Below are 57671 nucleotides of genomic sequence, written 5' to 3' on the forward strand. Positions count from 1 at the left end.
TCGTTTCCGCGAGCAGCCGCTTGGCCTTCTCCATGCGGATATTTTGCAGGTATTTCTGCGGAGGCAGCCCGATCTGGGCCGTAAACACATTGGAAAAATAGGAGCGGTGCACGCCCGCAAACGCGGCGACCTGCTGCACGGTAATCCCTTCCGTGGCGTGCAGATCCATAAACTCCATGCACTCGCGAATCCAGGCGGAAGGCTCGGCGGCACTCGCGGGCGCGGTGTCCGGGATAAGCTCGGCGAGCAACCGGCAAATCCGTCCCTGCAGTTGCAGCGATACGGCCGGATTCCACCGTTCCACGCCGGCCAGCGCCGCGATCGTGCGGTCCAGCGTTTCGCGGGCGCGGGAAGAAATCAGCCGCCGGCCGAACGGCCTTTCCGGTGTAATCCCGGCGAGCCCGAGCAGCGGCCCCACCCTGCTGCCGTCCAGCGCCAGCCAGTTCATCCGCGGCGGCGGCTCAGGCAGCGCGTAATAATGGTAAGTCCGCCCGGGAAACAGGCAAAACAAATCATCCTTTTGCAGCTCCACCCGTTTGTCGGCGTATTCGAGGCACACCTTCCCCTCCAGCACAAAATGCAGGCTGTAGCATTCGATCCGCTTGGGCCCCACACGGTAATGGGGCTTAGCAATGCTGCGGCCGGCCCGCACCGGCCATAGCTGCGCTTCCTTATCCAGATACCCCGGCGTATAGTAAATAAACTCGGCTAACTCGTGGTCGTATTCCCGCATTTCGTATTTCCCCTCCAGCGATAAAATAAGGGCAAAATAAATACTCTAAATGCCGCTATTTTGAAAGGTCGGCGATTCATCTTTCCAATTTAAGCAGACAACAAAATGACAACTCCAAGCTAACAGAACGCTATTTCTAAAACGCTTAATTTTCACTAATATCATAAGGGGAGGGGATCGATTTTGTCCAGCAAACCTAACATTTTACTAATTACGAGCGATCAGCAGCATTGGAACACGATCGGCGCGTTTCAGCCCGAAATCTCCACGCCGAATTTGGATCGCCTGGCGCAGCAGGGCACGACGTTCAGCCGGGCCTATTGTCCGAATCCGACCTGTACGCCAAGCCGCTCATCGATCATCACCGGCATGTATCCGAGCCAGCATGGCGCCTGGACCTTAGGGACAAAGCTGCTCGAAGACCGCCATACCGTCGGGGATGATTTCACACGAGCCGGTTATAAAACCTCGCTGATCGGCAAAGCGCATTTCCAGCCATTGAAATCGACGCCGGAATACGAATCGCAGGAAGCTTACCCGATCTTGCAGAACCTGGATTATTGGCGAAATTTCCACGGTCCGTTTTACGGTTTCAATCACGTCGAGTTGGCGCGAAACCATACGAATGAAGCCCATGTGGGGCAGCATTACGCCATCTGGCTCGAAGAGCAGGGCTGTGCCGATTGGCGGGATTATTTTCTGCCGCCGACCGGGACGATGGATCCCGCGCAGACGTATAAGTGGCCGATTCCTGAAAAATACCATTACAACACGTGGATTGCCGAGCGGACGAATGCCCGTCTGGAGGAGCACAAAACATCAGGAAAGCCTTTTTTCCTTTGGGCCAGCTTTTTTGACCCGCATCCCGAATACTTGGCGCCGGAGCCCTGGGATACGATGTATGACCCGGAGCAGTTAACGATACCGGCGCTTACGCCGGGAGAACATGACCGGAATCCGCCGCATTTCCGCCTGACGCAGGAGGAAGAACCGGACTTCTCCCATCTGATGGAGACGGGTTTCGGCATCCATGGCTACCGGTCCCATCATTATTACGAATACGGGGCCAAGAAACGGCTGACCGACTACGACAGAAAGAAGCTGGTCGCCGTATACTACGGCATGATCAGTTTGATGGACAAATATATCGGAAAAATTCTTGATAAGCTGGATGAACTGGGGCTGGCGGACGACACCCTCGTCGTGTTTACGACGGATCACGGCCACTTTTTCGGCCAGCACGGCCTGCAGGCCAAGGGAGGATTTCATTACGAGGATCTGATCAAACTTCCATTTATCGTCAGGTACCCGGGCCGCGTTCCCGCCGGGAAACGCTCGGACGCGATTCAATCGTTGGTCGACCTGGCGCCGACCTTCCTGTCCTTTTGCGGACTGCCGATCCCGCCGACCATGACCGGCGTCGACCAAAAGGACGTGTGGCTTGGCGTAAGTGAACAGGCGCGGGATCACGCGATCTGCGAATTCCGGCACGAACCGACGACGATTCATCAAAAAACGTATGTCGACGCCCGTTACAAAATCACCGTGTACTACAATCAGTCCTACGGAGAGATTTTCGATCTGGAGAAGGACCCCGGGGAACTGCGCAATTTGTGGGACGAACCGGGCTATGAACAGCTGAAATCGGAGCTTCTGCTCAAATACGTTTGGGCCGAGTTGGGCAAGGAGCCGCTGCCGATGCCGAGGATTCATCACGCGTAGGGATCCCCGGAGACCGACCCGAGAGAACCTGGTCGAAAGCCTGGCAAGACTTAGGGTTTCGGCCGGGGTTTATGTTTTTTTACTCAACTTTCGACCAGCCCCATCGTGAGCATAAGAAATCCCTTGTAAAACGTGCCGGTGAGGTCAGTGTATCTACCTTCTGCACCGTATCCGTTTCGAGCAGTGTCACAAATCGGCACCAAGTAAGGGGGCTGTTTAAAGGGGTCGTGTCTTGTTGTTCCTGCCTGCTGCCTGCCTTTGCACGATTATCCCCATTGTTCAGGAGCAGGGAGCAGGGGGGCTAGAACGAGGGTTCCAAAAAAGAGAGAAAAAACAAAAAAGACGAGGAAAAAATGAGGCTGTTCAGGTGAGATTTTCAGCTTGATTAGAGAACGTATGTTTGGTATAATGAAATAAATGGAACTAAAGTTCGTATATTGTTAATTTGGGGGCGAGTAAACATGGAGATCAATGCGGGAACGGAACTTCAATCATTCAGCAGCCGTTTTAACAGCGAGCAGGACTGCATGGAAGCGCTGATCGCGATGAAGTGGCCAAACGGCTTCGTCTGCCCGCGCTGCGCTCACACCCGGTGCAGCCGTCTGACCTCCCGGCATATCCCCTTGTTCGAGTGCGGAAAGTGCAAGCATCAAACATCGCCTTTGGTCGGCACGATTTTTGAAGGAACGCATCTCCCCCTGCTCAAATGGTTCAAGGCGCTGGATATGTTCCTGCTTGAGGGCGGCATCTCGGCGCTGCGGCTGCGCCAGGTGATCCGGGTCGCCTACAAGACCGCCTGGTCGATGCTGCACAAAATACGCCATGCCGTGGGGGAGTTTGATGCCCGGGAGCTGCTTTCCGGAGACGTGAAGGTGAACAGCGATCAGTACGGGCGTAATCCGTCCCGGTGTCAGCTTTCGCATCCGTACGCCTCGGCGGTCGTAGCGGGATGCGCGGTCACGGAGTCGGGCGAGCCGGAACAGGTCAAAATCCGCCTGGTGCCGGATAAGCGGGGAGGCGAAAAAAGGGCAGACCGTCACGATCTAACCGCGTTCATCAATGGGCATGTGGATGTCCATACATCGGCGGTACAATTGTTCCCTCAGGCCTTTCGGCTATATGCGCCCTTGCGGAGAGTGGTGAGAGAGGCGTGGGAATCGCTGAAGAGTACGTATGGAGCCTTGGGACTGAAACATCTGCAGGCGTACCTGAACGAGTACACCGGACGCCGCCGGCTGCACCTGTCCGGAGGACTGCCCGGAGCGGAAGAAACGATGCGGCAGAAGTTGCTGCAGATGTGTGTGGCGATTCCGGCGATCCCTTACCGCCGGCTAATCGCGCGCCAACCGAATCAGCCCCTTGCGGCTGCGGCCTGATGATCGGGACGCTGGAACGGTAGGGGGAGTTTGATGCAGATCAACTTAATGAGTCCTTGATCTCCTGTCTTGATCTCTTGTCTTGATCTCTTGTCTTGATCTCTTGTCTTGATCTCTTGTCTTGATCTCTTGTCTTGATCTCTTGTCGGTCTGTTTTACCTCCCCTAAACCTGATTTCTTCTCCTAAGCCCGTCTAAATTACCTCGAACCTATCTGCTTCCTACCAAATTTTTCCTTCCCCCGTGCTTGTTTGTTTCACTGCTACCTGATTAAACTGGATAATCGTGCAAAGTCTCCGGACAGCAAGTGTTGATCTACATATCCCCGAGGAAACAATGGTTTCAAAAGAGGCTTTCTCCGATCCGTTCAGCGTCATAAAATACTCCATTTCGGTGGCCACCCTCTTCTCCGTAAGTCGGCTTTTTCGGTAAGGGGCAACGAGGAGTCCTCCCGCCTCCAATTAGATAGTCTTGATATATAAATGGAAACGCTCATGGTTCAACTCGGCCAACGGTGCAAATTCAAGCTGCTGATCCTGGTAGATAAAACGATTGGAGCCGGCCACTCGCTCAAACTTTTCAGCAAGATTCTCCCCGCTTATCGGCAGTTCAAAGTATTCTTTCCGGTCCGAGACGGCGGCCAAAATATAGGGGCCAAAGGCCAAAGAGGCAATGTCCGCTTGATCCGGCGTATATTCCAAACGCAGCCGCGGCTCAAACTTGACGATTACTTGATCCCCCCCACTCCATTTTTGCGAGAGCACCAGATAACCGCCCTCTTCCGCCGCTTTCACTTCCGCCCGGTTCACAAAGACCCTAACCTCTCCGTCATGCCAGTAAGGCTTGCGGACTTTCAAATTCGCTCGCGCCAAACCTTCAATGTGAAGTTTGATTCCACCGTCAAACACCTCGGGCACGGATTGTACGACCTGCAGTCCCTTCTCCTCATCATTTAATGCTGACGACACGAACAGATTGACGTATAAGGAATCGGCATCCTCAAAATAAATCGCCTCGGCGTATTTGAAGTGGTTTTCCAATCCCGTCCCGTGGCAGCAGGAGTTCTCCTCGTCAAACCCTTTTTGTCCGCCAGGGCTGGTCGGCATAAAGTAGGTGCTGGCGCCCAGACACTCATGGTCTGTCGAAGCAAGGATATGGCTCAGCATCGTTCGCTCGTAATAATCCATGTACTTGGCATCCTTCTCAACCCCGAATAACTGCTTGGTCAGTTTCAGCATATTGTAAGAAGCGCAGGTTTCCGCCGTATGTTCGGTCAGATGAGCGCCGATTTTGTGCGGCTGCTTAAACATTTCCCCTTCACCGGTTCCGCCGATGGAGTAAATATGCGCATTCACCACCGATTCCCAGAAAAACTTGGCGATATCATAGTATTTTTGTTCTCCCGTAGCTTCGAAAATTTTGAAAGCCCCGACGACTTGCGGGATATGCTGGTTGGCATGCAGCGCGCCCAAAGCGTCCACCTGTTGCTGCATCGGAAAAAACAAGCGGTCATTGTCAAACAGCTTGGCGGCGGCAATGTGCTTCTCTTTATGGGTGTATGTAAACAATTCGGCCAGCGATTCGTTGATGCCGCCAAACTCGCCGGCGATATACATGCCCCACATTTTTTTCAATTGTTCATGCGGCAGAACGCTCAACCGGTTGTAGATCCAGTCTCCCACTTTATCGGCCATGGTTAGCGCCGGTTCAATGCCCGCGAGATGATAACTGTCCAGCAAACCGGCCAAAATTTTATGCAGGGTATAATAAGGAGCCCAGATTTCCGGGTACCGCGTATATTTTTCCAGCAAATCAAACTGCTCCTCGGAATAAGCGCTGAGAAATCCGTAATGATAGCGATCGTCCGCCTCAAAGGCCAACTGCACTTTATTCAACTCTTTGATCATGTAAGCCAGTTTTTGATGAATCCGTTCATGGCCGGTCGCCGCATAGCATAACGCCAAGGCGGAAAGATAATGCCCGGTGGTGTGCCCTTTCAGCAAGCTGTCATCCGCGTCCCACCCGATCATGGGCGGAGCGTTTAACGTATCCAGGCCGGCGGCTTTGCGGAAATTGTAAAGCATCTGGTCGTCATTGACCGTGAGCAGAAATTGCAGTCTCCGATCCTGCGCGGTTTTGGGCAAGGAAGGGCCTTGAAGACGCACCTTCTTGACTGGAATGGGGTGCAGTTGAGGTTTCTTTTGGCTCAATTTTGCAATGCTGCTTTCTATGAGAATAGCCGCTTCCACCTCATAAATCGTATCCGTCAGGCGACCGCCGGCTTTGTACTCCCCGTTTTCCGAAAATACGCGCTGTTCACCCCCGTGCCATGTGACGGAATGAGCAAGAACATCCCCGCTTACGGTTTGAATAGACACGGCGGAAGGCAAGTAAAATTCCTGGTTAGCCTCCTGCATGATCACGATCGGAAAGATCTTATCGACCTGGATTTTATTTTTCTCCTCCAAGATCGTCACTTCATAAACTTTTTGCAGACTCGCCTCTCCAAACTGAAAGGTGGCGGTAAGCGGTACGACCCTATCCCCCTTCCCGTACTCGGGCTGGTGCACTTTCCCGGAACCGTTAATCCAGCGGTCGTCTTTCGACACCCAAGTAATTTGGGAGCCGTTTTTCCCTTTGGTCGGCAAATGAATATCGAACTCCACCGTCTTCAAATTGCCCAGGTGCAAGGCCTCCATATCCTCGTGAACGATTTCCAGATCACTCCGTTTACTTGACATCGGCTTTCCCCCTAAACTAGACTTTTAATCGCTTTCACACTTCTCATGTTACAAGAAAACCGTTTTGAAGTAAGTAGTTGAAAAAAAGAATAGGTGGATTATATTTACTATATATCCGAGTTCGAAATTGAAGGAGTTGGCATCATGTACCTTGTTGATGATGAGTATTCGGAACAGGCTGCCTTTTTGTCCGCGGGCACCTTTATTACCAATCAACCGTGGATTCACCAAGAAAGGGTCATCGACAGTTATGAAATCATCTGCCCCATCGACTCGACCCTGCACATCGAGAGCAACCGGGTTCCCTACGCCATTGAATCGGGCGAAATTTTGCTCATCCCCCCGCACACGTTTCACCGCGGACTTAAAGTATGCGAAGGCCGCCTGAAATTTCACTGGCTGCATTTTTCGGGGAACCATTTAAGCCCTAGAACCGAAGCGGAAGTCATCCGGAAAATCAACGAAAAAGACCCGGACGAGATGATCATTTTGCCCATATACACCAACAAAATCGACTCCCGGCGCTTTCATGTCATGTTCAACCAACTGCTCGATTTATATCAGGAAAAGAAACCGCGGAGCTACCTCAACGCCTATTTATCCTGCCTTTTATATGAATTGACCGCGGAAATCAAAAGTTACCTGATCCAAAAAGCATCCAACGGCAACCGGCTGCAGCCGATTCAGGACTGGATCCGCATCCATGCCTTTGAAGACATCACGCTTGAACAAATCGCCGATCATTTCAAATACAACAAGAACTATTTGTCCAGGATTTACAAGGAAAATACGGGAATCGGAATTTCGGAACAGATCATCAAATTCAGGCTGAAACATGCGAAGGAACTGCTGACCGAAACCGACTTGAGCATCGTTGAAATCGCCTCCGAAGTCGGGTATGAGGATGCGAAATATTTCATGCGCCTGTTTAAAAAATATGTGAACGTCACCCCCACGGAATATCGCAAAACTTTTTACTGCAAGCACTACAACAAAAAATGATTTGCTGCCGTTACCGAATTTATGAGGGATCGATGCTACCATTTAAGTAAGCGGTTCCGCGAAATCTAAAATACTTTTATGGGGGTTGCTATGGTAAAGGATGCCGGATTGGAAATTGCCGATGCCCGCTTCATTGATTTTCGCCGTATCGAAATTTACTGGAATGCCGCTATGGAAGGAGCCCATGATCCGCAAAACTTTATCGTTGATCTGGATGGGGCGAGGCTGCCCGGCATTAGACCATATCCTTCTCGATATTTTTGGAGAACACAAAGATAAACAAAGCCGTCACCAGCAGCAGCGCGGTCATGATCGGGAATAAATTCACTTGCTGATCCGCCGTTTGATAAAAGTTGAACAAAACTAAAGCGATGCCGTTCCCAATCGTGCCCGCTTGTCCCCAAGCGGTCTGCATCTGAGTATGGTAGGCGTCCGGCGACAATTTAACCACAAACGATAAACCGATCGGCCCGACCAAATTGTCCGAAAAGGTCAGGAACAGGTAGTAGAATACCATCCACAGCAAGCTGTACGGCGCCTGGTCCTTAAACAGAACTATCGGGATAGTTAATAAGCCGTAGCCAAGCGCTGTAAAAAGGATGCCCAAGCCGTATTTATACGTCGTCCGAATATGGGTTGCGCGCGTCTTGGTCCAAAGCCAGACAAAAACCGGCGCCAGCACCAATCCTAACACGGTGTAAATGGTCCCTACCGATCCGGAGCCATAGAGAAATGCGGCCACGGCGGCGATAAGAAAGCCGATGTGATAGTTTTTCATCCCGATTTGACCGACCAATACCGGAGCGATCAAACCGGCGATGTTGTTGGCTATGGTGTGAATCGTAAAGGCGGCGTCGCGTCTGCCATTATCGGCTTTACGGTACAATTGGCCGGTCAGCGAGGCATTGCTCGCCCCCATAATGGGAAGCGACATCAAAAACAAGCCGAGGATGGCAAAGATTCTTCCTTGGGCAAGAGAAAAAGCCGGGATAGCGAGCAGCCCGAAAGCCGTCCCTTTGACGATGTTCCCGATGATCAAGGCTTTGCGCATGCCCAGCACCCGGTCGGCCAGCCAGCTTCCCAAAATAATGAAGATGGAATTACACGCGCCCATCGCCGTAACCATGGACGCGGCCTGGCCTTGGGTAAATCCCAAGCCCTGCGTATATGGAGAATAGAGGTAATAAATTAAAATCGCATACAGCGCTCCCCAGGCGAAGGAATTAAAAAAATTCCCCGCCGCCAGAGCCCCCACTCCCCTTGGATGCCCCAAAAATTTTTTGTCGTCAAGCACGTCCTCCAGCCTCGTTTTGCCGGAATCAGGCCCCTGCCGCAACTCGTCGCTCATCGTAGTTCCTTCTTTCGTCAATATTATGTTACCGCTTGCAGCGCACATAAAATATAGCAGATTACCTCTTTCAAAACGGTAGCGTAAAGTTGGGATAGGTGGACATTTGTTACCTGTATGGGGAAAAGGGGATTCTGGAGCTTTCTTGGTTCATTATTGAATGGAGTAGTTGTAGAATGTGCAGTTACTTATCCGGAAATGCTGCCGCAGCGCTTGGATAAGTGTAAAAGCTGCAATTACTCCGCCATCTTTCGAAGAATGAGGCTAATAACGAGGAAATGAATGTACGAAATGCAATTAAACGAATGCTTGGGTAAATGATTATAAAGTTAGTTGCGCGATTTGCAATTAATGGGCAGAGCCAAATGGTTAAGCATGCTTTTGCTCGCCATCCGATCAAGCGAAATAAAGCGGCGCTGTTCACGGAAAGTCCGGTGCTTCCGCAAAAACAGCGCCATTTTTCATTTTATTCCGTTATTCCGCCCGTCCCTGGGCCTGGGCTCCTGCGCCTCCGTTCAGCCGATCCAGCAACTCGGACAGCATCGCGTGCGTAAACTTGCCCTGGCTGAAAGCAACCGTGCCGCGCAGCGGCATGTATTTCATCAGCGCCAGCATCATATCATCCGGCTCGTCTTCGCTTGCTGCAAGCAGCCCGGTGGCCGCCATCAGCTCCTTGGCGATGTCCCGGGTAGCGGCCTGCTCCATCAGGTCTCCGATCAGCGAATTAGCCGTATATACGACAGGCACAGCGGTTGCAGAAACCACTTCGACCGCCCCTTCAAGCACGATGTCCCGGGACGACTTGCCGATGAGAATCCGGTATTCTCCGGACTCGGCATGCCAATCCTTCAACGCAGTATTGTAGTAGGCGAACGCGCTTTTATCCAGCTCGAAAACGACCGTTTGCGTTTCCCCCGGCTGCAGCTCGACTTTGCGGAAGCTCTTCAGCTCTTTGTCCGGCCGAATGACGCTGCTTTCCACGTCCCGGACGTAAAGCTGAACGATTTCTTTGCCCGCCCGGTCCCCCGTATTGGTGACTTGCAGGCTGACCGAGACTTTTTCATCGTCCCGTATCCGGCTTTTATCCAGCTTCAGCTCGCCGTATTCGAACGTCGTATAGCTGAGGCCGTGGCCGAACGGAAACAGCGGCTCCACCCGCTTAGTGTCGTAGTAGCGGTAACCGACGAAAATGCCCTCCCGGTATTCCACGCGATCGCCCTCGCCGGGGAAAAACAGGTAGGAGGGATTGTCCTCCAGCCGCACGGGGAAAGTTTCCGCCAGCTTGCCGCTCGGGTTGGCATCGCCGAACAGGATGTCGGCCACGGCGCCGCCCGCCGCTTGGCCGCCCAAATAGCCTTCCAGAACGGCCTTGGCCTTGCCGATCCACGGCATTTCCACCGGCGAGCCGTTGCTCAGCACCACGACCAGATTCGGCTGCGCTTGGGCCACCGCCTCCAGCACGGCGATCTGGTTGGCCGGCAGCCGCAGATGCGTCCGGTCGTAGCCTTCCGATTCGTAGCGGTCCGGCAGGCCGATAAACAGCACCGCCGCGTCGGCGTTCGCCGCCTTGTCGGCCGCATCGCGCAGCAGCTCGGCGTCACACTCGTCCCGCTCCAGCTCGAAGCCTTGGGCATACACGATTTTCGCGCTGCCGCCCGCCGCTTTGGTCAGTTCGTCCAAGGCCAGGTCCAGGCGCGTCGGGTTGACGTGCGAGCTTCCGCCCCCCTGGTAACGGGGCTTTTCGGCGAATTCGCCGATCACGGCGATCGTTCCCGTTTTGCTGAGCGGCAGAATGCCCCCCTCATTTTTCAGCAGAACCATGCTCTCCTGAGCGGCGATCCGGGCCAGCCGGTGATGCTCCTCCGCGTCGAAGCCCGCCTGCTCTTCGCGGTTTTCCGCCGCTTTGAATATAAAGGAAAGAATCCGTTCCACCGCCTGGTCCAACACCGCTTCGGACAAGCTGCCGTTTTGGACGGCTGCGACGATTTTGGCGTCTCCCGCGCCGCCGCTGGACGGCATCTCCAACTCAAGCCCGGCGGCCAGCCCGCGGGCCCGTTCGTTGACCGCTCCCCAATCGGACACGACGAAACCTTCAAAGCCCCATTTTTCGCGTAAAATCTCCGTTAACAAATAATGGTTTTCCGAGGCGTATTCCCCGTTCACCCGGTTGTAGGAACACATGACGCTCCACGGCTGGGACTGCACAACCGCCCCCTCAAAGCTCCGCAAATAAATTTCATGCAAAGTCCGCTCATCAACCACCGCGTCCGTAGACATTCTGCGATGCTCCTGGTTGTTGACGGCAAAATGCTTCAGCGAGGTGCCCACGCCCTGGCTTTGCACCCCCTGAATATGGTGGGCGGCCATTTCGGAAGACAGATAAGGGTCCTCGGAAAAATACTCGAAATTCCGCCCGCACAGCGGCGAACGTTTGATATTGGCTCCCGGTCCCAGCAGCATGGCCACGCCTTCCGCCTGGCATTCCTTGCCCAGCGCTTCGCCGACGCTGCGGATCAAGTCGCGGTTCCACGACGCGGCCAGTCCGGCAGCGGACGGGAAGCAAGTGGCCGGCACGCTGTCATTGAGGCCGAGGTGATCGGCGGAAGCGCTTTGCTTGCGTAAGCCGTGCGGGCCGTCCGTCATCATGACGGAGGGAATCTGGAGCCGCTCCACGCCTTTCGTATGCCAAAAATCGAGGCCGGAGCACAGGCCCGCTTTTTCTTCCAAAGTCAGTTTGGCGACGATGTCCTTGATCTTCGCTTTCATAGGTGATACGCACTCTCCCTCATGATTTGGTATCGCTTTCAGTATCCGATTGTTTTTATTCTAAAGGACTTTTGCTCGCTCATTATGGTATAATTTTTGCAATTATAGTATTTATTCAACCTGTCAGGAGGATGATTATGACTGGACGGCCGGATCTTGGCGGGCGGTTGGAGCGCATCTGCCACCTGCTTCATGAAGCAACTTTGCTGCCCGTTATCCGTACGGATAACGCGGGCCTGATCCAAAGCTGCCGCCCGGATGCGCTTCCGGCAAATCCAAAATACGGCGGCCTGCAGGAGCAGCTCACCGAATGGCTCGGCGAACGCTCTCCCATGGCCGTTCCGATGCTGCATTCCACCCCTTTCCTGGAACATTTCCTCCTCGTCTCCACGGGAGAAGAAGGTAAGCTTGCCGGCGGATGGATTATGATCGGTCCGGCGGTTTCGGCGGCTTGGCCGGAGGACCTGCTGGCCGGACTGTTGCGGGATCTCATGGTCCCGCAGCGGCAGCGCCCCGTATGGCTTGCATATTACCGGAACCTGCCAGTAATCGACAAGAGCCGGCTGCTGTACGCAGGGCTGCTCGTCCACGAATGGCTCACCGGCCAATCCCTGGACCTGGCCGATTTGATCGATGCGTCCGAACCCGCGGCGGAAGGCGCCGCCCTGAAGCCGGCCGCCCTGGCTTCCCTCCGCCTTTCCGGCACCCGGGAGGAGGGCGTCTACCACCATTCGCCGGACACCGAAAAGCTGTTTCTGAAGCACATCCAACACGGGAACAAAAAAGAGCTGTTTCGGGCCTTCGCCGCCCTCGCGGACCAAGGGGTTGGCATTTTGTCCCGGCGCAGTCCCCTGCGGCACCAAAAAAACATCGCCATTACCGTCATCACGCTGGCGACGCGGGCGGCGATGGAAGGCGGCATGTTTCCGGAGGAAGCTTACACCTTAAGCGATATGCACATTCAACATATCGAGGAGCTTGGGGAGGTCAATAAAGTGGAAAGCGCGCTGCAGGCGGCCTTGGGCGACTTCGCCGACGGCGTAAGACGCGGCCTGGATCAGCGCGTATCCCGGCCGATCGCGGTTTGCCAGCGCTACATTTTCGATCATCTGTACGAGGAGCTTGCCCTGCCGATGTTGGCGAAGGCTTCCGGCGTAAGCGCCGTCCACCTCTCCCGGCTGTTCCGGCGGGAAACGGGCATCAGCCTGACCGAATACATCCAGCGGCAGCGGGTGGAGGAAGCCAAACAACTGTTGTCCTTGTCCGCCTACTCCCTTTCCGACATCTCCGCCCGGCTGCAGTTTCACGACCAGAGCTATTTTACCAAAGTGTTCAAAAAATACGCCGGCGTAACGCCGAAACAATACCGGCATGGGCGGCTCGGAACCGCCGGCTCGGAACCGCCGCCCCCCGGACGGCTGACTTCCGACTATACAAAACCAAATCGCTGACGGCCTGCCAACTGCCATGTCTTCGAAATGCTCCAGTACTTGCAAATAGCGGTCACTTATGGAGGCATGACAGCCGGCTAGTTGGAATGGCCGGTAACGTCTCCCTTCAAATAGCGGCACTTTAGGCACTAGCGTTGCAAGAACACTAACATCAATTTTCAGCAAAACCCACATTTGGATTATTGAAACTATAAATGGATTTTTTTACAGTCATTTTTTAAGCTTAAGACCAAAAAGTCAAGGTTACCTAATGCGTAGGTCGCGATGTCCCATTAAATGTATATAATGGATATTATTCCTTGAACTTGCTTGGCTTAATTATCCCAACCATTGTGCGCACCGATAACGCTTTGGGACCTGACCCCGGACGTCTCCCCGGACTACTTCGACTGGGTTTCCGATCCAGTTCGGTTCGAAAGGATCGCCATGAACGGTACAAATACTCGCGGAGAATCCGGAGCACTTGCCAGTTTGTTTTTGCCGTTTGGGTGCTGTGCCGGATGTGCTCCACGAGCAAGGCAGTAATTAAAGCCAAGAATAACTGGTTCCAAATAGCCTGTGGTTTATGACTGTGCAGCTTCTTCAATCGCAAATGTTGCTTCAGCCATTTAAAATACAACTCGATGAGCCAGCGATTTTTGTAGATCTGCGCGATTTCTTCAGCGGTCTTATCCCATACCGATGTAAAAATACGATAAGTCCGTTCCTGCTCGTCATAAAACTCCACCAAACGAACGGAATGTTCCATGGATCGGAAGGAACTGCCCACGCAAACCTTGGCGTCCCGCGTGATGTTCGAGCCTTCCGGAACAGGATACTCCTCAATGACGGTGGCAAGCGCGCGATCTCGCATACGGATCACAAACTGGATGTTGTCCTGGACCCATTGATCCATCCGGGCATAATCATCATAACCGCGATCCATCACATAAATCGCATCCGAGGGGACGACCAGTTCAACGGCCCCCGCACGATCCCCTACATTGAGCGAACTGGGGATCATGGCATCAGGAAATAGCTTGTCGGGAGCTGTAACAACGAGGCGCAGATGCATCTTGACGCCGCTACTCTTATTTGACATCTTGGCCCAACTTCCAAGTTGAAGCGGCAGTCGAATGCTGGAAGAATCAATGATGTGCAATTTCCCGCTCTGGCCCTGGTGGCAAGCACGTTGCTGTGTTTGTGATGCCAGATGCTGAAACATCCACTCCAACAGCTCCGTTGGGATCTGATCGAGTTTTCGGGATAATTGCGAGCCGCTGATACTCTCCAACTGTAGAAGCTGCTGAAGTTTCGGCTCAGCACGAAGTGCAATTTCCATTTCACCGTAAGATGACCATTGTTTCAACTGAGCATTGATGAAGAGCATGATCGCTTTCATCGTGGTAAGTTTCTTGGTGTAATGGTCGAAGAGTAAACGTTGATGCACATCGATGGGCAGTAAGGAAATCAGTTGACGAATGACCGTTTTAGCTTTAACGTTATCCATGGATGGTCTCCTTTTGTAGAGAGTTATGGACAACGTACCTACCTCTTTACAATAGGAGATTTTTTATGCTTTTTCCATGAAAAATGATCATAATTACCCATATTTAACTAATATTTGATTATTCGCGTTAGGTTTTATGCAACGCTAGTGCACTTTAGGTACTTATTATCCGAAGCCAGGCACGTTCATGCTCATTAGCGGCATTTTATGTACTTATATTCATTTGAACTGCCCTGAACATGGGCATTTCCTTGCGGCGCGGGAAAATAGCGGCATAAATTGCCTCTATTTCTCTCAAATGGACGGATATCGCCTGCATAACGCCATTTTTTGTACTTATTTTTTTCGCTGTAGTTGCTTGAGCAGCCTGGTTTTAACAGGTCTCTCTGCGCAACACAAAAAAGCACCGCCAACTGATCGGCGGGCTCCTGTTTTGATGTTGCGTATTTAATCTAACGGTTGCCACAGCGGCTATTTGCTCCAAGAACGCCGATTTCAAATTGTAACGGTTGCCATGGCGCTTATTTCGTTAAAACTCGGCTATTTTGGCTTGGATCAGGGCAAATAACAACGTTTACAACCGTTAGATTTCCAAGATAAACTTAAAGGCCAGGGGCCGGCCCCCCGCCCGGCCTCACCCGCATGGCGTATCACTATTTATGCCTATCCAACTATTAATTTGTACCGGCATCAAGTACAGCGGAATTTTGCCCCGTGACGCTACCGTAAAATAATACGCCGGCGCCCCATATGTCTTTAACCTTACCGCCCCGCGTCCTTAAGCAATATCCGCTTGAACTCCGCAAACGATTCCGCCTCGCATAGCCGGATCATCAGGGACGAGTCGTGGACGATTTCCTGGATCAGCAGCAGCAAATCCCGCGCCTCGCTGCTTTTGGCCTGGGCGATCACGAACACGACTTTCACCGGGACGCCCGCCCAGTCGATCTGTTTCTTCAGGATGCCCACGCCGACTTTGGTGACCGCCGAGCACAGCTCGATCGGATGCACGAGCGCGATCAAATTGCCGAAAGCGGTGCTGCCCAGATTTTCGCGGATCAGGCACAGTTCCTCGAAATCGGGCGGGGTAATACCGGTTTCGGCGATGCGGCTGCACATTTTATGGATCGCCTCCTGCTTCGTCCCTGCGGATAGCGCCCCATAAAACAAATCTTCGGAAAAATACCGCCCGATCAGCCGCTCTTTTTCCTTCCGTTTCTGGTAAACCGTAAGCTTCGCTTTATCTTCATCGGTAAAAAAGGGACTGATAATCTCCACCGGAATGCCGCCGATCTCGACCGGCACGGTGGAAAAGACGATATCGGGCGCAAATTTCAGCACTTCCTCTTTGTTGAACAGCGAAAACGTCTTGACGTAATGGGCGTTCGGAAACGTATGCTCGATTTTGAACTTGAGCAATTCCGCCGTTCCCTGGCCGGTCGTGCAGACGATGGCGATTCGGTCAAAGTGGATTTTGCCCCTTTGCACGTCACGCTCAAGCGCCAAACCGATATGCATGGTCAGGTAAGCGATATCGTCGTCGATCAGCTTCTTCTGATAGATCCGCTGAATTTCTTCCGCCAGCAGTACGGCCAGGTTAAAAGCGAAGGGAAACTGCTGCTTGATCTCCCTCAGAATCGGATTTTTCAAATGCACGTCGTTGTGCAGGCGGCCGATCAAAGGCTCCAAATGGAACACCAGACCGCTGCGCAGCCGGCTGTCATCCCATAGCGACACATCGTAAACCTGCTCGATCTTTTGCAAAAACGCGTCGATGATCATCTCGATTTTTACCCGGGTGTCCTTTAACGCGTCCTGTTTGATCGAACTGATCTGGCCGATCAGATACGAGTACAGGTACATTTTCTCGGATGCCGGAAGCGTTAGCTTCAGTTCCCGCTCCAAACCGCCGAGAATGGCGTCCGTCAGGTGAAAATCGGGGTTGTCCTCATACCCGCCGTTCCGCTCCAGCAGGATGACATGGCCGATGGCGCAGCGTCTGAGCATGATTTTGATATGATAGATCAAATTTTCCAGCACGATATCCGAACACCGGATGCTGCGGGCTTGAAATTCACCGATTACGATCGGTTCGACGGCTTGAAATTCACCCGGCCGCAGATACTGTTGCTCGCGCAGCAGCGAAGCGATCGCCAGCCTTTTGCCCAACTCCTCCCCGGCGATTTTCATGCCGTGGTGCGGCTTGGCCTTTAGCTCAAGACCAAACGGCTTCATCTGCTCCTTCATGTTGCCGAGCACGCCGTTCAGCTTGCTTTTACTGATATAGAAACGCTCGCCGATGTTCTCCATCGTCACATATCCCGGCAGATCGATCATCAAGCGGAACACCTGAACCGCCAGCGCCTGCTCCGAGGCCCCCGCCTCCTCGGCGGCCCGCTGGATCGCCGGTCTGTCCCCGCCTTCCAGCACATATCCGCTGCCGCGCAAGAGCGCGATTTCCGCGCCGAACTCTCCCAATAAAGCGTTGATTTTCCTGACCATGCTGCGCAGCGTTTTGTCGCTGATGTTTAAGCTGAGCATTAGTTGTTTGACCGGCAGCGGCTGTTCGTTATCCAGAAACAGCTTTAAGAGGTTTGTTTCTTTTTCGGTTAAGTTCACCTGGATCATCCTTACGTGTCTATCATTTAAGTCCGCTGGTCATACCGGTGCGGAACGACATCCCCCGTTTCGAAAAAATGCCGGAGCATCCGTTCCTTAAACTTGGAGATCAGCGGCGCGTATGCCGGATCGTCGATCAAATTGTTCCGCTCATAAGGATCCTGCCGCATATCGTAAAACTCGTCCTGCTCGTAATGCCGGTAGACGTATTTATATCTATGGTCCCGAATCATCATCGCCTTGGTATGCTGGGGCAGCTTCTCCTGCTCTACCGTCCTGGCCCAATATTCATTGCTCGGCGCGTGCCCGGCGTCCATGCAATGGTTCTCCCCTTCAAGGCGACCGCCTTCGGCAAACACGACGTCCCGCAGCTCGTCCTCCCCTTCCAACACACGGCGCAGCGACTTGCCGAAATGGGTATAGTCCGGCTTAATCTCAAGCAAATCCAGCAAGGTAGCCTGGATGTCGATCAGTTCGGTCAGCGCGGAGGTCACGCGCGGCTTAACCGCCATAGTTGCCGGCGGTTTGATGATGAGCGGAACCCGGGTCAGCATATCCTCAAACGTATTTTGGTTTTTCTCGGCGATTTCATAATCGCCCGTATAGTCCCCATGATCGCTGAAGAAAACGACAAGCGTGTCGTCATAAACGCCTTTCGCCTTAAGGGCATCCAGCAGCCGGCCGACATAGGCGTCCAGCTCCGTGCCCATCGCATAGTATACCCGTTTCATTTCCTTCAGACGTTCGTCGGACCATTCGTACAGCTTCTGGTTGCCGCGGATGCCCCGCAAAATCGCCGGTTTCTTGGCCCATTCCTCCTCGGTGAGGCGAACGGGGGCCGGAACTTTCTCTCCATCGATGCGGTCGTACCACTCCTGCGTCACACCGTATGGAGGATGCGGCAGCGACAACGCCAGGTAAAGGCAAAACGGCTCCTCCTGTCCATATCCTTCCACAAATTCAATCGCATGTTCAATCTGCTCCCGGTCGATCCGCTTGTCGTCGCTCGCGGTAACCCCGCGGAAGTGGGAATAATCGTATTCCTTGGGGCCGGGCCCCGGCTCGGCCGCCGCTGCTTGCTGCTTCGTTTTCCGTTCTCTCATTTGCTGAAAAAAAGCTCTGTACCGGTCGTCCCTGGTCGAACAGTAGTCGAAGGCGTCCGCATCGGCCCGCAGGAAATCGTTCCTTCCGCCCCAGTACACATGATAACCGTCTTGTTTCAGCGTCCGCAAAATATTGGCTTCTTCCGGTCCCATTAAATGATGCATCGTACGGAAGCCCCGCGTATGCGGATACCACCCGGACAGAAACGAGCAGCGGCTCGGCACGCAGACCGGAAGCTGGCAATACGCGTTGGAGAAGCCGACCCCTTCCTTGGCGAGTTCGTCCAGGTTGGGCGTAACGGCCGCTTCGCAGCCGGTGTAGCCGATGGAATCGGCTCTCCACTGGTCGGCAACGACCACGACAATATTCGGTTTCTTCGGCATAGGCAAACCAAGCGGTGAAGCTGCACCCTCCGGCATACTCCACCACTTGATCTTTTCCCCTCCTTTACTAAATTGGAAATGCGAGTTCAGAAAGCCGGTTTTTCACTAGACGCCTAAGCCCCCGCCAGCTCGATCGCCCGCTTAAGCACTTTATCCCCTTTGGACAGCGCGTAGTCGCGGCTGTCGATCACCTCGCACGGCTTGCCTTTGGCCGCGCACGTTTTTTCCACCGCGCGCAGCTTATGGCGAATCTGCGGGCCAAGCAGCACAACGTCGAAGTCGTCGATTAAAGCTTCCAACTGATCCACCGGATGCGCTTCTACCTTCCAGTCCGCCCGTTCGGGGCCAAAGGCGTCGCGAATGCTTTTCTCCAAAATGCTGGTGGAAATTCCTCCTGCGCAAACCAATAAAATGTTCATTTACAGCACCTCCGTTAATTTTTCAACCAAATCGCGAATCGTCAGGGTCGTCATCAAGTGGTCTTGAGCATGAACCACCAATACGGACATCTCAACCTTTCGCCCGTTGGTCTCGCCGGTCATCAGCGAGGTTTGGCTGCGGTGCGCCCGGCGCAGCAAAGTGTTTGCCTCCTCGAACAGTTCCCGTATTTTCTGTTCATTTTTCGGCTTGACGTAGTCCATCGCTTCCAAGAGAAGTCCCCGGGCCGTGCCGCTCGATGAGATCATTTCCATGCAAATTTGTTCCAGATTAAGTTCATGATTTGTCTCCATTCCCATTCATCCTTTATTCAGATTTGAGAGGTGAACTACACTTTAAGTCGATACTTTCGTTGCTAGTTGTGGCTTGGCGTTCCTTCCCCGGCCGCGGCCAGGCGCTCCTCTTCCTGTTCCTCGGCAACCATTTTACTCTCGAGGCGTTTGTAGAACGGATAATAGATAACCACATCCACCACAATGATGAAGAGCGCCACCAGACCGGCCTTCACCGAAGCCGACGCGGCCATGGCGATCAGGATCACCGGCGTTTGCGCCGGCACGTTCAGAATCGGTGCGTTAAGCATATCGAACCAGTGAAAAGCCGCATAGGTAATTACCGTATTGACCGCAGGCACCAGCAGAAACGGAATCAACAATCGCGTATTTAGCGGGATCGGCGTACCGAACATCGTCGGTTCGCTGATATTGAATATGGCCGGCAGAATGCCGATCTTACCGACTTGGCGAAGCCCTTTGGACTTGCTGCGGGTGTTCAGCAGGGCCAAAGCAAACACCCCGGCGCCGCCGATGGCGATGAAGCCGAAATGAACGGGCGTTGTAAACACCTTGTCGTACGGCAGGCCCGCCGAATAATTGTTCAGGTTGGAAACGATATTTTGGATTTCGATCGGCAATATGATCGGCATGACAATGCTTCCGCCGTGAATGCCCAGAAACCAGAACAAATTGATCAGCACCATAAAGAATCCGACCATGTAGACGTTGTCAAAGTTATGCACCAGCGGCCCGAACAAGTTGGTGATCAACTGCGACAAATGAGCGCCCGTCAAGCCGAGCAAAAGCTTGTCCAACCCGACGAAGACTATGACCGCCGCAATGCCGGGAAGAATGGCGTTAAACGACGTTTGCACGTAATTCGGGACAGAATCGGGAAAGCGGAACCCGATCTTTTTCGTTTGGAAGAAACGGATCAGCTCGACGGTAATGATCGTAATCACAATTCCCGAGAAAATCCCGGACGAGCCGAACGCCGACATCGCCACTTGGAGCGTGGGGGCATCGTTAACCATGATCGTTTGCGGCTGGCCGACGAGGAGAAAATAAATCATCGCGCTGTTGATGACGGCCCCCGTCTCGTTTAATTTGTAGTGCCGGGCAAGGTTAAAAGTAAACGCCAGCGTGAAAGCGATGCCAATGATGCCCGTGGAAATATCGTTGATGCCGCGAAGCCAGGCGTTTTGTTCCCCCCACGCCGCCCAGCCCTGGAGCAGGGAAGGAATGAACCCGGATGATTCCAGAACGACCTGCGGGATGGGAGGCTTGCCGATGATCACGGCGATCGCTCCGACAATCGTAAGTGTAAGCGTGGATAAAATGGCCGTCATGATCGAACGCAAATAGCGGTTGTTTGAAGCCCAATCGGCAACCGGCGCCATGACCCCCTCAATACGTTCCAACATTCTGTCGAACATTGCAGACCCTCCTCAAAGTTTTGTGAGCGCTACTTCCTGAATGATCTTCGAGCAAAACTCGCAGCGGAAGCATAAGCTTATGTGGTTATAGTTCAATTATATTTCACATGATAGCGCATTCAATTTGCGTTTTTTCCGAATGAAACGGAAAAAACGCAGCGGAAGCCACCCTTGCGGGCAGTTCGCTGATTAGCAAATTGACATATATATATTGCAAAATGTCCAATATATATTTTATACTATGACTAAGTCAAATCTGAAAGGAGACATCACGATGAAATGGTTCGACAAAAAAGGAACGGTGCGCGATGAGCGCATTGAGCAGTTGAAAAACCGAATCTATAAGGAAATTTACGTGCTGATCGCGATCATTTGCAGCGTCTCCGTCCTTTGGAAGACCTTTGCCTACCGCGGTGAACAATCCACGCTGCTCGAAGTTATCATCCTGCTGGCGGGCGGCGTGTATTACGTCATCCGCAGCATCGCGCTCGGCATTTATTCGGATGAGGTCGAGGTTTATGAACAAAGCGGCAAACGCTCCTACGGCAAGCTCACCTTATATACGGGACTCGCCATCGGACTTGCGCTGGCGCTGCTGATCGGCATCCGGAGCGCCGTCCTGTACGGCGATGAGAACACTTACCTAAAGTACTTTGTGATGGTATTTTTGTTTTCAATCGGCCTGTATATTCCGCTGTTTGCCGGAGGCTTGACGCTGATGCACTTTATGGCCAACAAGCTGAGCCGCAAAGCATCGCAAAATGACCAGGAGTAACCCGGCGGCCAAGGGAAGGGAGACAGGTGATTTTGCATGAAAAATATCAGGTTAAAAATGGCCCGGGTCGAAAAAGACCTGTCCCAGGAAGAACTGGCCAAGATCGTAGGCGTGTCGCGGCAAACGATCGGTTTGATCGAACTAGGCAAATACAATCCCACCCTCAGCTTGTGCATCGCCATCTGCAAGGCGCTATCCCGCACGCTTGACGAGCTGTTTTGGGAGGACGATTCATCTTGAACGCCCGGGTCATGTTTCCAAATTTCAAATGGTGAAGGAGATCATTTCATGAAACAACAGACAATCAAACGCACCCTTGCGCTGGGGTTAATTACGGCGATTTTTCTGGGGGCCGCGCTCAGTCCGGAAACGAAGGCCGCATCCGGCGGGAGTAATCAGAGTATTCAAGGAACAGTCGTCTCTCCCGGCCCCGCCCGCACGGCCGAAGACAAAATCAAGGACTGGGAAGCGTGGGCAAACGATCACGCCTACAAGCTGGAGACGATTCAGCCCGTGAACGCAAGCGCCGACCGGAGCAAGGCTTTTCAAGATCTGAGCATGCTGAAGCCGCTGCTGCTGGACAAACGGATCGTATTTCTCGGGGAAAGCTCCCACGGGGTGGCGGAATTTAGTCTGGCCAAAACGAGACTGATCCAATTCCTTCACGAAGAAATGGGATATAACGTCCTCGCTTTTGAAAGTGGACTGGCGAACACCTCGCTAGCCTACGGCAAGTCGTCTGCCCAAAGCGCGGAGCAGACGATGAAGGAGGCGATTTTTGGCGTCTGGTGGTCCAAGGAAATCCTGCCGTTGTTCGATTACATTAAAGCTGCGCAACAAAGCGACCAGCCTCTCGCCTTAACGGGATTCGACATGCAGCTGCAGTATCCGCTGCTGGACGGCGGCTGGCTGCAGGACCAGACCTTGGCAGAACGTCTGGCGAACACGGAGCAGAAGCTGTCCGACTATGCGAACGGCACCGATCTGAAAGGATACCAAGAGGACAAAAGCGCTATCATCCAGGTTTATAACGATATCTTAAAAAATGTAGAATCCGCAAAAACACAGGCCGCCCTGAAAGAGCGGTATCCGGACAACGCCAAACTCCCGGTGCTGCTGGAACGAAGCCTGAACGAACGCATCCGTTTCGCCAAAGAGTACGCCGAGATTTCGATTCGCGCCAACCTCGGGATACAAACGGGGGACTACGCCCCGTTTTTCGAATCGATGGAATGGCGGGACAAGACGATGCTTGATAATCTGATGTGGCTGGTCACCGAAGTGTATCCAACGGAGAAATTTATCGTCTGGGGGCATAACGACCATATCCGCAAAGCGCACAGCGAAGTCATAGGCACGCCGTACCCGGTGAAACTGATGGGCGAACTGCTCCCGGACGAGATGAAAAAATACAGCTATACCATCGGTCTGTATCCGGCCAGCGGCAAAACGGCGGACAACACCAAAACCGTGCACGACGTGCTTCCGCTGGAGCCCGGTTCGGTCGAATCGATCCTGTCCGCGGCCAAGACGCCGTATACGTTCGTCGATTTGCGCTACCAGAGCAGAGAACGCGGGAACTCCTGGATGTTCGAGCCGCGGTTTGCTTACAGCTGGGGCATGTTCCCGGAAAGCCTGGTCCCCCGCGATCAATACGACGGCCTTTTGCTGATCGATGGCGTAAACTCGCCGCAGTACTTAACATCGAAATCGAGCGCGGCCAATTAAGGCTCACCCTGGAAACCGGTTCTTGACAGCCGGCTGCCTGGAACGACCGGCCGTCGGCCTTCAAAGTAGCGGCATTTTATGTACTTATTATCCGGAGCCTGGCCTGTTCATCTCCATTTAGCGACACTTTATGTACTTATTTTTCTATGAATGGTCCAGAACGCCGGCATTTCCTTGCGGCGCGGGAAAATAGCGACATAAATTTCCTCTATTTCCCTCCAATTGACGGATCTCGCCGGAATAACGACGTTTTTTGTCCCTATATTTTTCGTAGAAGTTTCTCAACAACAACAGGGGCTTCCTAATCGGCAAATTAGGAGGCCCCTAATTTAAAACAGCACGATTCCCGCGACCGCGGACAGCAAAATGACCGCAAACGGATGAACTTTGTATTTGGTTACCAGGGCAAGGCTTCCGGCAATGATCAGCAGCGTTCCGGCCATGGACCAGCTCAGCAAAGGTTCGCTCCGCCCGCTGAGTCCGAAATGGATGGCGGCGTAAATAATCAGACCCGTCACAATCGGGCGCAGACCGTAAAACGACGATTTGACCCAATCGTTGCTTTGGAGTCTCAGGAAGAAGGCCGTAAGCAGGATGACGATAATAAGCGACGGCAAAATGATGCCAATCGTGGCCACGATCGCTCCCCAAATGCCCGCCTGCGAATATCCGATCAGCGTGGCCGCATTCGTGGCGATGGAGCCCGGGGCCATCCCCGCCAAAGCGACAATCTCCTGAAACTCCCCGGCATCCACCCATCCCATGGCCGCCACCTCCCGCTGGATCAGCGTCATGACCGCGTAGCCGCCGCCAAAGGAAATGAGCCCTACCTTGATAAAGACCAAAAACAGCTGCCAAAGCATAGATGATCACCCTTTAGATGTAGTATTCCGGGAAGTGAAGCTCCTGTTTCTCCTCGGTCCGCGCCTTTTCCGTCCGTACGGTCATCCCGCATTTCCGCTTAATCAACACGACGATGGTCCCGGCGATCGGCCCCCCCAAAATAAGATAAAACGAATGAATGCCGGTAAATAAGAGGAGCGCGACCGCAATTCCCGCGATCACCAGCGTGGCTGCATCCAGAACGGAGGATTTCCACATCTTGAAAGCGGCTAAGATGATCAGGGAAACGACCGCGGCGTGAATGCCTTTTAATGCGGCTGCCACTTTGGCGTTATCTTTGAAAATGTAACTTAATAGGCTCAGGAGAAAAACGATGATAAACGTAGGCAGCGTAATCGCGGCCACGGCCGTCACGGCGCCGGGGATTCCGCCCAGCCGATAGCCGATGAAAGCCGCGGAGTTGACGGCCACGCCGCCGGGGGCTGATCCCGAAATGGACACCATGTCCCCCATTTCCTCCTGGTTCATCCACCCTTTTCTATGAACGATCTCCTCTTCGATCGTCGCGATCATCGCGTAGCCCCCGCCAAACGTGGAAGGCCCTATTTTAAAAAACACACAAAAGATTTGCCATAGGATGTTCATTCGCCGGGTTAGCGCGTTCTTCATCCGAACTCACCCTTTTCTGTCTCGTCATGTTTTACTAGAAGCTATAAGCATTATATCATATTAATTTCATTTTGGATTAAAGTTGTGATAAATTTATAAAAAATTCGTAAAATTCAGGCAATTCGCAACTCCCGAATCGTGGATTTTTCCAAACATAATTTCAAACAGAAATTATGTTGATTATTCTGATGAAATTAACTGGAAATAACACGACGTTGCCGTTATACTTTTAATATCCCGACTAATTAACTTGGAAATGGAGAAACGTACGTTATGATTACTCATTCCAATCCTTCGATAAAAAAACAGGTTTACGACCGGATTTCCTACCTCGGGACCGTCTCCAAAGCCGATTTGTTAAACCACTTTTCGCTCACGAGCAGCAGCATGACGCGCTTGCTTGAAGAGATGACCTCCCAGGGGCTGGTCATCGTCTCCGGACTCGGCAACTCCACCGGCGGAAGAAAGCCGATTTTATTTCAAACCAATCCGACGTACCGCTATCTGTTCGGCTTGGAAATCTCCCGTATTTATTCCACGCTGGGACTTTACGATATGCATATCAACACCTTGTCCCTGACCCGTTGGAAAATGGACGAACAGATGACGCCCGAGCTGTTTGTCGATCACGTTGTGAACAGCGCCCGGGAGTTCCTGACCAAGCACGGCATCTCGCCCGGCGACGTCTTGGGCATGGGAATCGGAGCGGTCGGTCCGCTGGACCAAAGAAAAGGAATCATCCTTGAACCGGAATTTTTCCCCGCCCCCTCCTGGAGCAATGTGCCGATTTGCGAAATGCTTGCGGAGCGGCTGGAGTTTCCGGCGAAACTCGACAATGGCGCAAACACCGCGTTAATCGGCGAGCATTGGGCGCTGCGGACTGAAAACATCCAGCATGCCCTTTACGTTCACTCCGGCGTTAACATCCGGTCGGCCGCGATGTCCGACGGCCAGATTCTGCGCGGGGCCGTGGATACCGAAGGGGCGATCGGCCAGATGATCATCCAGGCCAATGGGCCAAGGCTGCGGGAAAAAGGCAATTACGGGGCATTGGAGGCTTTCGTGTCGGTGCCGGCGCTGGAGGAACGGGTGCGCACCCAGCTAAAAATCGGACGCGGCAGCCTGCTCTCCGGCATTTTGCCGGATCAGGTCAACTTTGCCACACTGGTTGACGCCCTGGCGCAAGACGATCCGCTGGTTAAAGAGCAGTTTATGGAGACAGCCGCTTATCTGGGGATTGGACTGGCCAACCTGATCAATGCGCTTCATCCCGAATACGTCATTTTGGGCGGCCCGCTCGTCAGCGCCAGCCCGCTCGTATTCGATACCGCGCTGGAGATCGCCAAGAAAAACACCTACCATTATCCCGAGTATAGCCCGGTGTTCACACAAGGTCTGCTGCTTGAGGAGGCCGTGGCCACCGGGGCGGCCGTGATGATGCTGCAGGAGTGGGAAGGAAACTAGTAGAATGATCCGGAAAACAATATGGCTTATCTGCGGACGGGGGCTATGGATCGCTTTGTTCTACTGTATTAGTCTTGTGCACAGTATCAGCCCCATGAAATAGCGGAACTTTAGGGGCTTATTTTTCGAATTTGGGCCCATTCATCACCATAGGGGAACTTTTGGGTCTTATTTTTCGATGAACAGGTCGAAAGGCGGCCTTTTGCCACTAAATCGTGAAAATAGCGCCATAAAATTCCTCTATTTTACGCAACATAGGGGATGTCGCGGAAATAGCGCCCTTTTTTTCCTTTATGTTGTCACCCGAGATCTTCAATAGGCCATTTTTCCGTTTTCTCAAGTCTTTACTTGCCATCAAGCTAACGTTATTTCCAGAATCGTCTACTAGCTCGCGAAAAGTTTCATCCTAACATACGCTGAAACAAATCATTGACAGGCGTATATAACCAAATGATGAAATAAAGCGGGCTGGGAACCTGCACCTTGAATACAGTGCAAAGTGTTGCCGAAATGCCGGCGATCCAGAGCAGGATGAAGACGGCAAGCTGGCCGAATCGGCGGGAGCGGGCCAAGGAAGGCAGATCAATCGCTATACAGCATGCGGCAACCAGCAGCACCGCCAGAAAGTCCTTCATTTGGCCCTCACCCCTTTATGTCATCCTGAAATGATTTATCGATGGTGCCAATCCGGTTGATATGTACGGAAGCTTGATAATGAACGGGCAGCGTTTTCAGGTAAGTTTCCCGCTGATCCTTCAGCTTCTCCCACACCTTCGGATGGGATTGGTAAATCAGTTGGCCAAACCCCAAAATATCGGAATTGTATTTCTCAATAATATGATCGGCCGCATTTTCCATGAGGTAAATGATCCGTTGTTCCGACTTTTTCTCCAATTCTCTGATCACCCGGTCGTCATCCAGCCGATCCGTGCTCTGTGTGCTCTCAACATTGACTGTAGCCCGGACGGTAATATAAATATGCGGCTCCCCGCCGATGATTTTGACCTTGCGTTTGGTTGAAGATCGGAGCACCTCCATCACGATGGGTTGCCCGTCCTCCCCCATGACCGGACCGGCACTCCCGCTGACTTCACCCATGATATAGTTATAACCTATCGTTTCCATTTCGTTGAGCCATCCGAGCAGCTTGTCCTTTCTAAACACGCCGAGGCCGCGAAGCAGCAAGCTTGCTTTGGGCCTCGTGCTTTTCAGGTTTTTCGCATCCCCGTCCACAGAACGGTCGCCAACAATCTCGATGCCCGACAGCGCGACGTTTCTCCCCTCGGCTACCAAACGGTCAACCAGTTTGTCAATGGTAACGGGCGTGGTTCTGGCGGTTGCCTTGGACGATTTCTGCAAGGAATAAAACAGCCGGTTGGCCGGCAATTTGTCCAGCGGCGTCAAAAACTGCAGCACTTCGGAAGCCTGGGCATCCCGCGCTACCATGATATAGAAATCCGACCGTGGCTCACGGCTTCTTAGAATGACATCCAGCACCTTGCCGATGCCGTCCCGGGCCAACTCCTCGCCAAGCACCAATACGCGGATATGCCCCAAGTAACTTGACCGGGAGCTCGCTAAAGTGAATTCATGCAAGGCTTCGTAAATGGTCTTGACTTTAAAATCGTAAACGGTGACCGGCGTTCCGCCTCCCTTTGCGGTGGTGGATGTGGCGATCTCCGAAGGAATAACCACCTGCATCGTTACTTTAAATTGGTCTCCTTCCTTATCCAATCCGTACCCCAGGACAAAAGCCAGCTCATTGAGTTCTTTCCTTTCCCAACAACCGCTCAGCAAAGCAGGCAGCAAAATGATCAGCAGGAACCCGCACAGGGTTGATTTCAGCGTTCGCATCATGGCTTACGGTTCCTCCCCTCCGGTTTGTCCTTGCCGCTTCAGGTCGACTGGCCCAGTTTGCTTGGGTCTCGTTGTTAACTTCGGCCAAGGAAAGCGGAACACGGAATCCTTCAAATCGCTTTGAATATAAGGTCCAAGCGGACTCATATAAGGCATGCCGAAAGACCGCAGCCCGGCCAAATGCAGCACGATCATAAAAATGCCGAACAAAATGCCGTACAATCCCATAAACGCCCCCAGCGCCATCAGGACAAAACGGATGATCCGGGCGGCGATGGACATCCCCGTCTCCGGAATCACAAAACTGGAGATCGCCGTAACGGACACAATGATGACCATGGCGGATGAGATAAACCCCGCCTCTACGGCCGCTTGTCCGATAACCAGGGTCCCGACAATGGAAATGGCCTGGCCGATGTTCTTCGGTATTCTTACGCCAGCCTCGCGTAAAACTTCATAGATGACCTCCATGAGCATCGCTTCGACGAAAGCCGGAAAAGGCACCGCCTCCCTTTGCGCGGCCAGGCTGATCACAAGGGTGGTCGGAATCATTTCCTGGTGATACGTAGTAATGGCCACATAGAGCGCTGGAGCCAGCATTGCGATAAAAAATGACAAATAGCGGATGAATCTCAGCAAAGTGGCGATATCCGCCCGCTGATAATAATCCTCTGCGGATTGGAAGAAATTCAAGAAGAAGGAGGGAACAAGCAGAACAAACGGCGTCCCGTCCACCAGGATGGCCACTTTTCCTTCCAAAATTCCCGCCGCGATCGTATCGGGGCGATCGGAATTATAGATCGTGGGAAACGGGGTAATGGCCGTGTCCTGAATGAATTCTTCGATATAGCCGCTTTCCAAAATACTGTCCGTGTCGATCTTGGCCAGACGCCGCTTTACTTCAGCCACGATTTCCGCATTGACAACGTTGTTGAGATACATAATGGCCACATCGGTCTGGGTTGCCTTGCCGATTTGAAACGTCTCGAGCCATAGATGGCTATCCTTGATTTTCCGCCGGATCAGCGCCGTGTTGGTGCGCAAACGTTCGGTAAAACCCTCCATCGGCCCGCGTAAAACCGTCTGTGAGCTGGGTTCTCCGACATTGCGGTCCTCCCAGCCGGGAAGCGCGATCCGCAGCGCGGTATTCGCTCCCTCCAGCAGCAGTATGATGCATCCCGATAAAAGATCATGAAGCAGCTTATCGTAATCGGCGATTTCCTTTATATCTCCAGCCATCAAAATGCAATCCTTGAGAAGTTGCAGCTTTTGCTCGGCATCCATCTTTTCCGGTTCATCAAATTCGGAGAATCCCCGCTCGGTCAGCGAGTAAAGGATGGAATTGTGAAGGGTGCCGGTATCCACCAGTCCATCGATAAAAAACAAGACCAGCTCTATGTTTGTCCCTAGAATCAGCTTCTTTTTCACCAGATCCGTGCTCCCGCCAAGCGCTTGTTGCAGCAGGGCTTCGTTCTCCTGCAGGCGGGTCGACAATTGACCTTTTAGGCTTATTGATTTATCCACTCTCGTCACCCGGGTTTTCCGCCAATAGGCGTTTTTTGCTTATTTTGGTCTATTCGGCCATTATTATTCCGGAAAAATCCAGAAAGAGGGCATACTGTCAATACATTACCGGCATACTAGCACAGACTGGCGCTTAAATTCGCGTACCGGGGTCGAAAAGTAGGCCATAGGCGGAAGGATGTATAGGAACATGGGCTTGGAAAAAGGACGCTTATCTTCAAGACAACTGATTGTGCTTGTCCTGTTTGTGTTTGTTGGCGACATGGCGCTGATTTATCCCTTAACCATGGTAGCCGATTCGCATCAGGACGCCTGGATCGCAAGTTTAATCAGCTTGCTGCTGGGGCTTGCCTGCATAGCGATTCCGATCAAAGTACATTATTTTTATCCGCAGTTGAACCTCATCGAAAAAATTAACAAAATATTAGGAAAGTGGGTCGGAACTGCAGTCAACCTGTTCTATTTGTTTTTCTTTCTAATGGCAACAGCCATCTACATTCGTGAAATCGAGGATTTCATGGGCACGCAAATTTTTGAAAAGACTCCAAGCGCCGTTTTTCGTTTCATGACCCTGTTCCTGGTGATATACGGCCTCCGCCTTGGTCTCGAGACGCTTGCCAGGGCAGCTGAAATATTTTTGCCGCTGTTCATTCTGTTTTTCGCTTCATTGATGTTTCTGCTGCTTCCGCAGGTCCAACTGGAAAATCTGTTCCCGATCATGAATACGCCTTTGCCCAAATTGCTGCACTCCGTGTTGTTTGGCATCAGTTATCCGTTTGGCGAAATGATCGTATTTCAGATGGTGCATCCGTACGTTAAGCAGAGCAAAAATACCAACCGGGATATCTTTCTCACCATGATTATCGGAGCGGCCGTCCTGAATCTGATTTTGTTTCTTTCCCTTACCGTTCTGGGCGCTTATCTAAGCGAGCATCAATTTTACGCCGCCTATATTCTGGCCCAAAAAATCAATATCGGCAATTTTCTGCAGAGAATCGAAGCGCTCATGGCCATTGTGTGGGTAATCACCACCTTTTTCAAAACGGCGCTATATTTCTATGCCTTTACGCTTGGTACCGCTCAACTGTTTAACCTGAAAAGTTTCCGTTCCTTGATTTTTCCGGTTGGTTTTCTCGTATTTGGATGTGCTCAGCTGGTATCGAAAGATATTATTTTCTACATTAAAAAAATCCCAGCCTATTGGGTCGACTGGGATTTTACTATCGGCTTTGGGATCCCTTTGCTGCTGATGGTTGTTTATTATGTCAGAAAATCCAGGGCCCGATTACAGCAGCAAAAAACGTGAGTGAAGGGGGCATATCCCCCGCCGTTAAACATAAAGCAACAAGTCCGCTATCGACACCAGCGAATAATCCGCTTCTACGCAGCTTCGCGCCTCGCCGATGGCCGCTGCCGCCATGCCGCCGCGTTTGGCCGCGATGATTCCCGCTTCCGCGTCCTCAACGACAAGGCAGCCTGCGGGCGGAACGCCCAGCTTGCCGGCCGCCAGCAGGAACACCTCCGGGTCCGGTTTGCTGTTTTTGATCCCGTTTCCGTCCGCCACCGCGTCGAAATAACCGGACAAGCCGATCCGCTCCAAAATAACCGGCGTATTTTTGCTGGACGAACCGATAGCGATTTTGTATCCCCGCTCGCGGAGAACGGACAGAGTATCCGCCACCCCCGGCAGCATGTCACCATCGGTCAGGTTGCCCAGCAAACCGCGGTAAACCTCGTTTTTCCGCTCGGCCAGCTCCAGCTTCTCCACCGGCGTATAACGCTTGCTTGCTTTCTCTAAGATAATCTCCAAACTTTCCATGCGGCTGACGCCGCGCAGCCGGTGATTGATTTGCTCGTTAAATTCGATTTCCTCCTGCCGGGCCAGCTCGGACCACGCCTGAAAGTGATATTGATCCGTGGAGACGATCACCCCGTCCAGATCAAAAATGACCGCCTGATACCGCCGATTCATGCTTCTCCCTCCTCTTGCTCCGCTTTCTCTCTTGATTCCTGCAGCTCTATCATCTCCGCAGCGAATTGCGGCAGCTTCCTGTCGCGATAGCTTGATCCTGCTTACAATCTGGCGTCCCACAATCCGCAGAACGCATCGACCGGGCTTGTCCCTTTGAACTCCGACCGGCCCATCAGCTTGTCGAGCAGCGCCTGCAGCACATTGTCGTTCGAATTATAGGCGTTAATATAGGTTTTTACCCGCGGCACGTCCAACAGGTGGTACGGATTCTCGACCGAAAGGAATAGCGTCGGAATGGTGGTCATAAAGGTCGGCACATTGGCCCCCATCGGCTGCTTCCATTCGATCCGCACCACCGTTTGGTTGCTTTTGGTCACCATATTGGCCAGGTAGATGATCAGATCGTATTTGCCGAGCACTTCGCTTTGCGCCGACATCATGCCTTCAAACCCGGGATTCACCTCGAACGTGGTCACCTCGAAGCCTTCGTTCTTCAGCTTCTCCTTGAACAGTTCGGCGGCCCCGACGCGCGCGCTGTACGCCACTCCCTGTTGGGATTCAATATCATAGAAAAGGACGCGTTTGTATTTGTCGGGATGAATCGGCAGCACTCCGGGTTCTTCTTTGACCAAGGTGACCGCCTTATCCGCGCACTCCACCGACCATTGCCGGTGTTCCTTCGCGCCCAGCACCTTGAGCGCTTCCTCCAGCTTGGGCGCGAGCGTGCCGTCCGCTTGTTTGCGGTGCAGCTTCAAGGCCGCTTTCAGCCCCAAAATCCGGGTCAACGCTTCATTCAAGCGCTCTTCGGTGATGATCCCGTCCTCGATGCCCTGTTTCATATAGCCGAAGTCTTCTTCCAGACTGCGGCAGAACAGGAACATATCGCAGCCCGCGGCGATTGCCCGCGGAACGGCTTGCGATCTTGGCATCGAAATCATCATTCCCGCCATCGTTGAAGCATCCGTCACCACCAGACCGTTAAAGCCGAGCTGTTCTTTCAGCAGCTTCGTCACCAATTCGTAGGATAAAGAGGCCGGCAAAATCTCCTCATCTTTTAGTGCCGGATTAAGCCTCCGGCTGTAGGCCGGCTGCAGGATGTGACCGACCATCACCGTCATCGCGCCTTCCTCGATGCAGGCTTGGTACACCGCGCCGTAGGTGGCGTCCCATTCTTCGCAGGACAAGGAATTGATGCTTTCCACCAGATGCTGGTCGCGCTCGTCGACCCCGTCGCCCGGGAAGTGCTTGATGGAAGCCGCGACCCCGTTTTGCTGCACGCCTTTGACATATTGAACGCCCATGCGGCGGACCCGCTCCGGATCGGAGCCGAATGTGCGCGTATTGGTAATCGGATTGCGGAAATTGTAATCGATGTCGATGATCGGCGCAAATGCCCAGTTGCAGCCCACCGCCGCGCCTTCGCGCCCGCAGACGACGCCGAGCTTGTAGGCCATGTCGTCATCATCGGTGGCGGCCACCTGCATCACCGACCCGACGGTGGTGCCCTCTTCGGCAATGCCGGAGCCGCCCTTCTCCAAATTGGCCGCGATCAGCAGAGGGATCTTGGCGCTTCGCTGCAGTGTTTGCACCGTGTTTACGATGCTGCTCGCAGCCATGGGCCGGCACATCAAGCCCCCGGCCTTGTATTCCGCCGCCAGCCGCTTCAAATATTCTTCTTCATCGGAATAGCCGACCAGGCAAAACAGCTGCCCGACCTTCTCGTCCAGCGTCATGCCGGCGATCGTCTGCTGTACCCAGGCGATATCTTCATCGGATAAATAAAATGGTTTAGCTTTCAAGTTGGCCACGTTGTTCAGCTCCTAGCGATAAAATGGATGATACGAATCAATGCGGGCCCATCTGTTCCGTGAGCCGCTTTCTAACCAGCTTCTCGATGTCACTGGCCGGCTTCGGCGGAAACTCCTGAGGATGCTTGCGCGCAAGTTCCGCAGCCTGGCTGGCCCTTCCGGTTTCCTCCAGCCGCTTCAAGTATCCCGGCAAATAACCTTTGGCATGGAAAGGCCCGCCTTCTTTCATCACCGTCCACAACGGATCGCGATCATCCCCCGAACGGACCATCATTTCGTCATGCCACTGGTTCAGCAAATAAACGGCCTCCATACAAACGTCGCGGTGTTCGGCGGCAACATTGCGCTGCTCGTTCGGGTCCTCCCGCAGGTTGAACAGCATCTCCTTGTCAAACAGGTGGTAACCGTCATGATAGCTGCGAATGTACATCCAATCACCGAAACGAACGCTGCGCTGCACTACGTGGGCGCACTGCGACACCACGAGGTAATCCCGCCCGCAATCGGTTCCGTCCCGCAGGACCGGCGCATAGCTGGTGCCGTCCCAATCCGGCATCGGGTCTGCCCCAAGCAGTTCAGCTACCGTCGGCAGCAGGTCCAGATGGTAATGCAGCCGCTCGTCGACGAGGCCCTGCTTCATGCCCGGCCAGCGGATGATCATCGGAATCCGGCAGGTCCCCTGATCCGCAGTGGCATGCTCGCCATAGATGCCGAGCTGGCCGATATTTTCGCCATGGTCGGCGGTAATCATGATGATCAAATCTTCCATCACGCCCTGCTGTTCCAGCGCCGCAAACAGCTTGCCCAAATGGTCGTCCATATAACGAATGCCGCAGTCGTAACCGTCGACCATCTTTCTCAGGCCGTCCATGTCGAGAATTTCCCCGGGGTGACGCGGAAAATCGGGGGATGTAGCATTATCGTAGCTCTTGGTTCTGAAATTAATGTTGAGCTCCCGCGCACTGTGGGAACCGACCATGTCCTTGTGCCGTTCCAGCACCTCCTCCGTCATCCACTCCGGCAGCGGATCGTCTTCGAACGGATTTCCGTATTCCAGCGGCGTCCGGTAAGGGGTATGCGGGTCCCAATAATTGACGTACAGGAACCAGTCGTCTTTTTGGGCATTCCGTTCGATCCATTCCAGCGCCACGGGCGTTACGTCATCCGCGGACTCGTTCCCGAGATGCCCCGTATTGATGATTTCGTTGAATCCGGCATAAAAAGCGAACGTTGAGTGGCGCTGCGGGAAAGGACTGATCAAGGTGGTGCTGAGTCCGCCGATCAGCTGCAGGTACGACGGGAACGCCCCGCCCCGGGTCAGCCGGCCCATCAGTTCCCGCTGCTCGCCTTCCAGCTTCATGTCCCCCGCCGTACCGCCGTGGCCGACCAGGCCGTTGCGAATTCCGAACTGCCCGCTCATCAGCGCGGTGCGGGAGGGCGCACAAGGCGCGTCCGAAGTGTAGTAATTGGTGAAACGGACGCCTTCGGCGGCGATTTTATCGATATTGGGCGACGTATTGCGATGATAACCATAGCAGCCCAGATGTTCCGGGTTGGTCGAATCCAGATCCAAAAACAAGACTCTCATAAGGCAATCTCCTCCAAGTTGAAATTTACGAATTGCAAACACTCACTGTAAACGGCCTCCATAGCCAAATTCCCGACATACGTACATGTTCTACTCTACAGGCAATCCCTCCGCGGCGCCTTAACCGATCTTTTTGTTTGTTGCCCTATTTTTCTGCCGGGCGGGAGTAGAGGAGCTCTTTGCCGGATATAGCGGTAATTTATGGCGCTATTTTGCGATTTTCCGTCCTCTCGTACAAATAGCGGTAATTTTTGTATCTATCTTCCTGCCATACGCGGAGAAAGCGCCTTTTCGCCCTGATCGCCCACAAATAGCGGTAAAAAATCCCTCTAAATCGACCGATCTCCCTTTTCTGCCGGGGATAACGCCCTTTTTTACCGCTAATACCGCGGCCACCTTAGCCTCCGCAAACGTAACCTTGCGGCCCTCACCCATCTTTTAAAAAGCGAAGAAGACACCCCGAAGAGATGCCTTGCTTCCTTTTTACGTACCTGCCGATCAGCGCTGCCCTAAGCCGTAACGATCCGATTGTTCTGAAGCTCCTCCTTCATCGTCTCCTCTTGTTGATCAAGCCGGTAGAACATCATGAGGACGATGGAAAGCACGAAGCAAATCAACGGCACCCACACGAAATTGAATTGAAGAGCGAGCAATGCGGAAGACGTCTGGGCCTGGTTGGGAACGTATCCCCCCATCGACATAATCCAGGCGGCGATCGCTCCCCCGAGCCCCATGCCGAATTTGACGCCAAAGGTGGAAGCCGCCATCAGCAGCCCTTGCGCGCGCACGCCGGTCTTCCATTCACCGTAATCGACCGTATCGGCGATCATCGCGAATTTAATGCCGGCCACCACGCCAAGTCCAATCTTCGCCAGCGATCTTCCGATTACCATGAGCGGAACCGAAAGGAACTCAGAGCCGGCAAAGATAATCAGTTGTCCCGCCACGGCCAGAATGAATCCCAGGAGCACCGTGTTCCGTTTACCGAGTTTTTTGGCCATAAACGGCACCGCGATAATCCCGACGAGCATCAAGCTCGACAATCCGTTCAGCACCGGCACCAAATCGGCGCGGCCCAGATTATATCTGAGAAAATAGATCGTCGATTGGTTCATCATGATCGTAGAGATAAACAGCAGCACGTTGACGATAAGCAAAATCCACCAAGGCCAATTTCCCTTCAGCGCTTTCACGCCTTCTTTAAAAGGAATTGGCTTATTACCGTTGGACTGGACTCTCTCTTTCGTATTTGCAAACGTGATGAAAAAGAGCCCGACGCCGATCACAGCAAACAAAATCATGGTATAGAGAAAGCCCTGCTGCTGGTTGCCTCCGCCCAGAAAAGCGACCAAAGGCAGCACCGCGGCATTGACGATGAACGCGCCCGTCTGGCCTCCGACCATCCGGTACGTATTGACCACGGTTCTTTCCTGCGAATTGCTGGTAAGGCTCGGCAGCAGCGAAGATAACGGAATGTTGACGCCCGCATACAAAATCCCCAACGCGATGTATGTCGCATACGCGTAAACGATTTTACCCGTCGCGCTTAAATCGGGGGTCATGAACGTCAATATCGCGACGACCCCAAACGGAATGGAAAGCCAGAGGAAATAAGGTCTGGATTTCCCCCATTTGGTGCTGGTACGGTCGATCAACACCCCAAAAATCGGACCGTCCAATGCATCGATCATTCTGGCTACCAAGAATAAGGTGCCCACCGCGGCCACATTCAGGCCGTAAACATCGGTATAGAAAAACATAAGGTACGTGGTTACGATAGTAAACACAAGATTGGACGCGGTATCCCCCAACCCGTAGCTGATTCTTTCTTTTAATGAAACCTGATTTTTCTCCTTCATTCGTCACTGCCTCCCGTTGCGGTTTATTCCTATCCGTAAAGCGCTTTCGTTACCATGCGGCCGCCTGTTCTCTTTTCTGCCGAATCACCCTTCATGCCTTGGCCCTTCCTTACTCTACATCCATTCCCAAGCGAAGTCCTTAACCGATCTTTTTGTTTGTTGCCGGATTTTTGCGGAACTTGAGAAACTCCAGCGAAAAAAATAAAGACATAAAATGGCGTTATTCCGGCGATATCTATACATTTGAGAAAAATAGAGGTAATTTATGCCGCTAGTTTCCTCTATATCAAGGAAATACTAGCCTTCTGGACCATTCATATAAAAATAAGCACATAAAATGCCGCTAATGGAGATGAACAGGCCAGACTCCGAATAATAAGGACATAAAGTGCCGTTATGTTGAAGGCCGGCGGTCGGTCGTTCCGGCAGCCGGCTATCGAGCGCCGCCGACTTCTAGCTTGAGCCAAAAAAGGCCATGCAACATGTGCATGGCCGGGATATCCCGCAACTCGGGTATGTTATTCCTTAGTCTTCCGGTACTCCTCATTGATCTCCCGGATGATCCGATCTCCGCCGTCCCGCTTCCAGGCCGCGGCCGCCTCGTCCACGGCGCTTAAAGGAAGCTGATCCATGGCCACCTTGCTCATCGTGTCCACCCATCTTCCCAGAAGCCGGAGGCCTTTTTGATCAAACGTCTCGCTGGACAGGCCTTCCGCGGGATTTTTCCAACGATACTTGGCATTGGTTTCATAAAACTTCAGGACGTTTTCGGCGTACTGCGGATCATCCCACTTGCGGATCTGGACCTCCGGGTCATAGCGGCGGAAAAACCACACGGAGAGCAGCTGCGGACGGTCCTTGTCAAACGCCGGGAGCTTTTCGAACGTTCCTTTGGCGGTTCTTTGGTAGTGAATGCCTTCAACGCCGTTTTTGATCAAATCGTAGCCTTCGTCGGACAGCAGGTAATTCAACAGCTCCAGCGCTTTTTGCTGCTTGGCGGGGGCGATACGGGCGTTGACGACGATTTTGCTCGTGTTCCCGATCGTATGCGTCGCCTGCAGTCCGCCCCGTCCTTTCGGGGGAATCAATTGGACGAGTTCGGCCCCGGGGGCGTTCTTTTTCAAGGCCGGCAGCGTTGAGGTATAAAATTCGTTGGGGACGACGGTGGCGATGCCGACTTTTCCGGCCTCCAATTTGGCCAGCGGATCCTTGACCTTGTTTGTGGCGAATTCCGGGTCGAGCGCCCCTGACGAATAAGCCTCCCTGAGAAAAGCGAGAAACGGCTTGAGCTCCTTCGTTTGCACCTGCAGCGGAACAAGCCGCCCATCCTGCTCGCTCCATTCGTTCCCCAACCCGAAAGCGCCTATAATCGCATCCAGATTGGTCAATTTGCCGTTGACGATGCTGAACGAAAACCCGTAAGTATCGTCCTTGCCGTTCCCGTCCGGGTCCTCCTGCGCAAACGCCTTGGCGACTTCGAGAAATTCATCTACCGTGGTTGGCGCCTTAAGCCCCAGCTTGTCCAGCCAATCCTTGCGGATGATCAGAGAATCCCGCGTGTCCGTAATATAAAACGGCAATCCGTACATTTTTCCTTTGGGATTCATCAGCTCCAAGTATTCGCGGCTCAAATATTTCGTGAAATTAGGGTACCTGGTAAGCTCAGGTTCGATATCCGTAAAGACACCTTTGTCTTTCCACTTGTTGAATTCCGGGCCTTCGACCAAGAATACATCGGGAAAATCATTGGAAGCCGCCAATACGTTCAACTTCTGCCCGTAAACGTCCATAGGGATCCACTCGATGTTCAGCTTGATGTTCAGCCGTTTATTCAGCTCTCGGACGACCGCATGATCCTCCGGCCAGCCTCCTCCCGCAAAGCTGAACGTCATCAAATTCAGTTCTACGGGTGCTCCAGTCTTCCCGCTGCCGGTCGCCGCTTCCCCCGCCGATCGGTTCCCGGCAGCGCTGGAACATCCAAACAGCCCGGCCAGCCAAAACGCGGACAACAGCATCATGCACCATTTTTTCATGCCTATCCTCCCTTCACTCGCACTTTTTGCCTGTTCGGACCGCATCGCCTGTTTCGTTTTCGTTTCCGTTTCCGAAAGGAATCCGGATGCTGACCACGCTGCCGCGTCGCGGGAAAGAATGTACGGAGATTCCGTAAGGCTCGCCGTATTTCAAGCGAAGCCGCGCATGGACATTCGCCAGTCCGATGGACTCGCCTCTGAACGTATCTTCGGCGGACGAACTTCCGCGGAATTGTCCTCTTAGTTCCGCAAGCCGCGCTTCCGGAATTCCCGGGCCGTTGTCCGCGATTTCGACGACAAGATCGCAGCCCTCGTCGTAAGCGTTCACAATTATCGCCGCATTCCCGCCTTTCGCTTCCACGGCGTATTTGACGGCATTTTCCACGATCGGCTGAATCGTTAGCTTGATGATCGGACACTCCATAAATTTCTCGTTCACCCGGACACTGCTTTCGAATTTTTTCGGATAACGGATGTGCACGATGTCCAGATACTTGATCAACACGCTTAGCTCCTCGCGCAGCGTCACTTCCTGATCCGATCCTTTGGAAGCATAACGGTATACGTCCGCCAAGTTGTGGGCGATTTTCTCGATCAGCGGAACATCTTCCAAATAGGCGATGCTCTTAATAATATCCAGCGTGTTGTACAGCAAATGCGGATTGATTTGGTTTTGCAGCGCTCTGACCGTGGCCACGCTTTGCCTTAACTGCAGTTCGACCTCTTTTACCTTGTATTCGGAGATTTCCCGCATCAGATCGTTTAGCTGCTCCACCATATAATTGAAGCTGTTGGTCAGCACCTGGTATTCATGGATGCCGGAGATTTGCGACGCTCTGGCCTCCAGATTGCCTTTGGCGACCCGTTCCATCCTCGTTTTCATATGCTTGATCGGGCCTACAAACTGAGACACCAGGAAAGGAATGATCAAAAGGATGCAAGCCCCAAGGATGGCCAAAGCGATCATCGTCGATAAAACCGCGGAGTTCAACCCTTTGGCCATCTCGGCATAAGGGACAACGGAAACGATATTCCACCCCGTATACTGCGATTCATAGACAGAAACCAGATAGGCTTCGCCGTTCCACGTTTGGGCGCCGGTGGCGTTTTCCGGATCCAAATTCAGTCCGCCGAGCGGCGTGTCTTTCCGCGCCTTGCCCACCCACTCCTTCTCGGGATGATTGACCACGATGTCTTCTTTCGACAACAGGAAGAAGTAGCCGCTTTTCCCCAGCCGGGATTTATCGAAGGCAGCGTCGATTTCGGTCAAAGAAAACTGCAGCACCAGCTTGCCGATCTGCGCCGTCGTTTGCGTGCTGTAAATCGGGATAATCATATCCATAACCAAGGGGCCGTTTTCGTTCAGGCGATGGGTAGGCAATACCGTAACTTCCCGGACGTCCTTAAACCAGGCTTCCATCATGCGCCGGTCTTCCGGGATATAGCTGTTGTTCAGCGGAAGAACCCGCCGGTCATTCGAAACGAGAAACATATTGTTGATTTCCCGAAAATTGAATGACACATAAGTGTTCATTTCCTTTTCAATTCCGGCGATATCCTCTACATGGGGAGTGTAGCCCTCGTTCAGCCATTTTTGCACCAGATCGGTGTTCAGCAGCGTGTTCGTCGATTTTTTCATTTGCCGGAAATAAAACTCCAGATGATGGTTCAGCCGTCCCGTGGCTTCTTCCGCGATCATCACGAATTCCTCTTTGACCGCTTTGCTGTAGAAATAGTGGGAAAATCCGGCTGTCAGGCACACCGACAAAAGGCTTAGCCCGAAAAACAGCGCGATCATTCTTTGCTTGATGGAACGCAAGGGAGAAAGATTGATATTCATAAGCCCAGGCTCCTGCGGTATTCACCCGGCGACTCGTCCGTCAGGCTCTTGAACAATCGGTTGAAGTAGGGCAAGGAGGAGAACCCGACCATATCGGCCACCTCGTAAACTTTCAGATCCGGTTCCAGCAGCAGCTGCTTTGCTTTCTCGATTCTGTATTTGTTCAAATAGTTGATAAAAGAGTCCCCGTAATGCTGCTTGAACAGCACGCAAAACCGGGAAACGCTAAGATCGGTATACTCCGCGATTTGCGCGAGCGTGATCTCCCTGGCGTAATTTTGCTGAACATATTCGCTCACCCGCTTGCCCAGAAAGCTTTTCCGGCCGGAGGAGGCCCCGTTCAAGCGGCGCGACCACTGCTCCAGCAAATGCGCAAAATGGGCTTGTGCCGCGGGTTTGCCCGTCGCCTCCCCGAGCTCCAGGTTTTGGTGATGCGGATCGATACTCCTTAGCTGCTCGTTCAGCTTGTCCGAGAAAATGCGGAGCAGTCCGTTTCGAATCCCCGGATTCGCAGCCTTCACCTTATAGATGAAACCAAGGATCCGGCCGGCTTCAGAAACCAAACGTTGATGATCCCACACTTCCATCACGCCCAGAAATTCCTGAATCTGATGGAGAGGCTCGTACAGGTGCACGGAGCTCTGCAGCCGTTCCAAAGAGCGCAGCAAGGCTTGTCTCAAATCCTCGGCCACGACCGGTTTCAGCAAATATTCCGTCGCTCCGTACCGGATCGCCTGCCGGGCATAGGCAAAGTTCTCGTAGCCGCTGATCACGATCGGAACGATGCCCAGCTTGTATTCATCACATTTGCCGAGCAGAGACAAACCGTCGAGCTCCGGCATGACGATATCGGTGATAATGACGTTCGGCCACACTTCGTTGATCAGATTCCAGGCCTCCATTCCGTCGCTGGCCTGGGCCACGACTTTGAAATCAAGCCCAAACCGCTCGATCATCTCCACGATCCCGTTGCGAATCCAAACTTCATCCTCGGCAACCAATACATGGAACATATGCATCCCCCGGAGTAGTTTATAATCTCTTCATTAACTGACTATAGCAAAGATAATTTCATATTGGAATAAAGAACAGGAGTTTTCCCGCTGTATAAATCTAGTAAAAGCGCTTTACTTGAATACTTTTTATTATTTTGACATTATTTAGACTGAATGATATCTTTGAAATAATCATAGAATTAAACATAAGACAGGGGGGATCGCTTTGTCGGGAAACTGCATGACAACCCGCCATTCCAACATCGGCGTGATGTGGAAAACCGTGTCGGAGGACTGTAATCTGGCGTGCGATTATTGTTATTACAGCACCTGCGGCGGTAAGCCGGGGCCAAAAATCAACCGGATCGATTCCGCCATTTTGGATAAATTCATCAAGGATTACATGGAGCACAGCCAAGGCGCCGCCAACTTTGCCTGGCAAGGCGGGGAACCGCTGCTGGCCGGGCTGGAGTTTTTCGAGGAAGTCGTTTATCGGCAAGCCCTGCACGCCCCGCCGCATACGATCATCAGCAACTCGCTGCAGACGAACGCCACGCTGATCAATGACCGCTGGGCTTCATTTTTTAAAACCTATAATTTTCTGATCGGCGTGAGCCTCGACGGCCCCAAGGAGATTCATGACGCCCGCCGGGTGACTTCCAACGGCAAAGGCAGCTTCGACCGGGTTATGGCCGGCATCGAGCATTTGCGAAAGCACCAGGTCGATTTTAATATTTTGACGGTGATCCATAAAGGAAACGTAGGCAAAGCCAAGGAACTGATGGCGTTTTACCGGGAGCACGGCTTCGACTACGTCCAGTTCATCCCCTGCATGGATTTCCGTTCCCAGCAAGTGGACCAGCCCGGTGTCTACGAAATTACGCCGGGGGAATACGGCGACTTCCTCTGCGAAGTGTTCGACGAGTGGTACAATGGCGGCGACCCGCAGGTTTCCGTACGCTTCTTCGATAACATGCTGAGCGTTTACATTAACCGCGAAGCGGAGCTGTGCGTGCATCGGGCGGCATGTCCGACGAGCCTCGTGCTTGAGCAAAACGGCGATGCTTTTCCGTGCGATTTCTTCATCAATGAACAGTGGACCGTCGGCAATGTGGCCAGCGCTTCCATCGCCGACATGCTGGCCCATCCGAACTACGAGCGCTTCCACCGGATGAAGCCGGCTTTGCCGGACAAATGCCGGTCTTGCGAATGGCAGCGTTTATGCTACGGCGGCTGCCCGCGGAACCGTAAATGGAACGCTGAGGGAACCGAGTCCGCTCCGGATTTCTTCTGCCAAAGCTATAAGCAGATTTATGCCCATGCTCATGAGCAAATGCAGGAAATGGGCGATAAGCTGCGCAAGGAGCTTTACAGCCACAATTTGCAGCGCTATTTCGCCGGCAAAGCTCCAGGCCGCAACGAGCCTTGCCCTTGCGGCAGCGGCAAGAAGCATAAGGCGTGCTGCGGTGCGATCTAACCTTTGAAAATAATAGGAACAGGAGCTGAACCCACGGCTCCTGTTTCTTTTACACATCCTTCCTCATGACAGGCAGTAGTACGATCCTTTATAATGAAACCATTACTTTTAGAAAGCGCTTACCGTCGGTTAATCACTTCCGGTAAACCAACCAAAGGAGCCGTCCCTATGACTCTTCTGCTGTTGTTCCTAATGGGGTCAGCCCTCATCTTGTTTGTCACCAAAGCCCGCAGCCCTGCCGCCTACTGGATGGCTTGCGTGCTGTTCGGCTGGTTTTTGAGCATGTCCGGATTGGTCCTGTTTCTGGCCAAGTACGGCGGATTTTATTTCAAGGTCAATCGAGTATTGTTCTTTAATGAAGCGATCCGCAACGTGCTGCTGCACTCCCCGCTGCAAATCGGGGACATCAGCCGCATGATTACGATCGGGCGGTCCGTGTTTATTTTCGGTTTGCTCAGCCTTGCGATCACGCTTTATTTGAACAAGCCGTTCAAAAAATTATGGAAGTATATTGCGCTGAACAGCCTCCTTCCCCTCCTCAACATCGTGTTCTACGACCCCGTCGTTTATAAATGGATATTGAACACGGTCGAGCGAAAGTACACGTTCGTCATCGGCTGGGTCACCCGGGGGTGGATCGTATTATCGGCGCTGGTCGCCTTCTTTTTGATTTTGCGGAGATATCGAAACATCACGATTCCCTGGATCAAAAAACAAATCAGTTTTATTCTGCTCGGCCTGCTTGGGCTGAACGGATTTTATTTCTACCTCGGCTTCATGGGGCCTTTGCAGGTGACGGATATCCGGACCTATTATGTGCTTTACTCCGATTTTTCGAATTTTAATCCGCCGCTCAATTTGTTCGAATGGTATTTCAGCATCTTGTTTACGGGCGGCGTTTCGCTCGTCAGCCTGCTGGCCATCTGGCGTTATACAAGGGTCGAAAAAAATATGGGGAAGCTCGATTTGCGCCTGGAACGGAAACTCAAAACCGCCGACATGGGCACAAAAATTTTTACCCACGCCTTGAAAAACCAGCTCCTTACGCTGCAGGTGTTGAATAAAAAGATGGAACAAACGGCCAGGCTCAGGGAAGAGCGTTCCGGCGCCGATTCGCAGTTGCTCCAGCAACTCGAGCAGTCGGGAGCGATCATCCACCATACCCTGGACCGGCTCGACCAGCTGTACAAGTCGTTCAAAACGAATTTTCTCCAGCTGCGGCCCGTTTCCGCAGGCGCTTTTATGGAGGAACTGCTCGGCAGTCTCAAAGGGATACCCGATTCGATTCGCATCGAATACGAAGCGCCGGAGGACGACCCGAAAATATTGGCGGATGCCGGCCACCTGTCCGACGCCCTTCACAATGTTATCGTCAATGCCGTCGAGGCCATCGACAGCCAACAGGGAGGACGGGTGCGGATTGAAGCGTATTCCGAGGAAAAGTGGCTGGTCATTCGGATGATCGATAACGGCAGCGGAATCGAGCCGGAGCAGCTGGGGGAGATCTTCGACCCCTTTTACACCAGCAAAAACACGAATCGCAATTGGGGGCTGGGCCTCTCCTACACCAAGCAGGTCGTTAGCGGCCACTTCGGCTATATCGACGTAACCAGCGCTCCCGGAGCCGGAACGACGTTTCAGATATTTTTGCCGATCTATATCACCGATTAAAATCCGCCGCAAAGAAAGGGAGCTCTCGTATGCAAAAACAACCCGGATCAATGATCATTCGCGTTCTCGTCGTCGAGGATTTCGACATTCTGAACGAGCATTTCCGTTTGATGGTGGACACCGCGGAAGACATGGAGCTCGTCGGCCACGCCTTCAGCGGCAAAGCCGCCTGCGATATGGTCGAGCGGCTTAAGCCGGATGTCGTGCTTATGGACATCGAAATGGATTTCAAGCACGACGGCATCCTCGCCGCCAAAAAAACGATTCAGACGTATCCGGACGTGCGGATCATTTTTTTGACCGTACACGAGGACGATGAAACGGTGTTCAGCGCCTTCGATTCCGGGGCGGTGGATTATGTGCTGAAAACCGCGGAGGAACACGAGATCCTGGACAGCATCCGCATGGCCTACAACGGCTCGTCTCCGATCCGCCCGGAAATCGCTTATAAAATCAGAAACGAGTTCAGGCGCATCCGCCATAACCAGGAGTCGCTGCTGGATTCCATCAATGTTTTATCCCAGTTGACCCCGACGGAAATGGAAATCATCGATTTGCTGCTAAAACACAAAAAGATCTCCGAAATCGCCGCCGAACGTCAAGTCGAAATGTCGACGATCAAATCGCAGATCAATATTTTGCTCAAAAAATTCAACAAGTCGCGGACGAAGGAAATCGTCAACCTGATCAACGAGATGGGAGCCGTTCCGTTTTTCCGCCAAGTGAACAAAGGGGACAGGGCCGCCCGCTAAGGCGTCCTGTCCCCTTTTACCTGCGGAGCTTATTTTTTCACGGCATTCAGGAAAGTATCTTTGCTGACGAATTGTTCCGCGGGAACGACTTCCGTCATTTTGCCGTTGTCGACGAACAAACTCTCCAGGCTTTCAAACCAGGTATACACCGTGTTGTCCTCGAAATGCTTGACCATCTCTTCCGTCGTCAACCACTGCGTAGTTTCGATTTGCATGCTTAACGAATCTTCGGGCACTTGCGTGAATTCGCTGGTGAGCTTGACCGCTTCTTCCAGGTTGGCGATGCGGTAATCGTTCGCTTTGGAGAACGCGCTCAAAAACTTCTCGACCAGGTCCGGATGCTCTTCCAAAAACGCGGGCCTTACCACCCAGCTTTGCGGGAACACATAGTCCGGAAAAAACGTCTCGTTATTGCCCAGCACTTTGATGTTTTCTTTTCCGACTTGCTTTTCGATCTCGGCCGTATAGGGGGACCAGATCGCAACCGCGTCGACTTTTTTGGACACGAAAGCGGATACGGCTCCGGCCACGTCCATATTCATGATATTAACGTCTTCGGGTTTAAGCGAGGCGGACTTGAGTCCCAGGTTCAGGATCATCTCGCCGGACGTTCCTTTCGGCACGCCGACCGTTTTTCCTTTCAGATCCGCCCAGCTGTCGATGCCGGAATCGGCTCTGGTCAGCACGGCATCACCCGTATTCAGGCTGTCGACGGTGATGATTTTGCCTTGGCCTTGGGCGGCGAGAAACGTTGCTCCGGGACCGATATACGCGATGTCGATGTCGCCCGAAGCCATCGCCTGAAACTCCGGCGGACCGCTCAAGAATTTCACCGCATTGACTTTAATTCCCGCTTCTTCGAAGAAGCCCTTCTCTTCGCCGATGACGATCGGCGTTGCGCCGTGCATATCCGGCATATACGCTACGTTGATCGCGGGCGTCTCGCCCGATGCCCCCGGCGGTTGATTTTCAGTTCCAGCGCCTGTTCCCGCGCCTGTTCCCGCGCCCGTTCCCGCTTGCCCGGATGAACAAGCCGAGGCGATCAGCGTCAGACCGAGCAGCGATGCCATCATTAAAACGCTTACTTTTTTCATAGGTGAATCCCCCTTATTTTTTGACATCCATATATTCTTTGTAAACCTTCGACCAAATCTCGTTTTTGATTTCGACGAAGCGGTCCGACAATTTGGTTTCCTGCGTCCGCGGGTATGGAATGTCGACATCGATCATTTCCTTGATCCGGCCCGGCCTTGCGCTCATAATAATGACGCGCTGCGCCAGAATAACCGCCTCTTCCACGTCGTGCGTGATAAAAAAGATGGTGCGCTTTTCCTTCTCCCACGTTTTCAGCAGTTCCTCCTGCAGCTGCGCCCGCGTCTGCGCATCCAGGGCGCCGAACGGCTCGTCCATCAGCAGCACTTCGGGCTCCACGGCATACGCTCTGGCAATCGCCACCCGCTGCTTCATACCCCCCGACAGTTCCTTCGGATAGGCGTTGGCAAAGTCTTTCAGCCCCACCAGCTCCAGATACTTTTCGGCTCGCTCTCTGCGCTCCTTGGCCCCCAAGCCTCTAAGCTTCAAGCCGAATTCCACATTTTTCAGCACGGTTTTCCAGGGAAACAAGGCGTACTGCTGGAAGACGACTCCCCGTTCCTTGCCCGGGCCGGTGACGATCCGGTTCTCCACCTTTACGGTGCCGGTCGTTGCGTTTTCAAGCCCGGCGATGATGTTGAGCAGCGTCGTTTTGCCGCAGCCGCTGGGCCCGACGACGCAGACGAATTCGTTTTGGCCGATCGCAAGCTGCGTGTTTTGCAGGGCGGTGACAGGGCCGGATCGCCCCTGATACACTTTGGACAGATTATCGATTTCGATTTTCGGCGTCTTTTCCGCGATTGCGTTCATGATTTTCTCAACTCCTGCCAACCCGTTAGTTTTTTCTCCAGGAACAAAACGCCTTTGTCCATGGCCAGACCGATGATCCCGATGATGATAATGCCCAGGATGATAATGTCCATGCGGAAGTACAAGCCCGCTTCCATGATCATGTTGCCGATTCCCTTGTTCGCTCCGGTCAGTTCCGCCGCAACCAGCGTCGTCCAGGCGCTGGCCAACCCTAAGCGCACGCCGACCAGAATATAGGGGAACGAGGCGGGGACCACGACTTCGAAGAAAATGTCTTTGTCGCCCGCGCCCAGCACTTTCGCCGCCTTGATCAGCGTAGGATCCACGCTCACGACGCCCTGAAAGATCGAAATCACCATAACCAGGAAGGTCGCGACGAAAATGATCGACAGCTTCGCCCCCTCGCCCACGCCCTGGACGACAATGACCAGCGGAATCAGCGCGATCGGGGGAATCGTGCGGAAAAACTGAATCCACGGCTCGACGATCATGCGGACCGGCTTGTACCAGCCCATCAGGAAAGCGACGGGGATGGCCGCCGCCAGTCCCAGCACAAACCCGCCCAGAACCCGAAACAGACTGGCATAAATATTGGTCCACAGCCTGCCGCTGGAAAGCTCCTGTATAAAGGTTTTCACGATCGTAACCGGGTCGGATACGATCGCTCCGACCGACGGAATTCTGGAGATGAGCGCCCAAAAGGCGATTCCAACGGCGAAGGACAACAGGATGATCACACCGCCCGGAATTTGGCTCCAGGTCTTCCGGGGGCCCTCCGCCTGCCGGACGGCTTGGCTTTCGATTTTGGTTGTTTTTGTCGTCATATCGAACAAACCTTTCTATACTGTTCTCGTAGGGCCGAAGTTTATGCCTTTATGCCGAGCCGTAAGCCGATTCCAGCGTTTCATGCGAATACTTTGCCGCGAGCTCCTTGGCGTCTTCGTAGTACCCTTCGTCATGCAGCCGCTTGACCCACTGGCTCACGGTGACATATTTGAACGGTCCGGTCCGGATCACCTTTTGCAGCGGGTCGGTCTTGCCGCCCGGTTTTCCCGCATGCTCATGCAGCCAGTTCATCAGGCGGTGATCCATTTCCCGGACGACGTCCGGATGCTCGCCGGCGACATTCGCCGTCTGATACGGGTCGTTTTCCATATTGTAAAGCGCCACGGGATCGTAGCGGTAAAGCCCCTCGTGATAGGTGCGCATATAGTACCATTTTTTGTCCCTGACCGCCCGCTGGCAAGCGTACAAGGCGTGGTCCATCACCAGATGGTCCCGGCCCGGCCAGGCTTCGCCCTTCAAAGCGGGGAGGAACGACTGGCCGTCCCAGCCTTCCGGTACCGGCAAACCGACCATGTCGGTAATCGTGGCGATCACGTCCACGTTGTAGGCAAGCCCGTCCGCGATCGTGCCGGGTTTCGTCACTCCGGGCGCCTTGATGATCAGCGGGATATGGTGAACCGACTCCGAGGCGTTGGCGTGCTCCATGTAAATGCCGTGCTCGCCAAACGATTCGGCGTGATCCGCGCTGATGACGAAGCATACCTCATCCTCGATCCCCATCTCCCGCAGCGTCTCCATGATCTCCCCGATGCAGCGGTCCATGTAGCTGATGCCGCCGTCGTAACCGTCGATCAGCCGGATGAAATCCTCCCGGTCCCGGATTCGCTCGGGCATCGTCTCCGGAATACGGCTTGCCGTATGCAGAAGAGCTGCCGAGCGCGGAAACCGGTCCGCCTGGTGCTTTTCGATCGTTGCGGCATCGGGAAACGCTTTTGCCGGGACGTCCTTCCACTGATCCGCATATTCCTTCGGATATGTGTACATCGTATGCGGGTCCCAATACTGGATATGGAGGAAAAAGTTTTCCTCGTGCGCATGCGCCTTGATCCAGGGAATAACCGCCGCATTCACCTCGTGCGCATCTTCGTTGCCTTCTTTCAGCGAATGGGTGTGCACCTCGTTCCAACCGGCGAAATACCACCAGGCATGGTGCCGGTCGCCGAAGGAGGAAAACGTCACCGTCTTGTACCCGGCCTCGCGCAAATAACGCGTAAAAAACGGAACCGTCCGGCTGTGGCCGTCCCCGTCGGGATAATCGAAATCGCAGCCCGGCCCCCAGTGGGTCAGCGCCCCGTGGTTGATGCCGAAACGTCCCGACATAAAGCTGGCCCGCGAAGGCACGCAAGGCGACGACGCGGTGTAGCAACCGTTAAAGCGGGCCCCCTCCGCCGCGATCCGGTCGATGTGCGGCGTCGTGTTTCTTTCGTATCCGTAGCACCCCATATGGTCGGGCCGGAGCGAATCGATATCAAAATAAATAATTCTCACCCGTGTTCCCCCCGTTCGTTTTTTTGAGAGCAGCGCTTCCTTCAATTTTATTGAATGCGCTTTCAATTAGGATTATAAAGACTCGTCGCGGATAAAATAAGTTTGAACTTTTTTCAAACCTTTTTTCGGCCGAGCCGGTCACTTAACTTATAACTCAACTTTCGCAGAACCAAAATCTGCTTAGCCGCTGATTGCTGTGTAGACGGAGTACGAACCGCTTTCTATTTATTTCGCCTGGTCAGATGGCGGGCAAAAGTAATGTTTGACCGGCCCCACTCTGACCATTAATTGCAAATCATACAACTAACTTTATATCCATTTACCTAATCATTCGTTTAATTGCATTTCATACATCTATTTCCTCGTATTTTTGCCTTTTCTTCAAAAGATAGCGGAGTAATTGCAGGTTTTACATTTAATCAAGCGCTGTGGTAGCATTTGCGGATAAGTAACTGTACTTTTTGCAACTATTCCATTCAACAATAGACCAGGAAAGCTGGAATAGGAAGCAAGGGCGCTCGGGTGGGCGATCGCTTTACTACAACTACTGGATCTATCCATGAAGTCACCTCGAAAACCGAATAGGCCTGGGTCGCCCCATCCGTGAGGATAGTTTGACACCCAGGCCCTTCCCCGAACCAGACGTCCGCATTTCGGCGGATCCGGCTCTCCATCGTTTTACAATATTAGCTTTGCGTCGGATCATTCATTTCATCAAAGTATTTTACGCCCCACAACAGATGGTTTTCCATTTTTGTGAGCGCAGACGGCAAGTCTCTGTTTTTAATACTGCGGAAAATATCCAGATGTTCTTGATGGCTAATTTCCATGCTTCTACGCCGCCAGCCCTTGCTTGTGATATCGCGCCAAAGCTCATGGACTAAACTTTGCATCATGATTAATATACGGTTTCCCGCCATTTCGGCCAACAATTGTTCGAAGGCAAAATGTTGGGCGGAATCTTGCTCAACCGAGGTTAAGTAGGATTCAATTTTATCCAACATGATGGGAGTGGCCCTTTTTACGGCCAGCCGGATAATTTCCAACTCGATCGCCACTCTTGTTTCCATAATTTCTTCAACAAGGATCCGTTTATTGTAAAGTTGTCCCTGGATCGGAAGCAGAAGCGATGCCAAATTGATTTCCTTCACATAACATCCCGATCCTTGCCGGACCTCGATGATTCCTAATGCTTTCAATCCGCTTAACGCCTCACGAACCGAACTTCTCCCCACGCCAAAGTGTTCCGACAGTTCCCGTTCTGTGGGAAGTTTATCTCCGCTTTTATAATCTTTTTGTAAGATAAAATTGTATAAGATTTTAGAAAACGGAACTTTTTCTGAACCGGAAAAATGTTCAGCCATGTTGTTCTCCCATTAATAATATTTTCATAATAATGCAAGTATAACATCTTACTATTAATGAGGGAATAGGAACGGCTATTAAGCGCTTACAACTTAGGCTTCTGTAATTTAAATCTTTCAATTTTACCTACAATAAACAAATAACATAAAATTGCCGCCAGAGCATGGATCCCAACGTAGACAAGCGCTAAATTAAAGGACCCCGTTCCTTGAATAATGTATCCGATTACAATCGGCGTGATAATACCGGCAATATTTCCAAACGTATTTAACAAACCTCCGCTGATGCCAAGCGCCTCTTTGGGCGCAACATCGGAAACCACGCACCAGCCAAGCGCGCCGAATCCTTTGCCAAAAAACGCTAAAGACATCAGAAAAATAACAAGGCCTTCCGAGTTCACGTAATTACAGCCGATGATCGTCATGGACATCAACATACCCGCTATGATGGGAACTTTTCTTGCTACGGTTAAAGAACATCCTTTTTTAATCAAGTAATCCGAAAAGATTCCGCTTAATATGCTCGCCGCAAAACCGCAAAGTGCCGGCAAAGAAGCTACAAAACCCGCTTTCAGAATGGACATGCCGCGATCTTTTACCAAGTAGATCGGAAACCAGGTCAGAAAAAAATAAGTCATCACATTAATACAATATTGCCCGAAAAAAATCCCCATCATCATCCGGTTTTTTAACAATTGTTTAATATAAGGCCATTTTGATTCTTTATTGTCCAAGGTCGCTTTGGTATCCAAATCAACCATAGCTCCACCCTGCTCGATATAGTCCAGCTCGGCCTTATTGATGCGCGGATGATCTTTCGGACTATAGATCGACTTCAGCCAAACAAGACTTAACACAATTCCAAGCGTTCCCATAAGGATGAAATTGCTTTTCCAACCATAGGTTTGTGTTACATACGCCATAAGAGGAGAAAAGATAACGGTTGCTCCATACTGGGCCGAAGAAAAGATCGAAGCTGCCGTCCCCCTTTCTTTCGTGGGAAACCAGGATGCCGTGATCCGGCTATTGGCAGGATAGGCCGGCGCCTCCGCTAATCCGGTTAAAAATCTTAAAATAAAAAGGGTCGCAATTAGTGCTGCGCCTACAAGAAATCCAACGAATCCTTGAAAAAGCGTAAAGAGGGACCAAAAGAAAATACTAAGGAAATAGATTTTTTTGGATCCAAAACGATCAAGCAGCCATCCGCCCGGAATTTGGGCGCCGACATAGGCCCATTAAAAAGCTGAAAATATATAACCTAACGCGACTGCACTGATTCCGAGTTCATTTTGCATGGATGGAGCACCGATGGAGATGGCCGCCCGGTCAGCGTAATTTAGAGATGAAACGATAAATAACATGATTATGATCGTCCAGCGAATATGGCTTCTTTTGACTTGAAGATTGTTCATTTTAAACCTCCCGCTTATTATCGAATTCCGCGCTGCAACAGTAAATCGCGGTTGCTTAAAATACCGCAGTTGTCTTGAACGGGTTTATATGCGAATGATTTGGATGGTTTTCCTATAAGCTTCCCGCCTTCCAACCACTCAACATCATTGCCATATAAATGCGATATTAAAATTTCCGTCAGTTCTGCTTTTACGTTCTCATACTGGGCGTTACCGGAGAGATCCACCATTTCTTGGGGATCATGGACCAAATCAAACAACTGAAACTGATTCCCGACAGCATAGTAAATGAGTTTAAATTGTTCCGTACGGATCATCCTCGTGGCTCTGTCATCTTCCCATAGTTCTCCGTAGACGTAATCTCTCTTGTTCTTTTTATTCACCAGGGATATACCTTCTACCGTTTCAGGTATGGGGAGAGCGCACATATCAAGCAATGTAGGCATAATATCTTTCAGTTCCACCAATCGGTCATCGGTGGTATTAAATCCCCAGTCTCCACGATCTATGGCAGGCACGATGATTAAAGGAACTTTAGCGGCATCTTCATAAAAGAGATTTTTTCCCCATAGATTGTGATTGCCCAGCATCTCTCCATGATCGGATGTAATGACAATGATCGTGTTGTCGAGAATTTTCTCATCCCTAAGCGTCCCGATGATCGACCTAATGGAATAATCTATATGGGTACAGGAGGCATAGAAACCCTTTCTGGCTTTGCGAAGTGAATTTTCCGTTTTAATGTCGTATAGACTGCTGTAATACTTCACAGGATACGGGACGGATTCCGCATCCTTCGCCCAATCGCCGATATAGGGGCGCTCAATATCCACATCGTTGTACATATCCATAAAAACTTGGGGAGGAACAACCGGCGGATGCGGTGCCGTGAAACCACAGTACAAAAAAGCAGGTTTCGTCGGGTCTCTGCGGATAATTTGTTCGCACATTTGCCTGGATGTCCAGCTCGTCTGGTGCAACTCCTCCGGCAAGTGCCATGGTCTTGTTATATAATTGTTGTTTGACATGCCATGGGCAAAATCCAATCCTGCATATCCCTCTCTGTTGATAAAACGGGTATAATCATCCTCCCTCATCTCATGGGGAAAGTTAACCTTCCTCCCTTCTTCATTTAAAATGACATCATCGAATCCGATCCGCGCTCTTTGCGGATACACATGCAATTTTCCGACGGCATACGTTTGATAGCCGTTGTTGTTGAAAACTTCGGGAAGCGTAGGAACATCCGGCATTTTTAGAAATTCATTAAACGTCCTGTCCCCATGCGTTCTTGAACCTGTTCCCGTCATGATCTCCCGCCGGGCCGGAATACAAACCGGCGTCGGACTGTATGCGTTACCAAAAATCACGCCGACTTTGGCCAACTCATCAAGTGTAGGCGAAAAAAAGTCGTCTCTGCCTTGACTCCCCAATAAACTTCCCGGCCACTGATCCACCGTGATCAATAAAACATTTTTCTTTGTATTACTGCTGTGTTCTCCCACTTTATGTCCTCCTCCAAAATCTAACCGCAAAATTTCAATCCGATAAACGTAACATCAGCCGGTAACAACCACCTCCTTATATTTGTATGATCAATTTATATATTGGTATGATGAATTTTATTATATAGGATCTTTGCGGATGCTTCAATCCTTTTTATTCTGTTTTGTTTTCACGGAAACCTACTGTTAAAATGGATCATATACCATCCTAATAGAAATGAGGCTTTTTGTGATGTCGTCCAGTGTCATTGACATACTGCAGCTTGAATATCAACGATTTTCAGCCAAGGAAAAAGAGATTGCCGATTACGTGATACGCAATCGGCAATCCATTAACAATATCAATATTAAGGATTTGGCCTCGTATACAAATGCTTCAACGTCAACAATTACCCGTTTTTGCAAGAAAGTGGGCTGCGACACTTTTGTCGATTTCAAAATTCTGCTGAACCGGGAAGCACAAAAGCCTCGCAATGATACGGATATTTTTGTCAAAACGCAAAATCTGTACAATGACATCGTAAATGCGACGGCCGAAATGCTGGATACCGGAAGAATTGAAGAAGTGGTTGAACTGATTAAGAAATCCCGCAGAATCTATGTTTACGGTTTGGGCAGTTCCGGCCTCTCCGCCCTGGAATTTAAATACAGACTAACCCGGATGAATCTTGTGGCCGATGCTGTTACGGATTCACATATGATGACGATGAGCGCCTCCCTTCTCGGGAAAAATGATGTTGTGATTGGATTGTCCAACTCGGGACGTACGACAGAGGTAAGCCATGCTTTGGGTCAGGCCAAAAAAAGAGGCGCCAAAGTCATCGGAATCACCAACTTTGACCATACCCCCCTCTCCGAAGTTTCGGATATTTGTCTATTCACGCCGGATATTGGACGATCGGGAGACGTGAATTTCATCAACAGCCAGCTCGCCATCATTTATATTTTGGACGTTATGTCTCTTCTCTTGCTTGAAGACGAAAATTTAATGAAAGCACGGCAGCAAACACTGCAGGCGCTTTATTCAGCGGAATAAGAACGAGCGAGCATTGGCAGAAATCCGGCCGCCGATACTCGCTCTTTTGCAAAAATATTATTTTGTCCGGTGCTGTAATTTTGCAATCTCCGATACAAAGCGTTCCGTAATCTGCTGCGGACGGGTGATGGCTCCGCCAACGACAACGCAGTATACTCCTGCTTTCAGGCAGCTTGCCGCCATCTCCGGCGTCATGATGTTTCCTTCCGCCACAACCGGAGTCTTCACATGGGACACGATATCTTTTAATATGGCAAAATCATGATCGTACAGTTTACTTCCGGCCGTCTCCTCTGTATAACCGACTAAAGTCGTAGATATCAATTCAAAACCAAGTTGTTCCGCATTCACCGCTTCAGCTGTTGCCGAGATATCTGCCATCAACAGCAGCCGAGGATATTTACGGCGGATCTCGCCGACAAACTCCTTCAATGTCCTGCCGTCCGGTCTTGGCCGGAGCGTTGCATCCAAGGCTACGATCTCCGCCCCGGCTTCGGCTAATTCGTCTATTTCACGCATCGTCGGTGTGATGAACACCGGATTGGTTCCATAGTTTCTTTTTACAATTCCGATGACGGGCAGATCAACCTGCTCTTTAATTTCTTTGATATCTATTGCCGTGTTGGCCCGAATCCCAATGGCCCCGCCTGCTTTGGCCGCTACCGCCATTCGGCCCATGATATACGGACTGTGAAGGGGTTCATGCTCCAATGCCTGACACGATACAACGAGACCGCCTTTTAATCCTAGTCTTTCCAGATCATTCATTGCCATTACTCCGTTTCCAAATATTCTTCAATTTCATTCTTGATTACCGTGACCTGAGGTCCGTAAATCACCTGCACTCCGTTCCCGACAAATACAACACCTTTAGCTCCTGTAGCTGCAAATGCGTCCTTTTGCACCTTATCCTTATCGATGACCGTAACCCGCAGCCGCGTAGCGCAGCAATCCAGGTCCGTAATATTTTCCGTACCGCCAAGCGCCTTCAATATGGCAGCCGATCTGGATTCTCCGGGCGGCGATGAAGTACCGCCGTTCCCTGGAGCTGCTGCCTCCGAATCAGCCACTGCTTCATCTTCACGCCCCAACGTTTTCAGATTCAGTTTAACGATCAAAATCCGGAACGTGAAATAATACAGGAGGAACCATATTACACCGAAGATCGGCACCAGGATCCAGTTGGTTTTCCCATTGCCCTGGAGAATTCCGAACAGGATAAAGTCAATCAATCCGCCGGAGAACGTCTGGCCGATGGTAATTTCGAAAATGTGCGCCAGCATAAAAGCAAACCCGTCAAATGCGGCATGAATCACGTACAGGACGGGAGCTACAAACAAGAAAGAGAATTCCAAAGGCTCTGTAATCCCTGTTAAAAATGAAGTGAGCGCGGCAGACAGCATCAATCCGCCAACCACTTTTTTACGTTCAGGTTTAGCCGTATGGTAAATGGCCAGCGCGGCACCCAATAAACCGAACATCATCGTGATAAACCGGCCTGACATGAATCTGGATGTCCCGATAAAGTATTTCCCGGTTGCGGGATCGCCCAATTGCGCAAAAAAGATATTCTGCGTTCCTTCGTATACTTTGCCCGCTACTTCCATGGTTCCTCCCAAACCGGTTTGCCAGAAGGGAAGGTAGAAAATATGATGCAACCCCAGAGGCCCCAGCATACGCAAGAAAAATCCGTAAAACAGCGTCCCGATATAACCGGTTTTGTCGACCAGACTGCCGAGGCTAGCTATACCGGTTTGGATTGTCGGCCAGACCAAAAATAAGGCAATGCCGATGAAGATGGCCGCAAACGACGAAACGATCGGAATAAACCGGGAACCGCCGAAAAAGCCAAGAAACTGGGGAAGCTCGATTTTATTGTACCGGTTATGCAGCCACGCCGTGACCAATCCGACAACAATTCCTCCCAAAACCCCTGTCTGTAAGGTTTGAATTCCCAGCACCATGCCCTGGCCCGCACCTGCCAGGTTGTCTGCGGCAAGCTTCCCGGTATTGATCAACATCGCATGGATCGAGGCATTCATCACCAGATAGGACAGCCCCGCTGCCAGTCCCGCTGTTCCTTTATCCGCTCTTGCCATCCCCACGGCTACGCCGATGGCGAAGATCAAAGCGAGATTATCGAACACAATGCTTCCGGCGCTGCTCATCACGGTAAAAATCTGCTGCAGCCAGATGATTTGCAGAAGCGGATAGGAGCTGATCGTATTTGGATTCGATAATGCGCCGCCGATGCCTAACAAAAGACCTGCAGCTGGCAGTACCGCAATGGGAAGCATGAAGGATTTACCGAATTTTTGCGCCTTCTCAAAGTATCGTTTCATGAGCGACCACTCCTCTAAATCTATTTTCATTCTTATGAT

The 57671-nt window shown here is 52.2% G+C and carries 43 protein-coding genes and 1 pseudogene (1 of these 44 only partly in view); 13 read left to right on the plus strand and 31 right to left on the minus strand.

The genetic code is table 11. The features are described 5' to 3' along the window. On the minus strand, positions 1-733 hold the 5' portion of the coding sequence (locus tag NYE74_RS23130) for an AraC family transcriptional regulator (RefSeq protein ID WP_036623942.1). The gene continues 122 nt to the left of window position 1, outside the view; only the first 733 of its 855 coding nucleotides appear in the window; the start codon lies at positions 731-733; its stop codon lies off the left edge, out of view. Between the two features lie 183 nt (positions 734-916). Between NYE74_RS23130 and NYE74_RS23135 the strand changes: the two genes are divergently transcribed. Together NYE74_RS23135 and NYE74_RS23140 are read left to right on the plus strand one after the other, a co-directional pair. Continuing rightward, positions 917-2455, plus strand: coding sequence for a sulfatase family protein (locus tag NYE74_RS23135; protein ID WP_036623943.1), 1539 nt, complete (start codon positions 917-919; stop codon positions 2453-2455). Between the two features lie 461 nt (positions 2456-2916). Then, positions 2917-3831, plus strand: a complete 915-nt coding sequence (locus NYE74_RS23140) for a transposase (protein WP_115311165.1) — start codon at positions 2917-2919, stop codon at positions 3829-3831. A gap of 460 nt (positions 3832-4291) precedes the next feature. Here NYE74_RS23140 and NYE74_RS23145 read toward each other — a convergent pair whose 3' ends face one another. After that, positions 4292-6571: a beta-L-arabinofuranosidase domain-containing protein gene (locus tag NYE74_RS23145; RefSeq protein ID WP_036623945.1), complete on the minus strand. Its 2280-nt coding sequence runs from the start codon at positions 6569-6571 to the stop codon at positions 4292-4294. A 144-nt stretch (positions 6572-6715) separates the two neighbouring features. Here NYE74_RS23145 and NYE74_RS23150 point away from each other — a divergent pair, with 144 nt between their 5' ends. After that, a complete protein-coding gene (locus NYE74_RS23150) occupies positions 6716-7573 on the plus strand; it encodes a helix-turn-helix domain-containing protein (RefSeq protein ID WP_036623946.1) in 858 nt (285 codons plus the stop codon). 235 nt (positions 7574-7808) lie between these two features. Here NYE74_RS23150 and NYE74_RS23155 read toward each other — a convergent pair whose 3' ends face one another. Next, positions 7809-8921: a POT-type proton-dependent oligopeptide transporter gene (locus NYE74_RS23155; protein ID WP_036623947.1), complete on the minus strand. Its 1113-nt coding sequence runs from the start codon at positions 8919-8921 to the stop codon at positions 7809-7811. 474 nt (positions 8922-9395) lie between these two features. Then, entirely contained in the window at positions 9396-11687 is a 2292-nt protein-coding gene (locus NYE74_RS23160; protein ID WP_155621539.1) for a glycoside hydrolase family 3 C-terminal domain-containing protein, read from the minus strand. 137 nt (positions 11688-11824) lie between these two features. On the opposite strand from NYE74_RS23160, the gene NYE74_RS23165 reads away from it, so the two are divergent. After that, positions 11825-13138 (plus strand): helix-turn-helix domain-containing protein, encoded by a 1314-nt coding sequence (locus NYE74_RS23165; protein ID WP_051985529.1) that lies wholly within the window; start codon positions 11825-11827, stop codon positions 13136-13138. 292 nt (positions 13139-13430) lie between these two features. Here the strand turns inward: NYE74_RS23165 and NYE74_RS23170 are convergent, their stop codons facing one another. The 6 genes from NYE74_RS23170 to NYE74_RS23195 all read right to left on the minus strand — a co-directional run bounded on the left by NYE74_RS23170 (position 13431) and on the right by NYE74_RS23195 (position 20882). Next, complete coding sequence (locus NYE74_RS23170) at positions 13431-14627, minus strand: IS4 family transposase (protein ID WP_115311341.1); 1197 nt, start codon at positions 14625-14627, stop codon at positions 13431-13433. Positions 14628-15389: 762 nt separating this feature from the next. Beyond that, entirely contained in the window at positions 15390-17255 is a 1866-nt protein-coding gene (locus NYE74_RS23175; RefSeq protein ID WP_051985530.1) for a BglG family transcription antiterminator, read from the minus strand. Positions 17256-17272: 17 nt separating this feature from the next. Further along, positions 17273-18769 (minus strand): sulfatase-like hydrolase/transferase, encoded by a 1497-nt coding sequence (locus NYE74_RS23180; RefSeq protein WP_227872634.1) that lies wholly within the window; start codon positions 18767-18769, stop codon positions 17273-17275. Positions 18770-18846: 77 nt separating this feature from the next. After that, positions 18847-19152 carry a PTS sugar transporter subunit IIB gene (locus NYE74_RS23185; protein ID WP_036623949.1) on the minus strand — a complete coding sequence of 102 codons (306 nt, stop codon included), beginning with the start codon at positions 19150-19152 and terminating at the stop codon, positions 18847-18849. Next, entirely contained in the window at positions 19153-19464 is a 312-nt protein-coding gene (locus tag NYE74_RS23190) for a PTS lactose/cellobiose transporter subunit IIA (protein ID WP_036623950.1), read from the minus strand. A 62-nt stretch (positions 19465-19526) separates the two neighbouring features. Continuing rightward, positions 19527-20882 carry a PTS sugar transporter subunit IIC gene (locus NYE74_RS23195; RefSeq protein ID WP_036623951.1) on the minus strand — a complete coding sequence of 452 codons (1356 nt, stop codon included), beginning with the start codon at positions 20880-20882 and terminating at the stop codon, positions 19527-19529. Between the two features lie 274 nt (positions 20883-21156). Between NYE74_RS23195 and NYE74_RS23200 the strand changes: the two genes are divergently transcribed. The 3 genes from NYE74_RS23200 to NYE74_RS23210 are packed head-to-tail and all read left to right on the plus strand — an operon-like array spanning position 21157 to position 23385. Continuing rightward, positions 21157-21657 (plus strand): DUF6773 family protein, encoded by a 501-nt coding sequence (locus NYE74_RS23200; RefSeq protein ID WP_196427608.1) that lies wholly within the window; start codon positions 21157-21159, stop codon positions 21655-21657. Positions 21658-21693: 36 nt separating this feature from the next. After that, positions 21694-21897: a helix-turn-helix transcriptional regulator gene (locus tag NYE74_RS23205; RefSeq protein ID WP_036623952.1), complete on the plus strand. Its 204-nt coding sequence runs from the start codon at positions 21694-21696 to the stop codon at positions 21895-21897. Positions 21898-21945: 48 nt separating this feature from the next. After that, entirely contained in the window at positions 21946-23385 is a 1440-nt protein-coding gene (locus tag NYE74_RS23210; protein ID WP_036623953.1) for an erythromycin esterase family protein, read from the plus strand. A 329-nt stretch (positions 23386-23714) separates the two neighbouring features. Here NYE74_RS23210 and NYE74_RS23215 read toward each other — a convergent pair whose 3' ends face one another. Together NYE74_RS23215 and NYE74_RS23220 are read right to left on the minus strand one after the other, a co-directional pair. Beyond that, complete coding sequence (locus tag NYE74_RS23215; protein WP_036623954.1) at positions 23715-24248, minus strand: chromate transporter; 534 nt, start codon at positions 24246-24248, stop codon at positions 23715-23717. A 13-nt stretch (positions 24249-24261) separates the two neighbouring features. Next, entirely contained in the window at positions 24262-24897 is a 636-nt protein-coding gene (locus tag NYE74_RS23220; protein WP_036623955.1) for a chromate transporter, read from the minus strand. Positions 24898-25170: 273 nt separating this feature from the next. Between NYE74_RS23220 and NYE74_RS23225 the strand changes: the two genes are divergently transcribed. Further along, positions 25171-26361 carry an ROK family protein gene (locus NYE74_RS23225; protein ID WP_036623956.1) on the plus strand — a complete coding sequence of 397 codons (1191 nt, stop codon included), beginning with the start codon at positions 25171-25173 and terminating at the stop codon, positions 26359-26361. Positions 26362-26762: 401 nt separating this feature from the next. On the opposite strand, the gene NYE74_RS23230 is transcribed toward NYE74_RS23225, so the two are convergent. From NYE74_RS23230 to NYE74_RS23240, 3 genes are read right to left on the minus strand one after another with little or no spacing between them, the layout of a single operon-like run. Next, a complete protein-coding gene (locus NYE74_RS23230; protein ID WP_036623957.1) occupies positions 26763-26996 on the minus strand; it encodes a hypothetical protein in 234 nt (77 codons plus the stop codon). A 7-nt stretch (positions 26997-27003) separates the two neighbouring features. Further along, positions 27004-28218: a Ger(x)C family spore germination protein gene (locus NYE74_RS23235; protein ID WP_036623958.1), complete on the minus strand. Its 1215-nt coding sequence runs from the start codon at positions 28216-28218 to the stop codon at positions 27004-27006. Between the two features lie 3 nt (positions 28219-28221). After that, entirely contained in the window at positions 28222-29742 is a 1521-nt protein-coding gene (locus tag NYE74_RS23240) for a spore germination protein (RefSeq protein ID WP_124331494.1), read from the minus strand. Positions 29743-29932: 190 nt separating this feature from the next. Between NYE74_RS23240 and NYE74_RS23245 the strand changes: the two genes are divergently transcribed. Continuing rightward, positions 29933-31048, plus strand: coding sequence for a GerAB/ArcD/ProY family transporter (locus NYE74_RS23245; protein ID WP_036623960.1), 1116 nt, complete (start codon positions 29933-29935; stop codon positions 31046-31048). Positions 31049-31072: 24 nt separating this feature from the next. Here NYE74_RS23245 and pgmB read toward each other — a convergent pair whose 3' ends face one another. The 7 genes from pgmB to NYE74_RS23280 form a co-directional block, all read right to left on the minus strand. After that, the gene (gene pgmB / locus NYE74_RS23250) at positions 31073-31714 is read right to left on the minus strand and encodes a beta-phosphoglucomutase (protein ID WP_036623961.1); all 642 of its coding nucleotides are present in this window, start codon (positions 31712-31714) and stop codon (positions 31073-31075) included. A 101-nt stretch (positions 31715-31815) separates the two neighbouring features. After that, on the minus strand, positions 31816-33522 hold the full coding sequence (locus tag NYE74_RS23255) for a glycoside hydrolase family 3 protein (protein ID WP_036623962.1): 1707 nt from the start codon (positions 33520-33522) through the stop codon (positions 31816-31818). Positions 33523-33559: 37 nt separating this feature from the next. Next, positions 33560-35110 carry a sulfatase family protein gene (locus NYE74_RS23260; RefSeq protein ID WP_155621548.1) on the minus strand — a complete coding sequence of 517 codons (1551 nt, stop codon included), beginning with the start codon at positions 35108-35110 and terminating at the stop codon, positions 33560-33562. Between the two features lie 509 nt (positions 35111-35619). Further along, the gene (locus tag NYE74_RS23265) at positions 35620-36969 is read right to left on the minus strand and encodes an MFS transporter (protein WP_036623964.1); all 1350 of its coding nucleotides are present in this window, start codon (positions 36967-36969) and stop codon (positions 35620-35622) included. Positions 36970-37487: 518 nt separating this feature from the next. Next, positions 37488-39002: an extracellular solute-binding protein gene (locus tag NYE74_RS23270; RefSeq protein WP_124331495.1), complete on the minus strand. Its 1515-nt coding sequence runs from the start codon at positions 39000-39002 to the stop codon at positions 37488-37490. Between the two features lie 13 nt (positions 39003-39015). Next, on the minus strand, positions 39016-40842 hold the full coding sequence (locus NYE74_RS23275; protein WP_240751582.1) for a cache domain-containing sensor histidine kinase: 1827 nt from the start codon (positions 40840-40842) through the stop codon (positions 39016-39018). Next, a complete protein-coding gene (locus NYE74_RS23280) occupies positions 40839-41855 on the minus strand; it encodes a helix-turn-helix domain-containing protein (RefSeq protein WP_155621546.1) in 1017 nt (338 codons plus the stop codon). The genes NYE74_RS23275 and NYE74_RS23280 overlap by 4 nt, the downstream gene beginning before the upstream one ends. 208 nt (positions 41856-42063) lie before the next feature. On the opposite strand from NYE74_RS23280, the gene NYE74_RS23285 reads away from it, so the two are divergent. The 3 genes from NYE74_RS23285 to NYE74_RS23295 all read left to right on the plus strand — a co-directional run bounded on the left by NYE74_RS23285 (position 42064) and on the right by NYE74_RS23295 (position 45737). After that, positions 42064-43314 (plus strand): anaerobic sulfatase maturase, encoded by a 1251-nt coding sequence (locus tag NYE74_RS23285; RefSeq protein ID WP_270619828.1) that lies wholly within the window; start codon positions 42064-42066, stop codon positions 43312-43314. 168 nt (positions 43315-43482) lie between these two features. Further along, positions 43483-44985 carry a sensor histidine kinase gene (locus tag NYE74_RS23290; RefSeq protein WP_036623966.1) on the plus strand — a complete coding sequence of 501 codons (1503 nt, stop codon included), beginning with the start codon at positions 43483-43485 and terminating at the stop codon, positions 44983-44985. A 29-nt stretch (positions 44986-45014) separates the two neighbouring features. Further along, entirely contained in the window at positions 45015-45737 is a 723-nt protein-coding gene (locus tag NYE74_RS23295) for a response regulator transcription factor (protein ID WP_051985532.1), read from the plus strand. A 29-nt stretch (positions 45738-45766) separates the two neighbouring features. On the opposite strand, the gene NYE74_RS23300 is transcribed toward NYE74_RS23295, so the two are convergent. From NYE74_RS23300 to NYE74_RS23330, 7 genes and pseudogenes are all read right to left on the minus strand, one after another. Continuing rightward, on the minus strand, positions 45767-46831 hold the full coding sequence (locus NYE74_RS23300) for an aliphatic sulfonate ABC transporter substrate-binding protein (RefSeq protein ID WP_051985533.1): 1065 nt from the start codon (positions 46829-46831) through the stop codon (positions 45767-45769). 13 nt (positions 46832-46844) lie between these two features. Continuing rightward, on the minus strand, positions 46845-47639 hold the full coding sequence (locus NYE74_RS23305) for an ABC transporter ATP-binding protein (RefSeq protein WP_036623967.1): 795 nt from the start codon (positions 47637-47639) through the stop codon (positions 46845-46847). Next, positions 47636-48463 (minus strand): ABC transporter permease, encoded by an 828-nt coding sequence (locus NYE74_RS23310; protein ID WP_124331497.1) that lies wholly within the window; start codon positions 48461-48463, stop codon positions 47636-47638. The genes NYE74_RS23305 and NYE74_RS23310 overlap by 4 nt, the downstream gene beginning before the upstream one ends. A 49-nt stretch (positions 48464-48512) precedes the next feature. Then, the gene (locus NYE74_RS23315; RefSeq protein ID WP_036623968.1) at positions 48513-49973 is read right to left on the minus strand and encodes a sulfatase family protein; all 1461 of its coding nucleotides are present in this window, start codon (positions 49971-49973) and stop codon (positions 48513-48515) included. A 686-nt stretch (positions 49974-50659) separates the two neighbouring features. Next, positions 50660-51337 carry a FadR/GntR family transcriptional regulator gene (locus NYE74_RS23320; RefSeq protein WP_036623969.1) on the minus strand — a complete coding sequence of 226 codons (678 nt, stop codon included), beginning with the start codon at positions 51335-51337 and terminating at the stop codon, positions 50660-50662. An 86-nt stretch (positions 51338-51423) separates the two neighbouring features. Beyond that, positions 51424-52749, minus strand: a pseudogene (locus tag NYE74_RS23325) (MFS transporter). 17 nt (positions 52750-52766) lie between these two features. Then, positions 52767-54254 carry a sulfatase-like hydrolase/transferase gene (locus tag NYE74_RS23330; protein ID WP_051985534.1) on the minus strand — a complete coding sequence of 496 codons (1488 nt, stop codon included), beginning with the start codon at positions 54252-54254 and terminating at the stop codon, positions 52767-52769. A gap of 217 nt (positions 54255-54471) precedes the next feature. On the opposite strand from NYE74_RS23330, the gene NYE74_RS23335 reads away from it, so the two are divergent. Continuing rightward, positions 54472-55290, plus strand: a complete 819-nt coding sequence (locus NYE74_RS23335) for an SIS domain-containing protein (protein WP_082207835.1) — start codon at positions 54472-54474, stop codon at positions 55288-55290. 57 nt (positions 55291-55347) lie between these two features. Here NYE74_RS23335 and NYE74_RS23340 read toward each other — a convergent pair whose 3' ends face one another. Together NYE74_RS23340 and NYE74_RS23345 are read right to left on the minus strand one after the other, a co-directional pair. After that, positions 55348-56058 (minus strand): N-acetylmannosamine-6-phosphate 2-epimerase, encoded by a 711-nt coding sequence (locus tag NYE74_RS23340; RefSeq protein WP_036628376.1) that lies wholly within the window; start codon positions 56056-56058, stop codon positions 55348-55350. Between the two features lie 5 nt (positions 56059-56063). Further along, complete coding sequence (locus NYE74_RS23345) at positions 56064-57632, minus strand: PTS transporter subunit EIIC (protein WP_341005191.1); 1569 nt, start codon at positions 57630-57632, stop codon at positions 56064-56066. Positions 57633-57671 lie beyond the last annotated feature (39 nt).

The sequence above is a fragment of the Paenibacillus sp. FSL P4-0127 genome (assembly GCF_038007325.1).
Classification (GTDB): Bacteria; Bacillota; Bacilli; order Paenibacillales; family Paenibacillaceae; genus Fontibacillus; species Fontibacillus macerans.

What these genes read in the sequence shown, in the direction of transcription:
- NYE74_RS23140 (WP_115311165.1), top strand. Translation starts at nt 2,917, where the DNA reads ATGGAGATCAATGCGGGAACGGAACTTCAATCATTCAGCAGCCGTTTT.
- NYE74_RS23145 (WP_036623945.1), bottom strand. Translation starts at nt 6,571, where the DNA reads ATGTCAAGTAAACGGAGTGATCTGGAAATCGTTCACGAGGATATGGAG.
- NYE74_RS23150 (WP_036623946.1), top strand. Translation starts at nt 6,716, where the DNA reads ATGTACCTTGTTGATGATGAGTATTCGGAACAGGCTGCCTTTTTGTCC.
- NYE74_RS23155 (WP_036623947.1), bottom strand. Translation starts at nt 8,921, where the DNA reads ATGAGCGACGAGTTGCGGCAGGGGCCTGATTCCGGCAAAACGAGGCTG.
- NYE74_RS23160 (WP_155621539.1), bottom strand. Translation starts at nt 11,687, where the DNA reads ATGAAAGCGAAGATCAAGGACATCGTCGCCAAACTGACTTTGGAAGAA.
- NYE74_RS23165 (WP_051985529.1), top strand. Translation starts at nt 11,825, where the DNA reads ATGACTGGACGGCCGGATCTTGGCGGGCGGTTGGAGCGCATCTGCCAC.
- NYE74_RS23170 (WP_115311341.1), bottom strand. Translation starts at nt 14,627, where the DNA reads ATGGATAACGTTAAAGCTAAAACGGTCATTCGTCAACTGATTTCCTTA.
- NYE74_RS23175 (WP_051985530.1), bottom strand. Translation starts at nt 17,255, where the DNA reads ATGATCCAGGTGAACTTAACCGAAAAAGAAACAAACCTCTTAAAGCTG.
- NYE74_RS23180 (WP_227872634.1), bottom strand. Translation starts at nt 18,769, where the DNA reads ATGCCGGAGGGTGCAGCTTCACCGCTTGGTTTGCCTATGCCGAAGAAA.
- NYE74_RS23185 (WP_036623949.1), bottom strand. Translation starts at nt 19,152, where the DNA reads ATGAACATTTTATTGGTTTGCGCAGGAGGAATTTCCACCAGCATTTTG.
- NYE74_RS23190 (WP_036623950.1), bottom strand. Translation starts at nt 19,464, where the DNA reads ATGGAGACAAATCATGAACTTAATCTGGAACAAATTTGCATGGAAATG.
- NYE74_RS23195 (WP_036623951.1), bottom strand. Translation starts at nt 20,882, where the DNA reads ATGTTCGACAGAATGTTGGAACGTATTGAGGGGGTCATGGCGCCGGTT.
- NYE74_RS23200 (WP_196427608.1), top strand. Translation starts at nt 21,157, where the DNA reads ATGAAATGGTTCGACAAAAAAGGAACGGTGCGCGATGAGCGCATTGAG.
- NYE74_RS23205 (WP_036623952.1), top strand. Translation starts at nt 21,694, where the DNA reads ATGAAAAATATCAGGTTAAAAATGGCCCGGGTCGAAAAAGACCTGTCC.
- NYE74_RS23210 (WP_036623953.1), top strand. Translation starts at nt 21,946, where the DNA reads ATGAAACAACAGACAATCAAACGCACCCTTGCGCTGGGGTTAATTACG.
- NYE74_RS23215 (WP_036623954.1), bottom strand. Translation starts at nt 24,248, where the DNA reads ATGCTTTGGCAGCTGTTTTTGGTCTTTATCAAGGTAGGGCTCATTTCC.
- NYE74_RS23220 (WP_036623955.1), bottom strand. Translation starts at nt 24,897, where the DNA reads ATGAAGAACGCGCTAACCCGGCGAATGAACATCCTATGGCAAATCTTT.
- NYE74_RS23225 (WP_036623956.1), top strand. Translation starts at nt 25,171, where the DNA reads ATGATTACTCATTCCAATCCTTCGATAAAAAAACAGGTTTACGACCGG.
- NYE74_RS23230 (WP_036623957.1), bottom strand. Translation starts at nt 26,996, where the DNA reads ATGAAGGACTTTCTGGCGGTGCTGCTGGTTGCCGCATGCTGTATAGCG.
- NYE74_RS23235 (WP_036623958.1), bottom strand. Translation starts at nt 28,218, where the DNA reads ATGATGCGAACGCTGAAATCAACCCTGTGCGGGTTCCTGCTGATCATT.
- NYE74_RS23245 (WP_036623960.1), top strand. Translation starts at nt 29,933, where the DNA reads ATGGGCTTGGAAAAAGGACGCTTATCTTCAAGACAACTGATTGTGCTT.
- pgmB (WP_036623961.1), bottom strand. Translation starts at nt 31,714, where the DNA reads ATGAATCGGCGGTATCAGGCGGTCATTTTTGATCTGGACGGGGTGATC.
- NYE74_RS23260 (WP_155621548.1), bottom strand. Translation starts at nt 35,110, where the DNA reads ATGAGAGTCTTGTTTTTGGATCTGGATTCGACCAACCCGGAACATCTG.
- NYE74_RS23265 (WP_036623964.1), bottom strand. Translation starts at nt 36,969, where the DNA reads ATGAAGGAGAAAAATCAGGTTTCATTAAAAGAAAGAATCAGCTACGGG.
- NYE74_RS23270 (WP_124331495.1), bottom strand. Translation starts at nt 39,002, where the DNA reads ATGAAAAAATGGTGCATGATGCTGTTGTCCGCGTTTTGGCTGGCCGGG.
- NYE74_RS23275 (WP_240751582.1), bottom strand. Translation starts at nt 40,842, where the DNA reads ATGAATATCAATCTTTCTCCCTTGCGTTCCATCAAGCAAAGAATGATC.
- NYE74_RS23280 (WP_155621546.1), bottom strand. Translation starts at nt 41,855, where the DNA reads ATGTTCCATGTATTGGTTGCCGAGGATGAAGTTTGGATTCGCAACGGG.
- NYE74_RS23290 (WP_036623966.1), top strand. Translation starts at nt 43,483, where the DNA reads ATGACTCTTCTGCTGTTGTTCCTAATGGGGTCAGCCCTCATCTTGTTT.
- NYE74_RS23295 (WP_051985532.1), top strand. Translation starts at nt 45,015, where the DNA reads ATGCAAAAACAACCCGGATCAATGATCATTCGCGTTCTCGTCGTCGAG.
- NYE74_RS23300 (WP_051985533.1), bottom strand. Translation starts at nt 46,831, where the DNA reads ATGAAAAAAGTAAGCGTTTTAATGATGGCATCGCTGCTCGGTCTGACG.
- NYE74_RS23305 (WP_036623967.1), bottom strand. Translation starts at nt 47,639, where the DNA reads ATGAACGCAATCGCGGAAAAGACGCCGAAAATCGAAATCGATAATCTG.
- NYE74_RS23310 (WP_124331497.1), bottom strand. Translation starts at nt 48,463, where the DNA reads ATGACGACAAAAACAACCAAAATCGAAAGCCAAGCCGTCCGGCAGGCG.
- NYE74_RS23320 (WP_036623969.1), bottom strand. Translation starts at nt 51,337, where the DNA reads ATGGCTGAACATTTTTCCGGTTCAGAAAAAGTTCCGTTTTCTAAAATC.
- NYE74_RS23335 (WP_082207835.1), top strand. Translation starts at nt 54,472, where the DNA reads ATGAGGCTTTTTGTGATGTCGTCCAGTGTCATTGACATACTGCAGCTT.
- NYE74_RS23340 (WP_036628376.1), bottom strand. Translation starts at nt 56,058, where the DNA reads ATGAATGATCTGGAAAGACTAGGATTAAAAGGCGGTCTCGTTGTATCG.
- NYE74_RS23345 (WP_341005191.1), bottom strand. Translation starts at nt 57,632, where the DNA reads ATGAAACGATACTTTGAGAAGGCGCAAAAATTCGGTAAATCCTTCATG.